This is a genomic window from Paraburkholderia sp. C35, from assembly GCF_003121405.1.
Lineage (GTDB): Bacteria > Pseudomonadota > Gammaproteobacteria > Burkholderiales > Burkholderiaceae > Paraburkholderia.
In genome coordinates, this window is sequence record NZ_QBUY01000026.1 from 1 (window position 1) to 56706 (window position 56706).

General features: G+C 62.2%; 53 protein-coding genes, 1 tRNA gene and 1 pseudogene (1 of these 55 only partly in view). 32 read left to right on the forward strand and 23 right to left on the reverse strand.

The window, feature by feature from the left end; translation table 11 throughout:
• Positions 1–424, reverse strand: a 424-nt coding sequence (locus tag DK391_RS17745) for a single-stranded DNA-binding protein (protein ID WP_109479283.1), incomplete at its 3' end; no start/stop codon positions are given.
• 126 nt (positions 425–550) lie between these two features.
• A complete protein-coding gene (locus DK391_RS17750) occupies positions 551–1738 on the reverse strand; it encodes an MFS transporter (RefSeq protein ID WP_109479284.1) in 1188 nt (395 codons plus the stop codon).
• Between the two features lie 283 nt (positions 1739–2021).
• On the opposite strand from DK391_RS17750, the gene uvrA reads away from it, so the two are divergent.
• The 3 genes from uvrA to DK391_RS17765 all read left to right on the forward strand — a co-directional run bounded on the left by uvrA (position 2022) and on the right by DK391_RS17765 (position 7788).
• Positions 2022–5156, forward strand: coding sequence for an excinuclease ABC subunit UvrA (gene uvrA, locus DK391_RS17755; protein ID WP_109479285.1), 3135 nt, complete (start codon positions 2022–2024; stop codon positions 5154–5156).
• Positions 5157–5177: 21 nt separating this feature from the next.
• Entirely contained in the window at positions 5178–6263 is a 1086-nt protein-coding gene (locus tag DK391_RS17760) for an AI-2E family transporter (RefSeq protein WP_109479286.1), read from the forward strand.
• A gap of 286 nt (positions 6264–6549) precedes the next feature.
• Positions 6550–7788 (forward strand): PepSY-associated TM helix domain-containing protein, encoded by a 1239-nt coding sequence (locus DK391_RS17765; RefSeq protein ID WP_109479287.1) that lies wholly within the window; start codon positions 6550–6552, stop codon positions 7786–7788.
• Positions 7789–7861: 73 nt separating this feature from the next.
• Here the strand turns inward: DK391_RS17765 and purU are convergent, their stop codons facing one another.
• The 5 genes and pseudogenes from purU to DK391_RS17790 all read right to left on the reverse strand — a co-directional run bounded on the left by purU (position 7862) and on the right by DK391_RS17790 (position 13040).
• Positions 7862–8725 (reverse strand): formyltetrahydrofolate deformylase, encoded by an 864-nt coding sequence (gene purU, locus DK391_RS17770; protein WP_109479358.1) that lies wholly within the window; start codon positions 8723–8725, stop codon positions 7862–7864.
• Positions 8726–8798: 73 nt separating this feature from the next.
• Entirely contained in the window at positions 8799–9647 is an 849-nt protein-coding gene (locus DK391_RS17775; protein WP_109479288.1) for a DUF4743 domain-containing protein, read from the reverse strand.
• 49 nt (positions 9648–9696) lie between these two features.
• Complete coding sequence (locus DK391_RS17780) at positions 9697–10311, reverse strand: LysE family translocator (protein ID WP_109479289.1); 615 nt, start codon at positions 10309–10311, stop codon at positions 9697–9699.
• 26 nt (positions 10312–10337) lie between these two features.
• Positions 10338–10904 carry an adenine phosphoribosyltransferase gene (locus tag DK391_RS17785; RefSeq protein WP_109479290.1) on the reverse strand — a complete coding sequence of 189 codons (567 nt, stop codon included), beginning with the start codon at positions 10902–10904 and terminating at the stop codon, positions 10338–10340.
• Between the two features lie 135 nt (positions 10905–11039).
• A pseudogene (locus DK391_RS17790) lies at positions 11040–13040 on the reverse strand (cation:proton antiporter).
• 148 nt (positions 13041–13188) lie between these two features.
• Here DK391_RS17790 and kdsD point away from each other — a divergent pair.
• The 11 genes from kdsD (at position 13189) to DK391_RS17845 (ending at position 22686) form a co-directional block, all read left to right on the forward strand.
• Complete coding sequence (gene kdsD / locus DK391_RS17795; protein WP_109479291.1) at positions 13189–14172, forward strand: arabinose 5-phosphate isomerase KdsD; 984 nt, start codon at positions 13189–13191, stop codon at positions 14170–14172.
• Positions 14172–14732, forward strand: a complete 561-nt coding sequence (locus DK391_RS17800; protein WP_109479292.1) for an HAD family hydrolase — start codon at positions 14172–14174, stop codon at positions 14730–14732. Before kdsD ends, DK391_RS17800 begins: the two co-directional genes overlap by 1 nt.
• Positions 14729–15322 carry an LPS export ABC transporter periplasmic protein LptC gene (lptC, locus tag DK391_RS17805; RefSeq protein WP_109479293.1) on the forward strand — a complete coding sequence of 198 codons (594 nt, stop codon included), beginning with the start codon at positions 14729–14731 and terminating at the stop codon, positions 15320–15322. Before DK391_RS17800 ends, lptC begins: the two co-directional genes overlap by 4 nt.
• A 32-nt stretch (positions 15323–15354) precedes the next feature.
• Positions 15355–16032 (forward strand): lipopolysaccharide transport periplasmic protein LptA, encoded by a 678-nt coding sequence (gene lptA, locus DK391_RS17810; protein ID WP_109479294.1) that lies wholly within the window; start codon positions 15355–15357, stop codon positions 16030–16032.
• Positions 16029–16811 carry an LPS export ABC transporter ATP-binding protein gene (gene lptB, locus DK391_RS17815; RefSeq protein ID WP_109479295.1) on the forward strand — a complete coding sequence of 261 codons (783 nt, stop codon included), beginning with the start codon at positions 16029–16031 and terminating at the stop codon, positions 16809–16811. Before lptA ends, lptB begins: the two co-directional genes overlap by 4 nt.
• A 220-nt stretch (positions 16812–17031) precedes the next feature.
• A complete protein-coding gene (locus tag DK391_RS17820) occupies positions 17032–18552 on the forward strand; it encodes an RNA polymerase factor sigma-54 (protein ID WP_109479296.1) in 1521 nt (506 codons plus the stop codon).
• Positions 18553–18726: 174 nt separating this feature from the next.
• Positions 18727–19086, forward strand: coding sequence for a ribosome-associated translation inhibitor RaiA (gene raiA, locus DK391_RS17825; protein WP_109479297.1), 360 nt, complete (start codon positions 18727–18729; stop codon positions 19084–19086).
• Positions 19087–19397: 311 nt separating this feature from the next.
• On the forward strand, positions 19398–19913 hold the full coding sequence (locus DK391_RS17830; protein ID WP_109479298.1) for a PTS sugar transporter subunit IIA: 516 nt from the start codon (positions 19398–19400) through the stop codon (positions 19911–19913).
• Between the two features lie 137 nt (positions 19914–20050).
• Entirely contained in the window at positions 20051–21019 is a 969-nt protein-coding gene (gene hprK, locus DK391_RS17835; protein ID WP_028365019.1) for an HPr(Ser) kinase/phosphatase, read from the forward strand.
• Between the two features lie 78 nt (positions 21020–21097).
• Positions 21098–21991 (forward strand): RNase adapter RapZ, encoded by an 894-nt coding sequence (gene rapZ / locus DK391_RS17840; protein WP_109479299.1) that lies wholly within the window; start codon positions 21098–21100, stop codon positions 21989–21991.
• A gap of 59 nt (positions 21992–22050) precedes the next feature.
• On the forward strand, positions 22051–22686 hold the full coding sequence (locus DK391_RS17845; protein WP_109479300.1) for an LON peptidase substrate-binding domain-containing protein: 636 nt from the start codon (positions 22051–22053) through the stop codon (positions 22684–22686).
• A 16-nt stretch (positions 22687–22702) separates the two neighbouring features.
• Here DK391_RS17845 and mutY read toward each other — a convergent pair whose 3' ends face one another.
• Both mutY and mutM read right to left on the reverse strand, forming a co-directional pair.
• A complete protein-coding gene (mutY, locus tag DK391_RS17850; RefSeq protein WP_109479301.1) occupies positions 22703–23818 on the reverse strand; it encodes an A/G-specific adenine glycosylase in 1116 nt (371 codons plus the stop codon).
• 7 nt (positions 23819–23825) lie between these two features.
• Entirely contained in the window at positions 23826–24656 is an 831-nt protein-coding gene (gene mutM, locus DK391_RS17855; protein WP_109479302.1) for a bifunctional DNA-formamidopyrimidine glycosylase/DNA-(apurinic or apyrimidinic site) lyase, read from the reverse strand.
• 87 nt (positions 24657–24743) lie between these two features.
• On the opposite strand from mutM, the gene DK391_RS17860 reads away from it, so the two are divergent.
• From DK391_RS17860 to hisC, 8 genes are all read left to right on the forward strand, one after another.
• Positions 24744–26585 (forward strand): tetratricopeptide repeat protein, encoded by a 1842-nt coding sequence (locus tag DK391_RS17860; protein WP_109479303.1) that lies wholly within the window; start codon positions 24744–24746, stop codon positions 26583–26585.
• Positions 26585–27217: a lipoprotein insertase outer membrane protein LolB gene (gene lolB / locus DK391_RS17865; RefSeq protein WP_109479304.1), complete on the forward strand. Its 633-nt coding sequence runs from the start codon at positions 26585–26587 to the stop codon at positions 27215–27217. The genes DK391_RS17860 and lolB overlap by 1 nt, the downstream gene beginning before the upstream one ends.
• Positions 27218–27243: 26 nt before the next feature.
• A complete protein-coding gene (gene ispE / locus DK391_RS17870) occupies positions 27244–28125 on the forward strand; it encodes a 4-(cytidine 5'-diphospho)-2-C-methyl-D-erythritol kinase (RefSeq protein ID WP_109479305.1) in 882 nt (293 codons plus the stop codon).
• A gap of 51 nt (positions 28126–28176) precedes the next feature.
• Positions 28177–28253 (forward strand) — tRNA-Gln (locus DK391_RS17875).
• Positions 28254–28300: 47 nt separating this feature from the next.
• The gene (locus DK391_RS17880) at positions 28301–29257 is read left to right on the forward strand and encodes a ribose-phosphate pyrophosphokinase (protein ID WP_109479359.1); all 957 of its coding nucleotides are present in this window, start codon (positions 28301–28303) and stop codon (positions 29255–29257) included.
• Between the two features lie 141 nt (positions 29258–29398).
• On the forward strand, positions 29399–30007 hold the full coding sequence (locus tag DK391_RS17885; protein WP_109479306.1) for a 50S ribosomal protein L25/general stress protein Ctc: 609 nt from the start codon (positions 29399–29401) through the stop codon (positions 30005–30007).
• A gap of 121 nt (positions 30008–30128) precedes the next feature.
• Positions 30129–30731, forward strand: coding sequence for an aminoacyl-tRNA hydrolase (gene pth, locus DK391_RS17890; RefSeq protein WP_109479307.1), 603 nt, complete (start codon positions 30129–30131; stop codon positions 30729–30731).
• Between the two features lie 21 nt (positions 30732–30752).
• Positions 30753–31832, forward strand: coding sequence for a histidinol-phosphate transaminase (gene hisC / locus DK391_RS17895; RefSeq protein ID WP_109479308.1), 1080 nt, complete (start codon positions 30753–30755; stop codon positions 31830–31832).
• A 79-nt stretch (positions 31833–31911) separates the two neighbouring features.
• Here the strand turns inward: hisC and DK391_RS17900 are convergent, their stop codons facing one another.
• From DK391_RS17900 to rsmD, 3 genes are all read right to left on the reverse strand, one after another.
• Positions 31912–32169: a YfhL family 4Fe-4S dicluster ferredoxin gene (locus DK391_RS17900; RefSeq protein ID WP_109479309.1), complete on the reverse strand. Its 258-nt coding sequence runs from the start codon at positions 32167–32169 to the stop codon at positions 31912–31914.
• Positions 32170–32322: 153 nt separating this feature from the next.
• Positions 32323–32829 (reverse strand): pantetheine-phosphate adenylyltransferase, encoded by a 507-nt coding sequence (gene coaD, locus DK391_RS17905; RefSeq protein ID WP_109479310.1) that lies wholly within the window; start codon positions 32827–32829, stop codon positions 32323–32325.
• 117 nt (positions 32830–32946) lie between these two features.
• The gene (gene rsmD, locus DK391_RS17910; protein ID WP_109479311.1) at positions 32947–33585 is read right to left on the reverse strand and encodes a 16S rRNA (guanine(966)-N(2))-methyltransferase RsmD; all 639 of its coding nucleotides are present in this window, start codon (positions 33583–33585) and stop codon (positions 32947–32949) included.
• Positions 33586–33921: 336 nt separating this feature from the next.
• Here rsmD and ftsY point away from each other — a divergent pair, with 336 nt between their 5' ends.
• A complete protein-coding gene (gene ftsY / locus DK391_RS17915) occupies positions 33922–35094 on the forward strand; it encodes a signal recognition particle-docking protein FtsY (RefSeq protein ID WP_109479312.1) in 1173 nt (390 codons plus the stop codon).
• Between the two features lie 96 nt (positions 35095–35190).
• Here ftsY and maiA read toward each other — a convergent pair whose 3' ends face one another.
• Both maiA and DK391_RS17925 read right to left on the reverse strand, forming a co-directional pair.
• On the reverse strand, positions 35191–35835 hold the full coding sequence (gene maiA / locus DK391_RS17920) for a maleylacetoacetate isomerase (RefSeq protein ID WP_109479313.1): 645 nt from the start codon (positions 35833–35835) through the stop codon (positions 35191–35193).
• 34 nt (positions 35836–35869) lie between these two features.
• Positions 35870–36568: a fumarylacetoacetate hydrolase family protein gene (locus DK391_RS17925; RefSeq protein ID WP_109479314.1), complete on the reverse strand. Its 699-nt coding sequence runs from the start codon at positions 36566–36568 to the stop codon at positions 35870–35872.
• 230 nt (positions 36569–36798) lie between these two features.
• Between DK391_RS17925 and ybiB the strand changes: the two genes are divergently transcribed.
• Positions 36799–37767: a DNA-binding protein YbiB gene (ybiB, locus tag DK391_RS17930; RefSeq protein WP_109479315.1), complete on the forward strand. Its 969-nt coding sequence runs from the start codon at positions 36799–36801 to the stop codon at positions 37765–37767.
• Positions 37768–38279: 512 nt separating this feature from the next.
• Positions 38280–39938 carry a 2-isopropylmalate synthase gene (gene leuA / locus DK391_RS17935; protein WP_109479316.1) on the forward strand — a complete coding sequence of 553 codons (1659 nt, stop codon included), beginning with the start codon at positions 38280–38282 and terminating at the stop codon, positions 39936–39938.
• Between the two features lie 164 nt (positions 39939–40102).
• On the opposite strand, the gene DK391_RS17940 is transcribed toward leuA, so the two are convergent.
• Together DK391_RS17940 and DK391_RS17945 are read right to left on the reverse strand one after the other, a co-directional pair.
• Positions 40103–40486, reverse strand: coding sequence for a nuclear transport factor 2 family protein (locus DK391_RS17940; RefSeq protein ID WP_109479317.1), 384 nt, complete (start codon positions 40484–40486; stop codon positions 40103–40105).
• A gap of 45 nt (positions 40487–40531) precedes the next feature.
• The gene (locus DK391_RS17945; protein WP_109479318.1) at positions 40532–41095 is read right to left on the reverse strand and encodes an acyloxyacyl hydrolase; all 564 of its coding nucleotides are present in this window, start codon (positions 41093–41095) and stop codon (positions 40532–40534) included.
• A gap of 350 nt (positions 41096–41445) precedes the next feature.
• Here DK391_RS17945 and rpoH point away from each other — a divergent pair, with 350 nt between their 5' ends.
• The 5 genes from rpoH (at position 41446) to cydX (ending at position 45877) form a co-directional block, all read left to right on the forward strand.
• Positions 41446–42381, forward strand: coding sequence for an RNA polymerase sigma factor RpoH (rpoH, locus tag DK391_RS17950; protein ID WP_109479319.1), 936 nt, complete (start codon positions 41446–41448; stop codon positions 42379–42381).
• Between the two features lie 312 nt (positions 42382–42693).
• Positions 42694–42966, forward strand: a complete 273-nt coding sequence (gene cydP, locus DK391_RS17955) for a cytochrome oxidase putative small subunit CydP (protein ID WP_109479320.1) — start codon at positions 42694–42696, stop codon at positions 42964–42966.
• Positions 42956–44545: a cytochrome ubiquinol oxidase subunit I gene (locus DK391_RS17960; protein ID WP_109479321.1), complete on the forward strand. Its 1590-nt coding sequence runs from the start codon at positions 42956–42958 to the stop codon at positions 44543–44545. The genes cydP and DK391_RS17960 overlap by 11 nt, the downstream gene beginning before the upstream one ends.
• 31 nt (positions 44546–44576) lie before the next feature.
• Complete coding sequence (gene cydB / locus DK391_RS17965; RefSeq protein WP_109479322.1) at positions 44577–45713, forward strand: cytochrome d ubiquinol oxidase subunit II; 1137 nt, start codon at positions 44577–44579, stop codon at positions 45711–45713.
• 35 nt (positions 45714–45748) lie between these two features.
• A complete protein-coding gene (cydX, locus tag DK391_RS17970) occupies positions 45749–45877 on the forward strand; it encodes a cytochrome bd-I oxidase subunit CydX (protein ID WP_109479323.1) in 129 nt (42 codons plus the stop codon).
• A gap of 67 nt (positions 45878–45944) precedes the next feature.
• On the opposite strand, the gene nagE is transcribed toward cydX, so the two are convergent.
• The 5 genes from nagE to DK391_RS17995 all read right to left on the reverse strand — a co-directional run bounded on the left by nagE (position 45945) and on the right by DK391_RS17995 (position 53302).
• The gene (gene nagE / locus DK391_RS17975; protein ID WP_109479324.1) at positions 45945–47702 is read right to left on the reverse strand and encodes an N-acetylglucosamine-specific PTS transporter subunit IIBC; all 1758 of its coding nucleotides are present in this window, start codon (positions 47700–47702) and stop codon (positions 45945–45947) included.
• A gap of 108 nt (positions 47703–47810) precedes the next feature.
• Entirely contained in the window at positions 47811–50399 is a 2589-nt protein-coding gene (ptsP, locus tag DK391_RS17980) for a phosphoenolpyruvate--protein phosphotransferase (RefSeq protein ID WP_109479325.1), read from the reverse strand.
• Positions 50400–50412: 13 nt separating this feature from the next.
• Positions 50413–51423 (reverse strand): SIS domain-containing protein, encoded by a 1011-nt coding sequence (locus DK391_RS17985; protein ID WP_109479326.1) that lies wholly within the window; start codon positions 51421–51423, stop codon positions 50413–50415.
• Positions 51416–52519, reverse strand: a complete 1104-nt coding sequence (nagA, locus tag DK391_RS17990; protein WP_109479327.1) for an N-acetylglucosamine-6-phosphate deacetylase — start codon at positions 52517–52519, stop codon at positions 51416–51418. Before nagA ends, DK391_RS17985 begins: the two co-directional genes overlap by 8 nt.
• A 48-nt stretch (positions 52520–52567) precedes the next feature.
• The gene (locus DK391_RS17995) at positions 52568–53302 is read right to left on the reverse strand and encodes a GntR family transcriptional regulator (RefSeq protein ID WP_109479328.1); all 735 of its coding nucleotides are present in this window, start codon (positions 53300–53302) and stop codon (positions 52568–52570) included.
• A 367-nt stretch (positions 53303–53669) separates the two neighbouring features.
• On the opposite strand from DK391_RS17995, the gene DK391_RS18000 reads away from it, so the two are divergent.
• Positions 53670–54602, forward strand: coding sequence for a bifunctional helix-turn-helix transcriptional regulator/GNAT family N-acetyltransferase (locus DK391_RS18000; RefSeq protein WP_109479329.1), 933 nt, complete (start codon positions 53670–53672; stop codon positions 54600–54602).
• Between the two features lie 84 nt (positions 54603–54686).
• Here the strand turns inward: DK391_RS18000 and DK391_RS18005 are convergent, their stop codons facing one another.
• Positions 54687–55499: a MetQ/NlpA family lipoprotein gene (locus DK391_RS18005; protein ID WP_109479330.1), complete on the reverse strand. Its 813-nt coding sequence runs from the start codon at positions 55497–55499 to the stop codon at positions 54687–54689.
• Between the two features lie 329 nt (positions 55500–55828).
• On the opposite strand from DK391_RS18005, the gene DK391_RS18010 reads away from it, so the two are divergent.
• On the forward strand, positions 55829–56647 hold the full coding sequence (locus tag DK391_RS18010) for an FkbM family methyltransferase (protein WP_109479331.1): 819 nt from the start codon (positions 55829–55831) through the stop codon (positions 56645–56647).
• A gap of 14 nt (positions 56648–56661) precedes the next feature.
• Here the strand turns inward: DK391_RS18010 and DK391_RS18015 are convergent, their stop codons facing one another.
• On the reverse strand, positions 56662–56706 hold the end of the coding sequence (locus DK391_RS18015) for a methyl-accepting chemotaxis protein (RefSeq protein ID WP_109479332.1). 1728 nt of this gene lie beyond the right edge of the window; only the last 45 of its 1773 coding nucleotides appear in the window; the start codon falls outside the window, past its right edge; its stop codon occupies positions 56662–56664.

The following is a 56706-nucleotide window of genomic DNA, read 5'->3' on the forward strand; positions in this document are numbered from 1 at the left end:
ACATACGGCCACCGCCGCCACCGCCGCGCTCCATCGAGTCACCACGGCTGTAGCCGCCGTCATCGCCACCACCGCCGCCGCCCGCGCCACCACGGCCACCGAGCATCTGCATCTGGTCAGCGACGATTTCCGTCGCGTAACGGTCCGTGCCGTCCTGCGCCTGATACTTGCGCGTGCGGATACGCCCTTCGATATACACCGACGAGCCCTTCTTCAGGTACTCGTTCACGATTTCGGCCAGGCGCCCGAAGAACGTCACACGGTGCCATTCCGTCATTTCCTTGAATTCGCCCGATTGCTTGTCCTTGTAGCGATCGGTCGTAGCAAGGCGGACGTTCGCCACTGCGTCGCCGCTCGGCAGATAACGGACTTCCGGATCGGCACCCAGATTGCCGACGAGAATGACCTTGTTCACGGATGCCATGAGTTTCTCCTGTTGATTCCGTTTCCGGCGGCGCGGCCTGGTGGCTTCCGGCGCCACGGCCGCTTGTATGAAGTGACCGGAAAGCGCGCCCCGTAACCCGCCGCCTGTAAATTCGTGCCCTAAAACTTATGCCTTGCGCGGCGGCTGTTTCATGCTGGCCGCGATTATAAGCCAGCACGCGACCAGCCCAGAACACGCAAAGAAAACAGCGCTTTGTCCGTCAACCTTCAACAGCCAGCCGCCGATCACGCCGCCCATTGCGAGGCCAATCGACTGCGTGGTGTTGTACACGCCGGCCGCCGCGCCCTTGCGCGTGCCGGGCGCCAGCTTCGACACCAGCGAAGGCTGCGACGCCTCCAGAATGTTGAAGCCGAGAAAGTAGATGAACAGGATCGCCGCCACAGACATGATGGTATGCGGTGCGACGCCAAGAAGTAACTGTCCGATCAGGATAAGACCAATCGCACTCAGCAGCACTGCTTTCATCTTGCCGCGCTTCTCCGCCACGATGATGGCAGGAACCATCATCACGAAAGCGAGGCCCATCACGGGCAGGTAAATTTTCCAGTGCGACGCGACGGGCAAACCGCCCGCTTCGAGAATACGCGGCACGACGAGGAACAGCGCCGTCTGCGTCGCGTGCAGCACCAGCACGCCGAAATTGAGGCGCAGCAGCTCCTTGTTATGCAGCACTTCGTGGAACGGCGCGGGCACGTGAACGGGCTTCGGTGCATCGGGCACGACCCACAACACCACGCCGATCGCGAGAATCGAGAAAATGCCGACCAGCGTGAAGAGGCCGCTCATGCCGAGGTAATGGAACACGATCGGCGCACCGACGATCGCCACCGCGAACGACACGCCAATCGAGCCGCCCACCATCGCCATCGCCTTGGTGCGATGCTCTTCTGCCGTCAGGTCCGCGATGAACGCGATCACCGCTGAAGAAACCGCGCCCATCCCCTGAATCACGCGGCCGACGATTATCCACGTCATGTCGTGCGCGAACGCGGCAACGAAGCTGCCGAGCGCGAAGATCAGCAGGCCTGCCACGATCACCGGCTTGCGGCCGATCATGTCCGACACCCAGCCGTAGAAGATGTACAGCAGCGATTGCGTGACGCCATACGCGCCCAGCGCAATGCCCACCAGCAGCACGTTGTCGCCGCCCGGAATCGTCTTCGCGTAGATCGAGAAGACGGGCATGATCATGAAGAGACCCAGCATGCGCAGCGCGAAGATCGCGGCAAGCGACACGGTCGCGCGCAACTCGGGCGCGCTCATGCGTGTGGACGAAGCGGACGGATTGGACATCGGGAACGATTATTGATTGAACAGACAGCGAAGCTGCGTGATGACCGCATGCTCGATGCACGTGCGGCACCGGACGCTGACCGGACTTGCAACGGATGACGGCTGTCTTGCAGAAGGCGGAAACGCCCTTACTTACGAGCCATTCCCCTCAACGCTGAACCGCAAAAAAACGACGCTTTCGACCTTGTCAGCACACCGTTTGCGCGCTGTCAGGAAGCCGTAACGGCGGTCTTGAAAAGTCGTTATAGTAGCAGGTTTAGCCTTCTCCTCTTCCCGCCGGTTCATGGAACAAATCCGTATCCGTGGGGCTCGGACCCACAACCTGAAGAACGTCAATCTCGACCTGCCGCGTCACAAGCTGGTCGTGATTACCGGCCTGTCCGGCTCGGGCAAATCGTCGCTCGCCTTCGACACGCTTTATGCCGAAGGCCAGCGCCGCTATGTGGAGAGCCTGTCTGCGTACGCCCGGCAATTCCTGCAGCTGATGGAAAAGCCGGACGTCGATCTGATCGAAGGTCTGTCGCCCGCCATTTCGATCGAGCAGAAAGCGACCTCGCACAACCCGCGCTCGACGGTCGGCACCGTCACCGAAATCCACGACTACCTGCGACTTCTTTACGCACGTGTCGGCACGCCGTATTGCCCGGACCACGAAATCCCGCTGGAGGCGCAAAGCGTCTCGCAGATGGTGGACGCCGCGCTCGCGCTGCCCGAAGACACGCGGCTGATGATCCTCGCGCCCGTCGTCGCCAATCGCAAGGGCGAGCACACGGAACTGTTCGAGGACATGCAGGCGCAAGGCTTCATCCGTTTTCGCGTGCGCTCGGGCGGCGGTACGTCCAACGAAGGCGTGGCGAAGATCTACGAAGTCGACTCGCTGCCGCAACTGAAGAAGAACGACAAGCACACCATCGACGTGGTCGTCGACCGTCTCAAGGTGCGCGCCGACGCGAAGCAGCGTCTGGCCGAATCGTTCGAGACCGCGCTGCGCCTTGCCGACGGCCGCGCGATCGCGCTCGAAATGGACACGGACAAGGAGCATCTGTTCAGCTCGAAGTTCGCCTGCCCGATTTGCTCGTACTCGCTGCAGGAACTCGAGCCGCGCCTTTTCTCGTTCAACAACCCGATGGGCGCGTGTCCGGAATGTGACGGTCTCGGTCAGATCACGTTCTTCGATCCGAAGCGGGTGGTCGCGCATCCGTCGCTGTCGCTCGCGGCGGGCGCCGTGAAGGGCTGGGACCGCCGCAACCAGTTCTACTTCCAGATGCTGCAGAGCCTCGCGGCGTTCTACGACTTCGATATCGATACCGCGTTCGAAGACCTGCCGGAGAAAGTGCGCAATATCCTGCTCTATGGCTCAGGCAAGGAAACCGTGCCGTTCTCGTACATCAACGAGCGTGGCCGCACGTCCGTGCGCGAGCATGTGTTCGAAGGGATCATTCCGAACCTGGAGCGGCGTTATCGCGAGACGGATTCCGTCGCGGTGCGCGAAGAACTCGCGAAGTATCAGAACAATCAGGCGTGTCCGTCGTGTGAAGGCACGCGTCTGCGCCGTGAGGCGCGCTTCGTGCGCATCGGCACGGAGAAAGACGCGCGCGGCATCTATGAGATCAGCGGCTGGCCGCTGCGCGACTCGCTCGGCTATTTCCAGACGCTGCGGCTTGAAGGCTCGAAGCGCGAAATCGCCGATAAGGTCATCAAGGAAATCGTCGCGCGGCTGATGTTCCTGAATAACGTCGGACTCGATTATCTGTCGCTGGAACGTAGCGCCGAAACGCTGTCGGGCGGCGAAGCACAGCGTATCCGGCTCGCGTCGCAGATCGGCTCGGGGCTGACGGGCGTGATGTACGTGCTCGACGAGCCGTCCATCGGACTGCATCAGCGCGACAACGACCGGCTCATTTCGACGCTCAAGCATCTGCGCGATCTCGGCAATTCGGTGATCGTCGTCGAACATGACGAGGACATGATCCGCATGGCCGATTATGTCGTCGATATGGGACCGGGCGCGGGCGAACACGGCGGCATGGTGATCGCCGAAGGCACGCCCGACGAAGTGCAGGCAGATCCCGCGTCGATGACGGGCCAGTATCTGTCGGGCGCGCGCCGCATCGAATTCCCGGACGACCGCAAACAGGCCGACGAGCGCCATCTGCGGATCGTCGAGGCCTACGGCAATAACCTGAAGCACGTGACGCTCGATCTGCCCGTCGGTCTGCTGACCTGCGTGACGGGCGTCTCCGGTTCGGGCAAATCGACGCTGATCAACGACACGCTGTATCACGCGGTCGCGCAGCATCTGTATGGCTCGTCTGCCGAGCCGTCGCCGTTCGAGGCAATCGAAGGCCTCGAACATTTCGACAAGGTCATCAACGTCGATCAGTCGCCGATCGGCCGCACGCCGCGCTCGAATCCCGCGACGTACACGGGTCTCTTCACGCCGATCCGCGAACTGTTCGCGGGCGTGCCCGCCGCGAAGGAACGCGGCTACGATCCGGGCCGCTTCTCGTTCAACGTGAAGGGCGGGCGCTGCGAATCGTGTCAGGGCGACGGCGTGCTGAAGGTCGAAATGCACTTCCTGCCGGACGTCTACGTGCCTTGCGACGTCTGTCACGGCAAGCGCTACAACCGCGAAACGCTCGACGTTCTCTACAAAGGCCAGAACATCAGCGAAGTGCTGGACATGACCGTCGAGCACGCGTACGACTTCTTCAAGGCGGTGCCTGTCGTCGCGCGCAAGCTGAAGACGCTGCTCGATGTCGGTCTCGGCTATATCCGTCTTGGCCAGTCGGCGACCACTCTGTCGGGCGGCGAAGCGCAGCGTGTGAAGCTGTCGCTGGAACTGAGCAAGCGTGATACGGGTCGCACGCTATATATCCTCGACGAGCCGACCACCGGCCTCCACTTCCACGATATTGCGCTGCTGCTCGAAGTGATTCATCGGTTGCGCGATCAAGGAAATACTGTCGTGATCATCGAGCATAATCTCGATGTGATAAAAACTGCCGACTGGGTCATCGATCTCGGTCCGGAAGGCGGTGCCGGCGGCGGGCAGATCATCGCGCAAGGCACGCCGGAACAGGTCGCGGGGTCGAAGGCAAGTTTTACCGGTCGCTATCTCGCGCCGCTGTTGCAGCGCGACAAGGCGGCGGGCGTGTCGGCGCCTACGTCCGCAGCAGGCGCGGACCGTGCGACGCAAGCGGAGAGCGACGCCGAGGAAGAGGCAGCCGAGGCGACGATTGATGAAAACGTTGCAGATTCAGCCAAACCAGCCGTAAAAGCAGCTAAGGCAAAGAAGGCAGTCGCTGCGGACGCACCTAAACCGGCTTCGAAATCGACAGCGAAGCCAGCGGCAGGCACGGCCAAAACGTCGGGCAAGGCGCCCGCGAAGTCCGGCAAGCCGAGCGTAAAAACCTGAGGTTGGAGACTATAGAGAGCCATGGCCAAGCGTAATCAGGCCCGTGAAGACGGGCAGGTGCAGGATCTGCGCCCTCGCCCGGTCAGGCTGACCAGCGACATGAGCCTGCCGAAGCTGTCGGCAGTCGAAATCGGCAGCTATATCGTCGCGCTGCTGGCGATGTGGGCGGTGCTCGAACTCAAGCTGCTCGGGGCGCTGCTCGCCGGCATGCTCGTGTTTCAGCTCGTCCACACGCTCGCGCCACGCATCGAAAAGCATATGTCGAGCGGACGCGCACGCTGGCTCGCCGTGGTGATTCTCTCGGTGGTGATCGTCGGCACGCTGACGGGCTTCACCGTTGCCGTCATCGAGCACTTCGAGAAAGACGTGCCGAGCGTGCAGAAACTGCTCGATCAGGCCATGTCGCTGATCGACCAGGCGCGCGGGCGGCTACCGCAGTTCGTTGCGCAGAACCTGCCCGTTTCCACCGAGCAGATGAAGGAAAAAGCCGCCGTGCTGATGCAGACGCACGCGAGCACGCTGTCGCAAGGCGGCAAGAACGCCGCGCGCATCTTCACGCATGTGCTGATCGGCATGATCATCGGCGCGATTATCGCGGTGGGCGCGACGCGGCATATCCAGCGGTTACCGCTATCCACAGCGTTCATCACGCGCGTCAGCCGCTTCGCCGACGCGTTCCGCCGCATCGTGTTCGCGCAGGTGAAGATTTCGGCCATCAACACGGTGTTCACGGGCATCTTCCTGTTGCTGCTGTTGCCGCTGTTTCATGCACCGCTGCCGATGGCGAAAACGCTCGTCATCATCACGTTTATCGTCGGGCTGCTGCCGGTGATCGGCAATCTGATCTCGAATACGCTGATCGTGGCGGTGGCGCTATCGGTGAGCTTTCCCGCTGCGGTGACGGCGCTGGTGTTCCTGATCCTGATCCACAAACTCGAGTACTTCCTGAACGCGCGGATCATCGGCGGACAGATCGAGGCGCGCGCGTGGGAACTGCTGATCGCGATGCTCGTGATGGAAGCCGCGTTCGGCATTCCCGGCGTGATCGCCGCGCCGATTTTCTATGCCTACATCAAGCGTGAGCTGATTTATCTGCGGCTCGTGTGACTGGCAGCCGCACGCAGGCAAAAAGGGCGACCGCTTGGCCGCCCTTTTTTCATTCGGCCGCCGGCGCCATCGTTGCAAAACCCGACATTTTCCGTAGCCGCCCGCATGCGGCGTTTTGTCGCACCACTTGGACGGTGCAACAAAAAGCGCGCTCCGCCTTACGAAACTCTTGCGGCATCGTCGTTGCCACCATAAGATGCGAATCGTTCTTATTCGCAAGGCAGTTCGTCGTCATGTCCCACCTTTTTCCGCCATCCACGGCCGTCGCACCCGACGGGAGCCGCGCATGAGACCTGTGCTCGTGCGGCTGCATCGCTGGTTCGGCATCGGGATCGCGCTATTTCTGTTTATCGCGGGGCTGACGGGCGCGCTGATCGCGTGGGATCACGAACTCGACGCGATGCTCAACCCCACGTTCTTCTATGCGCGCAGCGACGCGCAGCCGCTGTCGTCGCTGGAACTGGCACGCCGTGTCGAAGCGAACGATCCGCGTCTGCAGGTGACCTATCTGCCGCTCTCCGTCGAGCCGGGCCACGCGCTGCAGATGATGGTGCTGCCGCGCGTCGATCCGAAGACGAACCAGCCTTATCCGCTCGACTTCAACCAGATCGCCGTCGATCCCGCCACGGGCGCTATCCAGAGCCGTCGCGAATGGGGCGCGCTGTCGCTCGCGCGGCTGAATCTGATGCCGTTCATCTACAAACTGCACTACACGCTGTTTTTGCCGTTCACGGGCGGCATCGACATCGGTACGTGGCTGATGGGCATCGTCGGGATCGTGTGGATTTTCGATAGCGTGATTGCGCTCGTGCTGGCGTTCCCGAGCATGAAGGCGTGGAAGAAGTCGTTCGCGTTTCGCGTGAAGCGTGGCGGCTATGCACTCACCTTCGATCTGCACCGCTCAGGCGGTGTGTGGATCTGGGGCTTGCTGCTGATGATGGCGGTAACGTCGGTATCGATGAATCTGTCGATGCCCGTCGTGCAGCCCGTCGTCAAACTGTTCTCGACGCTCTCGCCGACGCCGTTCACCGATCCTTCGCTGATCCCCAGCGCGAAACCGGACGAAGCGCCCATCTCGCGTGAAGACGTGCTGAACAAGGCGATCCAGGCACGCACCGACAAGCAAATCGAAGCGCCGCCCGGCGCGATCTACTACGCGCCGATGTTCCATGTGTACGGCATCGGCTACTTCGGTGCCGGCGACGATCACGGCGACGGCGGCCTCGGCAACGCGTGGACGTACTGGAATGCGCAGAACGGCGCGCCGCTCGGTGCGACGGTCCCCGGCAAGGGCACGGCCGGCGACCTCTTCATGCAGGCGCAATTCCCGCTGCATTCGGGCCGCATTATCGGCATCAGCGGACGCATTCTGATCAGTTGCGTCGGCGTGCTCGTCGCCATGCTGAGCTTGACGGGATTGCTGATCTGGCTAAAGAAGATGAACGGGCGACGCGCGGCATCGAACGCACGCAAAGTCAAAGCGAGCGTCGTTCAGGCGCAAACAGAAAGCGCGGCATCGCGCTAATTCAACGCGTCGCCATAAAAAAACCGGCGCTGCCAATCAAGGCAGGCGCCGGTTTTTACGAACTCAAAACGGATCAGCGGAACACGACCGTCTTGCTGCCGTTCAGCACGATACGGTGCTCGACGTGCCACTTCACCGCGCGCGCCAGCGTCACGCATTCCACATCGCGGCCAATCGCCGTCAGTTGATCCGGCGTCATGCTGTGATCGACACGCTCCACTTCCTGCTCGATGATCGGGCCTTCGTCGAGATCCGTCGTCACGTAGTGCGCGGTCGCGCCGATCAGCTTCACGCCACGATCGAATGCCTGGTAATACGGCTTCGCGCCCTTGAAGCTCGGCAGGAACGAATGGTGAATGTTGATCGCGCGCCCTTCGAGCTTCTTGCACAGTTCCGGCGACAGAATCTGCATGTAGCGCGCGAGCACCACGAGATCCGCCTTGCATTCGTCGATCACTTCGAGCACGCGTGCTTCCTGCTGCGCCTTCGCGTCCTTCGACGTCAGCGGGAAGTGATGGAACGGAATGTCGTAGCTCGCCGCGAGCTGATAGAACTCCTTGTGATTCGAGATGATCGCGGGAATCTCGATGTTCAGTTGCCCCGTGCGATAGCGGAACAGCAAGTCGTTCAGACAGTGGCCGATCTTCGACACCATCAGCACGACGCGCGGCTTCACGTTCGCATCATGCAGTTCCCAGCGCATGCCGAACTGCTCGGCGAGCGTGGTGAATGCGGTGCGCAACGCGTCGAGGCCCGGATCGCCGCCCACTTGCTGGAAGTGGACGCGCATGAAAAATTCGCCCGTGTGGCTGTCGCCGAATTGCGCGGAGTCGAGAATATTGCTGCCGCGCTCGAACAGAAAGCCCGACACGGCGTGAACGATGCCGGGCCGGTCGGCGCACGACAGTTTGAGAATAAAGCTGTGTTCGGTCGACATGACCTCGGTGACTCCCTTCTTCAATGCGTGTTTCGTGATGATGTTGCTGCGTGCGGCAGTTCCAGGCGCGGCGTCAGTCGATAACAGGCGGCGCGAACAGCGCGTCGATGCCAACGCATGCGTCTTCGTCGATCCAGCGGCGGCGCAACAGGCAATCGAGCGTGGCAAGACTCGCATCGACGGTCATCGCGCCTTCTTCGATCGCCTGCGCGACATCTTCGATGCGCGCCAGCCGATGCTCACCGACTTCGCCGTCCTGATTGCGCGGCGCAAAATCTTCGGGCAACGCGAGGTCGTAGATGAAGATCTGCTCGGCCTGCGTGCCTTCGGGAAGCGATTGCAGCACATGCGCGGTGCGTCCAGCGACGGCACGCGACGCGATTTCTTCAGGAATGCCCGATTCTTCCCAGCATTCCTTGACGATTGTCTCAGCGAGACTGAAGCCCCAACCGATGCCGCCCGCCACGACGTTGTCGAGCATACCGGGATCGGTCGCCTTGGTGTCGCTGCGGCGCGCGATCCACAATTGCGGCGCACTGTCTGCATATTCTACGACGCCGTTCAGATGCACCGCGTACGTCATCGTGCCGAAAAAGCGCGACGCCGCGCGTTCGATATACGCGAGCGGCGGCGCATCGAATGCATTGCGGATTGCATAAGTTTCGTCGCGCCAGCCGGGAATCCTGCCTTCTGCCGCGAGCGCGCCGATCACTGAACCCAGCGCGGCGCTGCGCAGATCGACGGTGTTGTACAGCGGCGCGAGCGTGACGCGTTCGGCATCGATTTCGAACACATCAGGCCAGCGCGTTAGCAGCGGCACATCGCCCGCACGAATCCAGCCGACGCGCTCGCCGTCGATCACGAACGGAACATGCGACGTTCGATCGAAACGACGCGCAGCGACGATGCAAGGCAAAGACATGTGTGCTCCAGACAGCGTGATGCGTTTGACTTCAAACTTTAGTGGCGAATCAGTCGCGCAGCGCAACGCGAATACCGATCGCGATAAACGTCGCGCCCGCAAGGCGGTCGAGCCACACGCCAGCGCGCGGGCGACGCTTCAGCCAGCCGCCGATCATCCCCGCGCACACGCCGAACAGCGAGAACACCAGCACCGTCTGCAGCATGAACAGCGCGCCGAGTTCGAACATCTGCAGCGTGACGCTCTGCTCGCCGTGCGGAACGACGAATTGCGGCAGGAATACGATGAAGAACAGCGTGACTTTCGGATTCAGCACATTGCCGATCACGCTCTGCCGGAAGATCGACATGAGCGGTTGCGGCGGACGCTCGTGCGCGGTCGCGAGACCTTTGCTGCGGATTGCCTTGATGCCGATCCAGATCAGATACGCAGCGCCCGCGAGCTTGATGATCTCGAACGCAACGGGCGATGAACGCAGCACAGCCGCGACGCCGAGCGCGGCGAGTGTCGTGTGAAACGAGATGCCCGCGGCAAAACCAAGCGCCGCGACGAAGCCCGCCGCGCGTCCTTGCGAAATGCCGCGCGCGAGAACCTGCAGATTGTCGGGACCGGGCGCGAACGTGATCGCTATCGACGTCGCGAGAAAAAGCAGGAAGTTGGGCATCGCGTTTGACACTCCGTTAGAAGAACTCAGTGGCCGCCGAACGACGTGACGGTGTACAGCGGCAAGCCGGCTTCGCGCAGCAGCTTCGAGCCGCCGAGATCGGGCAGATCGACAATCGCCGCGCCTTCGACCACCGTCGCGCCGAGACGCTCCAGCAGATTCTTGCCGGCCATCATTGTGCCACCCGTTGCAATCAGGTCATCGATGATCACGATACGGTCGCCCGGCTTGCACGCGTCTTCGTGAATCTCGACGGTTGCCGTGCCGTATTCGAGTGCGTACGATTCGGACACCGTCTTGTACGGCAGCTTGCCGATCTTGCGGATCGGGATGAAGCCGAGATTCAGTTCATACGCGACGATCGGCGCAATGATGAAGCCGCGCGCATCGAGACCGGCCACGTAATCGAGCTTCAACTCGATATAGCGCTGCACGAACAGATCGATCAGCACGCGCAGCGTCTTCGGCTTTTGCAGCAGCGGCGTGATGTCGCGGAACTGCACGCCCGGCTGCGGCCAGTCGGGCACCGTGCGGATCTGGCTGTTGATGTATTCGGCCGCGTCGAATGGCTGATTCGCAGGCGCAATGGACATGATGACTCCAGACGGGTCGATGACGACCCTGATATTTCCAGTGAATTACGTGAATGCCGCGCGCGCCCGTCCAATGTGAAGAACGACGATGAAAACGCGCGCCGCGTGATCTTTGCTGAAAAAGTGCAGCAAGCGTCAGGCCGCCGCCGCGCCGCGCCGATGCTTCGACAAACGCTCTTCCGCTTCGGCCAGCGCTTCGGGCAAACCGCGCAGCACCACGATGTCGCTCGCGCGCAGCTTGGTCGACGGATCCGGCTCGACGCCGCGAATGCCGTGCCGGCGAATCGCCGTCACTTACACGCCGAGATCGAACAGTCCAAGCTCTTCGAGCGTACGCCCGACGGCATCGGCTTTTTCGTCGACGGGCACAGATTGTAGCCGCACCTGCTCGTGACCATCGTCGTCTTCCACGTCGTCGGCGCCGTGGAAATAGCCGCGCAGCAGACTATAGCGCTCGTCGCGCAACTCCTCGACGCGGCGCACGACGCGCCGCATCGGCACGCCCATCACCACCAGCGTATGCGACGCCAGCATCAGGCTGCCTTCGACGATTTCCGGAATCACTTCCGTCGCGCCTGCTGCGAGCAGCTTTTCGAGGTCGCTATCGTCGACGGTGCGCACGATCACGGGCAGCGTCGGTTCGAGTTCGTGGATGTTGTGCAGCACGCGCAGCGCGGACGGCGTGTTTGCGTACGTGATTGCCACCGTCGCCGCGCGATGGATACCCGCTGCGAGCAGCGACTCGCGCCGCCCGGCATCACCGAACACGACCGATTCGCCCGCCGCCGCTGCCGCCGCGACACGGTCGGGATCGAGGTCGAGCGCGACATACGACAAGCCTTCGTGCTCCAGCATGCGCGCCAGGTTCTGCCCCGCGCGGCCATAACCGCAGATGATCACGTGGCCGCTCTGCTTGAGGCTTTGCGTGGCAATTCGCGTCATTTGCAAAGACTGCATCATCCATTCAGTCGACGACAGCCGCAGCACGATGCGATCCGCGTTCTGGATCATGAACGGCGCGGCGAGCATAGACAGCAGCATCGCGGCGAGGATGGCCTGGAGCAAAGTGGCATCGACGAGATGTTTGTCGAGAATCAGGTTCAGCAGCACGAAGCCGAATTCGCCTGCCTGCGCGAGGCCGATACCCGTGCGCATCGCCACGCCCGGCGTCGCGCCAAACAGCCGCGCGAGTCCGGTGATCATCACCACTTTCAGCAGCACCGGTCCCAACAGGAACGCCAGCACGATCAACGGATGCTGCCAGATCACCATCGGATTGAGCAGCATGCCCGTGGTCACGAAGAAGAGCCCGAGCAGCACGTCACGAAACGGCTTGATGTCCTCTTCCACCTGATGCCGGTACGGCGTCTCCGCGATCAACATACCCGCGATAAACGCCCCCAGCGCGAGCGACAGACCGAATTTATCGGTGATGAACGCCGCGCCCAGCGTGACCAGCAGCAGGTTCAGGATGAACAGTTCCTGCGAGCGGCGCCGCGCGACCACGTTGAACCAGCGCGTCATGAACTTCTGCCCGACGATCAGCAGCAGCGCCAACGCAATCACGATCTTGATGGCCGCGACGCCCAGCGATTTGACCAGGTCGTCCGAGTTTCCGCCGAGCGCCGCGATGACGATCAACAGCGGCACGACGGCCAGATCCTGGAACAGCCGCACACCGAAGATATTGCGGCCATGCTCGGTTTCGATTTCGAGCCGCTCCGCGAGCATCTTGCTGACGATTGCGGTAGATGACATTGCCAGCGCGCCGCCCAGCGCGATGCTGCCCTGCCACGAGATATGCACCCAGCGTTCGAGCACGAAACCGAGCGCCACGGCCACGGCGACGGTGCCGAGCACCTGCAGCAAGCCGAGACCGAACACCAGCCGGCGCATCGAGCGCAACTTGGCGAGCGAAAACTCCAGCCCGATCGAGAACATCAGGAACACGACGCCGAATTCGGCGAGATTCTGCGCGCCGACCGAATCCGGCACGATGCCAAACGCGTGCGGGCCGACCACGATGCCGACGGACAGATAGCCGAGCATCGGCGGCAGGTTCAGATAGCGGAACACGACGACACCCACCACTGAAGCCAGCAGCAGGAACAGCGTCATTTCGAGCGGCGAAATCATCGGCAAAAGCGCATGGGAAAGAGCATCCAGGTTCGTCGGGAACGCCACGCGCAAACGCCCGCGCAGCAAGGTTCAGGGGCCGGTGAAGGCAATGTCCGGAAAGGTCTGTCCCGGCACGGCGAAATAGCGGCTTTGCTATCCTCCCCGGATGATAGCGAAACTCAATGGCGACCGGGCACTTGCGCTCGCTCGCGACGTGCTGGACATCGAAGCGGACGCGGTGCGCTCCCTTCGCGATCATCTCGACGATGCATTCCTCGAAGCGATCGACTTCATTCTCGGCTGCCGTGGACGTGTAGTCGTGTCCGGCATCGGCAAGTCCGGCCATATCGCGCGCAAGCTCGCAGCCACGCTCGCGAGCACGGGCACGCCTGCGTTTTTCGTGCATCCCGCGGAAGCCAGCCATGGCGATCTCGGCATGGTGACAGCGGACGATGTCTTTATCGGCATGTCGAATTCGGGTGAGTCGGAAGAACTCGTCGCGATCCTGCCGCTCGTCAAGCGCATCGGCGCAAAGATGATCGCAATGACGGGCCGCCCCGGTTCGAGTCTCGCCAGAATCGCCGACGTGCATCTGTATTGCGGCGTCGAAAAAGAAGCGTGTCCGATGAATCTCGCGCCGACGGCCAGCACCACGGCCGCGCGCGCGCTCGGCGACGCGCTCGCTGTGGCCGTGCTCGAAGCGCGCGGTTTCGGCGCCGATGACTTTGCCCGCTCGCATCCGGGTGGCGCGCTGGGCCGCCGTCTGTTGACGTATGTGCACGACGTGATGCGCACGGGCGATCAGGTGCCGAAGGTGCTCGCCGGCTCGACGGTGCGCGACGCGCTGTTCCAGTTGACGGCCAAGCGCATGGGCATGACGGCTATCGTCGATGAAAACGAGCGGGTCAAGGGTATCTTCACGGATGGCGATCTACGCCGCGTGCTCGAACGCGATGGCGATTTCCGCGCGCTTTCCATCGATTCCGTGATGACACACGGCCCGCGTACCATCGGTCCTGACCGGCTCGCCGTCGAAGCCGTGGAACTGATGGAGCGTCACCGAATCAATCAGATGCTCGTCGTCGATGAAGCAGGCAAGCTGATCGGCGCGCTCAACATGCACGACCTGTTCTCGAAGAAGGTGATCTGATGGCACCCGCCCTGACCGCAGCCGAACGCGCAAGCCGCGTGAAGCTGATGATTTTCGACGGCGATGGCGTACTCACCGACGGCGGCCTGCTGTTCACGGCCGAAGGCGACACAATGAAGGCCTTCAATGCGATGGACGGTCACGGCGCCAAGCTGCTGCGCGAGGCGGGCATCGACACGGCCATCATCACCGGGCGCACGTCGGAAATCGTCGCGAAGCGCGCCGACAATCTGCGCATCACGCACGTGTATCAGGGCGTCGAGCACAAGCTGGTCGCATTTGAGCAGTTGCTGAAGGAAACCGGTCGCACGCCCGAAGAATGCGGCTATATGGGCGACGACTGGGTCGATCTCGCCGTGATGCTGAAGGTCGGCTTCGCGGCGGCGCCCGCCAATTCGCATCCTGAAGTGATCGCACGCGCCCACTGGGTCAGCGAGGCGCGCGGCGGCCACGGCGCGGTGCGCGAAGTGTGCGACGCGCTGCTGCGCGCACAAGGCCGCTACGATGCGCTGCTCGCAGCCGCATGCAGCGGCGAGGCGCAGCGAGGCCTTGTCGGATGAACCGTTTTCGCTGGACTTCGCTGATTCCGCTCATCGCGATGGCGGCGCTCGCCGGCATCACGTACTGGCTGCTGCAAGCCACCTTGCCGCGCAAGGACGAAGGCGTGATCAAGCCGAAACAGCACGCGCCTGATTATTTCGCCGATAACTTCTCGGTGTCCGAACTCGACCAGTCGGGTGCGACGCAGTATCGGCTGACAGCGACCAAGCTGATTCACTACGAAGACGACGAAAACAGCGACCTGACCATGCCCGCCATCCGTGCGTTCCAGCCGGGCAAGCCCGTCGTCACGGCCACGGGCGACCGCGGCACGGTGAACGGCGATGCGTCGATCGTCGATCTTTACGACAACGCGCGCATCGTGCGCGACGCGGGTTTCGGCGACCCGCGCATGCAAGCCGATTCCTCGCATTTCCGCGTGCTCGTGAACGACGATGTGATCGAGACGGAAAAGCCGGTTAAACTTCAGCGCGGCCAGTCGATCATGACGGCCAGCGGCATGAAATACAACAATGTGACCCGGGTCATCCAGCTATTCGGCAACGTGCGTGGCGCCATCGCCCCCGCCGACTCCGGTGGTTCCCAATAGCAACCCGGGCCAATCCATTCCAGCGTGACTGCATGAACGAATCGTTCCCCCGTTTTGAGTCCGGCCGCACGCGCGCGCTTCGCGTAAGCCGCGCCGGGCTTGCGGCACTCCTGATCGCATTGCCGCTTGCCGGTTTTGCGCCGCTTGCGCACGCCGAACGTGCCGACAAGGACAAGCCGCTCAACATCGAAGCGGACAACATGACGTATGACGACCTCAAGCAGGTCAACATCTTCACCGGCCACGTGGTCGCCACCAAAGGCACGATCGTCATCAAGGCGGACCGTGTCGAAGTGACGCAGGATCCGCAGGGCTACCAGTATGCGACGGGCACGTCGACGGGCAAGAATCTCGCGTACTTCCGCCAGAAGCGTGACGGCGTCGATGAATACATCGACGGTGATGCCGAACGCATCGACTACGACGGCAAGCAGGATCTGACCACGCTGACCACGCGCGCTACCGTGCGCCGGTTGCAAGGTCTCGACACGATCGTCGACGAAGTGCACGGCAGCGTCATCACATACGACGGCCAGAACGACTTCTACACCGCGAAGGCCGGCAAGGACGTCGCCGGGCCGGGCAATCCGAACGGCCGCGTGCGCGCGATGCTGTCGCCGCGCAACGGCGGCGCCCAGCCGATCAGCGGGCCGTCGGCGACGCTGCAGCCCACCAACCAGTTCCAGGGACAAGGATCGACCAAGCCGTGAGCGCCCCCGCCCTTCCCAATCGAAAGCCGGCGGGCACCAGCAGTTCGCTCGTCGTCCGCAATCTGAAGAAGCGCTACGGTTCGCGCACGGTCGTCAAGGACGTCTCGCTCGACGTGAAGAGCGGTGAAGTGGTCGGCCTGCTCGGCCCGAACGGCGCCGGCAAGACCACGTCGTTCTACATGATCGTCGGTCTCGTGCCGCTCGATGCCGGCGAGATCGATCTCGACGGCAAGTCGATCAGCCTTCTGCCCATTCACAAGCGCGCTTCGCTCGGCTTGTCGTATCTGCCGCAGGAAGCGTCCGTGTTCCGCAAGCTCTCCGTCGAAGAGAACATTCGCGCCGTGCTCGAACTGCAATTCGGCGAGGACGGCAAGCGTCTGTCGAAAGATGCGATTGCGTCGCGCACGGAAGCGCTGCTCGACGAACTGCAGATTGCGCATCTGCGTGAGAACCCGGCGCTGTCGCTGTCGGGTGGCGAACGCCGCCGCGTGGAAATTGCCCGCGCGCTCGCAACCAACCCGAGCTTCATCCTGCTCGACGAACCGTTCGCGGGCGTGGACCCGATCGCCGTTCTGGAAATCCAGAAGATCGTCAAGTTCCTGAAGCAGCGCAACATCGGCGTGCTTATCACGGACCATAACGTCCGTGAAACGCTCGGCATCTGCGATCACGCCTATATCATCAGCGACGGCAGCGTGCTCGCAGCGGGCGCGCCCGGCGACATCATTGAAAACGAGAGCGTGCGCCGCGTCTATCTGGGCGAACACTTCCGCATGTGACACAAACGCACGCGGCGCGTGAACGCCGCGTGCAGCCCCGCCCTGGCGGCCCGTCCGGGCCGTTTCAAAAATCCGGCTGAGTAATTTTGACGGGCTACGCTGGCGCGCTGTCGCACGCGTTATCGCCCGTTCGCGCCAAAATCTGCGGCCCACGCGTTTTTGCGGGTGTCGCCAGGTATCGCGGTCGTGGCAAACTCTCTACAATGAATCACACATTGCCATGAAAGCCAGCCTCCAACTCCGCCTGTCGCAGCATCTTGCGCTGACACCTCAACTGCAACAGTCCATCCGGCTGCTGCAGCTGTCTACGCTCGAACTGCAACAGGAAGTCTCGATGGCGATCTCCCAGAATCCGCTGCTCGAAGCGGAGGACGACTGGATCGCGAGTCCGTTGCGCGTGGCCGCCGACGGTACGGTGATCGCCCAGACATCGCAGAACAACGCGCCGGAAGAAATGTCGAGCGCGCCGCCGTCATCGTCATCGTCTTCTTCGTCGGGCGAAAGCCAGGAAAGCAGCGAGCCTCAGGGTGTCGACGAGTACAACGGCCTTGGTTCGGACGCAAACGGCGAGTCGAGCCAGTGGAATCTCGACGATTACGGCCGTTCGGGCAACGCATCGGATGACGACGATCTGCCGCCGCTGCAGATCCATGAATCGACCACGACGCTGCGCGATCACCTGACTGCTCAACTTCGTGTGACGGGCGCGAGTTCGCGCGACCGTGCACTGATCACGTTCCTGATCGAATCGCTCGACGACGACGGTTATCTGACGGCCTCCTTCGACGAAATCCTCGCCGATCTGCCCGAAGAACTCGAAGTCGATACCGACGAACTGAACGCGGCTCTGGCGTTGCTGCACAGCTTCGACCCGGCGGGTGTCGGTGCGCGTTCGGCATCGGAATGTCTGCGATTGCAGCTGTGCCGGCTCGACGCGACGCCCACACGCGCGCTCGCGCTCGACATCGTCGCGCATCACCTGGAACTGCTTGCCGCACGCGATTTCACGCGTCTGCGCAAATACCTGAAGGCCAGCGACGACGACCTGCGCGAAGCGCATGCGCTGATCCGCTCGCTCGAACCGTTCCCGGGTGCGGCGTATGGCAAGGCCGAAGCGGACTACGTGGTGCCCGACATCATGGTGCGCAAAACGGCACAAGGGTGGCTGGCCGAACTGAACCCGGAAGTGGTGCCGAAGCTGCGCATCAACCATCTGTACGCGAATATCCTGCGTAACAATCGCGGCGATCCGGGCAGTGGTTCGCTGCGTCAACAGCTGCAGGAAGCGCGCTGGCTGATCAAGAATATCCAGCAGCGTTTCGAGACGATCCTGCGTGTCGCGCAGGCAATTGTCGAGCGTCAAAAGAACTTTTTCGCCCACGGCGAAATTGCCATGCGCCCCTTGGTTTTGCGGGAAATAGCTGATACGCTGGGTTTACACGAGTCGACTGTTTCGCGTGTGACAACCGGCAAGTACATGCTCACCCCATTCGGGACGCTTGAATTTAAGTACTTCTTCGGATCGCACGTGTCCACCGACACGGGGGGCGCGGCCTCGTCAACGGCCATTCGCGCACTCATCAAGCAACTGATAGGAGCAGAAGACACCAAATCTCCTCTTTCAGACAGCCGCATTGCCGAACTGCTGGCAGAACAGGGTTTCGTCGTAGCGCGCCGTACAGTTGCGAAATACCGCGAAGCACTGAAAATCCCGGCAGTCAATCTGCGCAAGTCTCTTTAGCCCGCTACCTCCTGTGGCGGGTATTTTCCGGCCGCGCCGCTGTTTGGCGGAGCAGGCTGGCCGATGCGACCTGCCAGCAGCCTGTCAAACGGGGGACGGCGTGGCAGATCGAAAGATCGACCGGCGCTCGCGCGATTCATGCGGACCAGGCGGCCACTAGCTTGGAGAAGCACTATGAATCTGAAGATCAGTGGACACCATCTCGATGTAACGCCAGCGTTGCGAGAATACGTGATCACCAAACTTGACAGGGTGCTAAGACATTTCGATCAGGTGATCGATGGCAGTGTGGTCCTCTCGGTCGACAACCACAAGGAAAAGGAAAAGAGACAAAAGGTTGAAATCAACCTGCATCTGAAGGGTAAGGACATTTTCGTCGAAAGCTGTGATGGCGACCTCTACGCCGCGATCGACCTGATGATCGACAAGCTAGACCGGCAAGTCATTCGTCACAAGGATCGCCTGCAGGGCCATCAGCACGAAGCGATCAAGTATCAGCCGCTGGCGGCGCAACCCGACGTGCCACCGCAATAAGCCATTAGAGGCTTTTCCTTAACCCCGCAAAACCGCCCTGAATCGGGCGGTTTTTTGTTTGTACGGAGTCTGCGCCACCTTTGCGCGCGGTGCACGGCATGCGACAGGTGTGGTTGCAATGGCACGCTCTGTACGGCGTCCCGATTTTTCACTCATGGCGCGGCGCACCATCGGTAGCAACCCTGTTCTATAATAAATCGGTTACCTTCGGGGTCTTTGTCCAGCCCGAGTCCTGCACAAAGGGATGATTGCGGGTCTCAAGAGCAGGGCTCATCGCGCATCGCTGGATTCGCCTTGAGCAGCTGCGAGGCATGGAACGCTTTTCAATCGCCACTGCGAGGAGAATCCAGGCGACCTTTGCGCCTGTCAACATGAATCGTTTAGCCAAATATCTTCCCCTCGAAAACGTCGTCGTCGGTCTAGCGGTTACAAGCAAGAAGCGCGTATTCGAGCAAGCGGGCCTGATCTTCGAAAACCAGAACGGCATCGCCCGCAGCACAGTGACTGACAATCTGTTCGCGCGCGAGCGTCTCGGTTCGACCGGGCTCGGCGAGGGCGTTGCCATTCCTCACGGCCGCATCAAGGGCCTCAAGCAGCCGCTCGCCGCTTTCGTGCGCCTGGCCGATCCGATCCCGTTCGAATCGCCCGATGGCCAGCCCGTTTCGCTGCTGATCTTCCTGCTGGTTCCTGAACAGGCGACGCAACAGCACCTTGAAATCCTGTCGGAGATCGCCCAACTGTTGTCGGATCGCGAAGCGCGCGAACGGTTGCACACGGAAGAAGACCCGGAGGCGTTGCATCGCCTGCTGACTCAGTGGCAACCTTGAGATACCGGCGGCGCCTCGCGGTATGGGAAGCTCGCGTCAGGGCGTCCGTGCTGCGCGTCTGATTCGAGGCTTGCAGCCAGCAGGCGAAACACGGCTACACCCCAGCGGCACATACGAGGTCAGGGAGTCAGGGATTCATGGATACGTCCAGCATCAACGCCCAAAGCATTTTCGACGACAACGCCGCCGCGCTGAAACTCAGCTGGCTGACGGGGCATGAGGGCTGGGAACGCGGTTTCTCGGCGGAAACGGTTGCGACTGCAACGTCCAGCGCCGACCTCGTGGGCCACCTTAACCTGATCCACCCGAACCGGATCCAGGTGCTCGGCGACGCCGAAACCAACTACTACCAGCGCCAATCCGACGAAGACCGCTCGCGTCACATGGCCGAGCTGATCGCGCTGGAGCCGCCGTTCCTCGTGGTCGCAGGCGGCGTCGCCGCGCCGCCGGAACTGGTCCTGCGCTGCACGCGCTCGTCCACGCCGCTCTTCACCACGCCGATGTCGCCGGCTGCCGTGATCGACAGCTTGCGGCTCTACATGTCGCGCATCCTTGCGCCGCGTGCAACGCTGCACGGCGTGTTTCTCGACATCCTCGGCATGGGCGTGCTGCTGACGGGCGATTCCGGCCTCGGCAAGAGCGAACTCGGCCTCGAACTGATCTCACGCGGCCACGGTCTGGTGGCCGATGACGCCGTCGATTTCGTGCGCCTCGGCCCGGATTTCGTCGAAGGACGCTGCCCGCCGCTGCTGCAGAATCTGCTCGAAGTGCGCGGCCTCGGCCTGCTCGACATCAAGACGATCTTCGGTGAAACGGCCGTGCGCCGGAAAATGAAGCTGAAACTGATCGTGCAACTGGTGCGCCGTCCGGATGGCGAATTCCAGCGCCTGCCGCTCGAATCGCAAACCGTCGACGTGCTCGGCCTGCCGATCAGCAAGGTCACGATTCAGGTGGCGGCCGGCCGAAACCTCGCGGTGCTGGTCGAAGCGGCCGTGCGCAACACCATCCTGCAACTGCGCGGCATCGACACGCTGCGCGACTTCATGGACCGTCAGCGTCTTGCGATGCAGGACCCCGACAGCCAGTTTCCCGGCAAGCTGATTTGACGCAGATGTGCGCAAAGCCGCGGCGGTACAGCGGGTGGCACCGGATGCTATGATGAACCCAACGGATTCCACGACTCCATGCGCATTATCCTGATCACCGGTATCTCCGGCTCCGGCAAGTCTGTTGCGTTGAACGCGTTAGAAGACGCGGGGTATTACTGCGTCGACAATCTGCCGCCGCGCTTTCTGCCCGAACTTGCCGCATATCTCGCGGGCGACGGCCAGGACCGGCTCGCGGTCGCCATCGACGCACGCTCGGGCGCCTCGCTCGAAGACATGCCGGAAATGATCCGCGATCTCTCCGGCAAGCACGACGTCCGCGTGCTGTTCCTGAACGCCAGCACGCAGGCACTCATCCAGCGCTTTTCCGAAACACGCCGCCGCCATCCGCTGTCCGGTTCGCCCGCACACGATGCCGACGTCGGCGTGCTGACTTCGCTGGCCGAAGCCATCGAGCGCGAACGCGAACTGGTTGCGGGCCTTGTCGAGTTCGGCCATCAGATCGATACCAGCAACTTGCGGGCAAACGTTTTACGCGCGTGGGTCAAGCGTTTCATCGAACAGGAGCACACGGGCCTCGCGCTGATGTTCGAATCGTTCGGTTTCAAACGCGGCGTGCCGCTCGACGCCGATTTCGTCTTCGACGTGCGCACGCTGCCGAATCCGTACTACGACCGCGAACTGCGTCCGCTGACGGGGCTCGACAAGCCCGTCATCGATTTCCTCGAAGCCCTGCCCGTCGTCCAGCAGATGATCGGCGACATCGAGTCGTTCCTGCACAAGTGGCTGCCGCATTTCCGCGACGACAATCGCAGCTACCTCACCGTTGCAATCGGTTGTACGGGCGGTCAGCACCGCTCGGTATTCATCGCCGAAACGCTTGCCGCGCGTTTCGGGAGTGAAGCAAACGTGATAGTGCGGCATCGCGATGCGCCGATCGACGTCGACGACTCATCGAAACTGGTCGCCTGAGGGTCCCGCTGGTGGCTTGACCGGCCGCTCGGGGCGGCCCTAACGGAAAGCGTTGCGCCATGTCCTCTACACCGTCCGTGCTTGCCGATGTGCCGCTGTTTCCCTTGCACACAGTCCTGTTTCCCGATGGACTGCTGCCGCTGAAAATCTTCGAAGCGCGCTATCTCGACATGGCGCGCGACTGTCTGCGCGACAACACGTCGTTCGGCGTGTGTCTGCTGAAAAGCGGCGGAGAAGTCGCGCAACCCGATGAACCGTCGATACCGGAACATGTCGGCTGTCTTGCCGAGATCGACGTGTGTGATGTCGACGAATTCGGCATGCTGCTGATTCGCGCGCGCGGCACCAAACGCTTCCGGCTGCTGTCGCATCGTGTCGAATCGGGCGGACTGCTGGTGGGCATGGCTGAGTTGCTCGGCAGCGATGTGCCGCTCGAAGGCACGCAGTACATGGAAAAGTTCGGCGCGTGCGCGGAAGTGCTAGAGCGCATCATCGCGACGATCCGTGAGCGCGATCCCGAGAGTCTGCCGTTCGTCGAACCGTTCAGGCTCGACGATCCGACGTGGGTTTCGAACCGTCTGTCGGAAGTGCTGCCGATCGCGCTCAAGGCTCGTCAGAAGCTGATGGAGCTACAGGACGCGGGCGCACGCATCGACATCGTGCATCACTACATGCAGCAGCATCAACTGCTGTAACGCGACCGTTCAACGTTCAGATTAGCGAACCCTGCAGGCCTTCGAGCAGTTTGCGAACAGGCGCAGGGACGCCATACGCGTCGAGTTCGTTCAGCGATATCCACACGGTGTCTGCGTCGCGTGCTGCTGCATGCTTCGAAGAACGATCGAATTCAGCGATGCGCGGCTCGATATCCAGCTTGAAGTGTGTGAACACATGCGTGAGCGGCGCGAGCGGCGATACCTGATCTGAAGCGCCGAAGTCACGCGCGAGTTGCTTGAGCGCGGCTTCATCCACAGCTTCCGGCAAGCTCCACAAGCCGCCCCAGATGCCTGAAGGCGGACGCTTTTCGAGCATCACCGTATCACCATCGCGCAGCAGCAGCATCCACGTACGTCGCGTCGGCACGGTCTTTTTCGGGCGCGCTGCGGGCAGTTCACGTTGACGTCCCGTCACGTTCGCCACGCAATCGGCAGCGAACGGACAACGCACGCAATCCGGCTTGCCACGCGCGCACAGCGTCGCGCCGAAATCCATCAGACCTTGCGTGTACGCGCTGATGTCGTCGTCGCTTGCGCTCACGGGCAGCAGCGATTCCGCCAGCAGCCACATGCCGTTCTCCACCTTCTTCTCACCCGGAAAGCCTTCGACGCCGAACACGCGCGCCAGCACGCGCTTCACGTTGCCGTCGAGAATGGTCGCGCGCACGCCGTAAGCGAACGATGCAATCGCCGCGGCCGTCGATCGCCCGATACCCGGCAGCTCGGCCAATGCTTCGACGGAGTTCGGAAACTGCCCGCCATGCTGTTCGACCACCACCTGCGCACAGCGATGCAGATTGCGCGCTCGCGTGTAGTAACCGAGACCGGCCCAGAGGGTCATCACGTCATCGGCGGGTGCGGCGGCGAGCGCGGCGACATCCGGAAAACGCGCGAGAAAACGCGCGTAGTACGGAATCACCGTCGACACCTGAGTCTGCTGCAACATGATTTCGGATAGCCAGATGCGATACGGGTCGCGCGTGTTCTGCCACGGCAGGTCGTGGCGGCCATGTTCGCGCTGCCATGCGATCAGGCGCACAGAGAAATCGGACAGCGCGGGTATCCTGGGAGAATCGACAGGAGAAGCAGTCTTGGAAGCAGGAACGGACATGAACGGATCAGCGCTGACAGGTCGGACAGAAATAAGTGGAGCGTTGCCCCTGCACGATCTGTTTGATCGGCGTGCCGCATACGCGGCAGGGCTGGCCCGCGCGATCATAGACGAAATAGTCGAGCTGGAAATAGCCGCTCTCGCCATTGCTGCCGACAAAGTCGCGCAAGGTGCTGCCGCCCTTCTCGATCGCGGCGGCGAGCGTGACGCGAACTGCGTCCGCAAGCAGTTCGTAACGAACCAGCGAAACGCGGCCCGCGGCCGTGGTCGGCCGGATGCCGGCGCGGAACAGGCTTTCAGAGGCGTAAATGTTGCCCACGCCGACGACGATATCGCCCGCCAGCAGCGCCTGCTTCACCGATACCTTGCGCCCGCGCGTCTTGCGGAACATCAGCGAACCCGAGAACGACGGCGCGAAAGGCTCGACGCCGAGATCGGCCAGCAAGGGATGATCGAGAATGTCGCCATCCGAGCGCGGGTGCCATAAGACAGCGCCAAAGCGCCGCGGATCGCGGAAGCGCAAAATGAAGTCATCGAAGATCCAGTCGACGTGATCGTGCTTCGCGGCGGCAGGTGGATGCGGCATGTTGCGTAACACCCTGAGTGTTCCCGTCATGCCGAGATGCACGATGAACCAGCCTTCGTCGATCTCGAACAGCAGGTATTTGCCGCGCCGTTCCACCTTGTGGACCAGCCGGCCGTGCAACAGGCGAGCAAAGCCGGCTGGAATGGGCCAGCGCAGCGCGGGGTTACGCACTTCGACACGTTCGACACGGCGCCCCGCTACATACGGTTCGATTCCGCGTCGGGTGACTTCAACTTCTGGCAACTCTGGCATCTCTAACTGGTCTGTAACTTGCGTCCACGGTTATGCGCTTATTGTAGCGAGCGCGTTACAATCGACCGAAACATTGAACGGATATGTATGAACCTGTCCATCGTTAAGCAGTTTTTCAAGCGCCCTACGGGTGCGAACGGCGTACCGTACGCTGTTTCCGCACGCCGGATGCTGGGCGTGGCCGCTCTGGCTGTCTGGACGCTCGCCGCTTTGCCCGCGCATGCGCAGGATCCGTCGCCCGATTCGGATGACAACTCCGTCTCCGTGCAGGACGCTTTCGGCCCCGATTCCGCCGAAGACAAGACCAATCTGCCCAACATCGCGCTGACGAGCCAGATCGTCTTTCAGGTGCTCGCGGCGGAAGTCGCACTGCAGCGCAATCAGCCGGCGCCAGCGTATCAAACCTATCTCTCGCTTGCTCGCGACACGCACGACCCGCGCATGGCGCAGCGCGCGACGGAAATCGCACTTGCTGCACAAAGCCCGTCGGATGCGCTGACGGCGGCGCAATTGTGGCAACAGTATGCGCCGCAATCGGAACGCGCCGCGCAGCTGGATGCGTCGCTGCTCGTGCTGTCGGGCAAGCCTGACGACGCAAAGCCGATGCTGGCGAGCGAACTCGCGAAGATCCCGCCCGAGAACCGCGGCAACGGCATTCTCGCGCTGCAACTGCTGATCTCGCGCGGGCCGAATCGCGTGGGCGGCCTGCACGTGCTGCAGGATCTGCTCGCGAACGACATGAACCGCCCGGAAGCGCAATTCGCCATCGCCCGCCAGCAACTGATCGCCGACGATGCACCCGGCGCGCGCAAGTCGCTCGAACAGGCACTGCAGCTGAAGCCCGACTATCTGCCGGCGGCGTTGATGCTGTCGCAGATGGGACCGGAAGAGCGCAAGGAAGGCATCGCGTCGCTCGAAAAGTATGTGCAGGCGAATCCGAAGTCGCATGAAGCGCGGCTCGCACTCGCGCAGATGTATCTGGCCAGCGATCGCCTCGACGACGCGCAGAAACAGTTCGAGTACATGCAGAAGGACAACCCGAACGATCTGACGCCGCTGATGGCGCTTGCGCTCATCAAGATCCAGCAGAAAAACCTGCCGGAAGCGCAGAACTATCTGCAGCAATACGCGCAGAAGGCCGAGAAGACGCCGGGCGCGGATCCCGGTCAGGCGTATATCTACCTCGCGCAACTGTCGCTCGAGCAGAAAGACACGGCCGGCGCGAACCGCTGGCTGGACAAGATTCCGGCTACGAGCACGCAGTACGTCGCCGCGCAGATCACGCGCGCACAGCTGCTGCAACGTGACGGCAAAGTGGATGAAGCGCGCAAGCTGCTCGCCGGCATGCACCCGCAGGATCCGCACGAACAGGCGCTGGTCGCCCGCACCGACGCCGCCATCCTGTTCGACGCGAAGCGGTATCCGGAAGCCGAGGCGCGTCTTGCGCAAGCCACCAGCGATTTCCCGGACGACCCTGATCTCACGTACGACTACGCAATGGCCGCCGAGAAGAACGGTCATTTCGACGTGATGGAAACGCAGTTGCGCAAACTGATGCGCACGCAACCGGACAATGCCCAGGCGTACAACGCGCTCGGCTATTCGCTCGCGGACCGCGGCCAGCGTCTTCAGGAAGCGGACAAGCTGGTCGAGAAGGCGCTCGCGCTGTCTCCGAACGATGCGTTCATCATGGACAGCGTCGGCTGGGTCAAGTACCGGCTCGGCGATAACTCGGATGCGATCCGCGTACTGCGCAAGGCCTATGATCTTCAGCCGAATGCCGAAATCGGCGCGCATCTGGGTGAAGTGCTGTGGAAGAGCGGCGACCAGGATCAGGCCCGCGCCGCATGGCGCGACGCGCGCAAGCTCGAACCCGACAACGATACGCTCGTCAAAACGCTCAAACGTTTTCAGGTGAACGATCTCTGATGTCCTTTTCCCTGCCCGCTTTTTCCTTTCCAGCGCCGCGCCGCGCGGCGCTGGGTCTTGCAGCCGCAGCCATCGTAGCCTTGTCGGGTTGCGCGTCCGTCAAGCCGCAAGGTCCGTCGCTGTCGAATGCCGCAACGGATCTCACCACGCAGACCAGCCGCGCGTATCACGGTCGATTCGCCGTTCAATACGTCGATCAGAACGGCCAGCAGCGCAACGCGTACGGCAACTTCGACTGGCAGGAACGTGGCGACACCGTCACGCTGCAACTGCGCAATCCGCTTGGGCAGACCATGGCGATCGTGACGTCGTCGCCGTCTTCGGCCACGCTCGAACTGCCGAACCGCCAGCCGCTGACAGCCGATAACGTCTCGACGCTGATGCAGAATGCGCTTGGTTTTGCACTGCCCGTCGAAGGGCTGCGCTACTGGCTGCAGCCTTCCGTTGCGCCGACATCGAAGGCCAGGACCGAGAAGGATCCGCAGCAGGAGACGCGTCTGAAGGAAATCCAGCAGGACGGCTGGACCATCGACTATCTCGCCTATGCCGATGCGCCTGCAACCGGCGTGAAGCGCGTGAACCTCGCGCGCACCGAACCACCGCTCGATATCAAGCTCGTGCTCGACCAGTAACCCGCACGCGCGATTTGCCAAGACTCATGATTGAAACAAACGACTCGCTGCGCGACTGCCTCGCTCCAGCGAAGCTGAACCTCTTCCTGCATATCACCGGCCGTCTGCCGAACGGCTATCACGCACTGCAGACGGTATTCCAGTTGCTCGACTGGGGCGACACGCTGCACTTCACGCGTCGCGACGATGGCGCGATCACACGCGGCACCGATATCGCCGACGTTCCCGCCGACAGCGATCTCACCGTGCGCGCTGCAAAGCTGCTCAAGGAACACACGGGAACGCGCCAGGGCGTGAACATCGAGATCGACAAGATCCTGCCGATGGGCGCTGGCCTTGGCGGCGGCAGCTCCGATGCAGCGACTACGCTGCTCGCGCTGAACCGTCTGTGGAAGCTCGATCTGCCGCGCGCTGAACTGCAAGCGCTCGCACTGAGACTCGGCGCCGATGTGCCATTTTTTGTTTTTGGAAAAAATGCGTTCGCTGAGGGTGTCGGAGAGGCACTCGAGCATGTACAATTGCCGCCGCGCCACTTTCTGGTGGTGACACCGAGAGTTCATGTTCCAACGTCAGCAATTTTCTCCGAAAAAGAGTTGACAAGAGATACAAAGCCTCTCATAATAACGGACTTTCTTGCACAACAAAGCTGCGACGCAAGATGGCCAGACAGTTTTGGCCAGAATGACATGCAGCAAGTTGTCGTGGGAAAATACGCGGAAGTTGCGCAGGTGCTGAGATGGTTTGATAACATCGCGCCGGCGCGGATGACGGGATCAGGCGCAAGCGTTTTTGCAGCGTTCCGTAGTCGAGATGAAGCAGTTGCGGTGCAAGCCAAACTGCCAGTCGAGTGGAACAGTGCAGTAACGGCAAGTCTGGATACGCATCCACTCTTTGCTTTCGCGGCATAAGTTTCGTTTCACTGAATGCCCTACACATTCAGTGAAGCTCAAAGTTAGTGTAGGGGAGTCGCCAAGTTGGTCAAGGCACCGGATTTTGATTCCGGCATGCGAGGGTTCGAGTCCTTCCTCCCCTGCCATAATTTCTCGCAGTTCCTCGCCTCCCACAGCCTGAAGCAGGTGCATGATGAGCAGCCATGACGGCCTGATGGTTTTTACTGGCAACGCAAATCCTGCGCTTGCACAGGAAGTCGTCAAGATCCTCGGTATTCCCCTCGGCAAAGCAATGGTCTCCCGGTTCTCCGATGGTGAGATCCAGGTCGAGATTCAGGAAAACGTACGTGGCAAGGACGTCTTCGTCCTCCAGTCCACCTGCGCGCCGACCAACGACAATCTGATGGAACTGATGATCATGGTCGATGCGCTCAAGCGCGCATCTGCTGGCCGGATCACTGCAGCCATCCCCTATTTCGGCTATGCCCGTCAGGATCGTCGCCCGCGCTCGGCGCGTGTTGCGATTTCGGCGAAGGTCGTGGCGAACATGCTGGAAATCGCTGGCGTCGAGCGGATCATCACGATGGATCTGCACGCTGACCAGATTCAAGGTTTCTTCGATATCCCCGTCGACAACATCTACGCCACGCCCGTGCTGCTCGGCGATCTGCGCAAGCAGAATCACGAGAACCTGCTGGTCGTGTCGCCGGACGTCGGCGGTGTGGTTCGCGCCCGTGCGCTGGCCAAGCAGCTGAACTGCGATCTGGCCATCATCGACAAGCGTCGTCCGAAGGCGAACATCGCTGAAGTGATGAACATCATCGGTGAAGTCGACGGTCGTACCTGCGTGATCATGGACGATATGGTCGACACGGCCGGCACGCTCTGCAAGGCTGCGCAAGTGCTGAAGGAACGTGGCGCGACGAAGGTGTTCGCGTACGCAACTCACCCGGTTCTGTCGGGTGGCGCAGGTCCGCGTATCGCAGCATCGGCGCTCGACGAACTGGTCGTGACCGACACCATTCCGCTCAGCGAAGAAGCGCGTCAGTGCACGAAGATCCGCTCGCTGACGAGCGCCGGTCTGCTGGCTGAAACGTTCTCGCGTATCCGTCGCGGCGACTCGGTGATGTCGCTGTTCGCGGAAAGCTAAAGTATTCGCGAAAGCGCCGCATGATGAATGCGGCGCTTTTGCATTTCGGTGTGAGCGAACGAAGGTTCATGCCGTTTTGTCTGGGGTCTTCCTGAAAGACCCGTTTTACTGCCTGGTCGCGGGCAGATAATGGAGAAGCAAATGAAAGTAGTCGCTTTCGAGCGTAATCTGCAAGGTACGGGTGCGAGCCGCCGCCTGCGTAACTCGGGCAAGGCCCCGGGCATCGTGTACGGCGCTGGCGAACCGCAACTGATCGAACTCGATCACAACGCGCTGTGGCACGCACTGAAGAAAGAAGCATTCCACTCGTCGATTCTCGACCTGGAAGTGGCAGGCAAGTCGCAACAGGTTCTGCTGCGCGACGTGCAATACCACCCGTTCCGTCAGATCATTCTGCACGTGGACTTCCAGCGCGTCGACGCGAAGAAGAAGCTGCACACGAAGGTGCCGCTCCACTTCATGAACCAGGAAACCAACCCGGCTGTTAAGACGGGTGGCGCGATCATCTCGCACGTCATCAACGAAATCGAAATCGAATGCCTGCCGGCCGCTCTGCCGGAATTCATCGAAGTCGATCTCGTGAAGATCGAAGCGGGTCAATCGCTGCACGCAACGGACATCGTTCTGCCGGCTGGCGTCGCACTGGTTGCGCACCTCGTCGCAGAAAACCCGGTTATCGTTTCGGCTCCGATTCCTGCTGGCGCCCAGTCGGAAGAAGCAGCAGAAGGCGACAAGCCGGCTGCCGAATAAGTACCGCTATCCTCTCGATCCGTTTCAATGGAACGGTCGACGTAACCCGCCGCGGTTCGCCCCGGCGGGTTTTTTTTCGGTTTTTTCAGGCTGTGCGGCATACCGTGCGGCCCACTCGAACATGATCAAGCTGATCGTCGGGCTCGGCAATCCGGGCGCCGAATATACCGCGACCCGTCACAACGCCGGCTTCTGGCTCATCGACCAACTCGCGCGCGAGGCGGGCACGACGCTGCGCGACGAACGCCGCTTTCACGGCTTCTATGCGAAAGCGCGTCTGTACGGCGAGGAAGTGCATCTGCTGGAACCGATGACGTATATGAACCGTTCAGGTCAATCGGTCGTCGCGCTCGCGCACTTCTTCAAGATCCTGCCGGATCAGATTCTGGTCGCGCATGACGAACTGGATCTGCCACCCGGCACCGTCAAGCTAAAGCTCGGCGGCGGTAGCGGCGGACACAACGGGCTGAAGGACATTTCCGCGCATCTGTCGACGCAGCAATACTGGCGTCTGCGTATCGGCATCGGGCATCCGCGCGATCTGATTCCCGAAAGCGCGCGTGCGGGCGCGAAGCCCGACGTCGCGAACTTCGTGCTGAAGCCGCCGCGCAAGGAAGAGCAGGACGTGATCGATGCGTCGATCGAGCGTGCGCTCGCGGTGATGTCGACCGTCGTCAAGGGCGAACTCGAACGCGCGATGATGCAGTTGCATCGCAACCCCTGAACGCCAACAGAGGAGTCGAACTTGAGCCGCTTCTGGAGCGACATCGTTCATCGGTTGACGCCGTATGTGCCGGGCGAACAGCCTGCGCTTGCGCATCCCGTGAAGCTGAACACCAACGAGAATCCGTATCCGCCCTCGCCTGCTGTCGTGAGCGCGATCCGCGACGAGCTCGGCGAGCATGGCGAATCGCTGCGCCGTTATCCCGATCCCACTGCGCGCGTGTTGCGTGAGACAGTCGCCGCGTATCACGGGCTGACAACCGATCAGGTGTTCGCGGGTAACGGCTCGGATGAAGTGCTCGCGACGGTGTTTCAGGCGCTTCTGAAGCACGACAAGCCAATCCTGTTTCCGGACGTCACGTACAGCTTTTATCCGACGTACGCGCGTCTCTACGACATCGCATACCAGACAATTCCACTCGACGACGCATTCCAGATTCGTATCGCAGATTACGCGCAGCCGAACGGCGGCATTCTCTTTCCCAATCCGAATGCACCGACAGGTCACGCGTTGCCGCTTTCGGAGATTGAACGAGTTGTCGCATCGAATCCTGACTCGGTGATCATCGTGGACGAAGCGTACGTGGACTTCGGCGCGCAATCTGCGATTTCTCTGATCAACAAGTATCCGAATCTTCTCGTGGTGCATACGACGTCGAAGTCGCGCTCGCTGGCGGGAATGCGCGTGGGCTTTGCATTCGGCGATGCTGCGCTGATCGATGCACTGAATCGCGTGAAGGACAGCTTCAACTCGTATCCGCTCGATCGTCTGGCGCAAGCGGCCGCGACGGCCGCGTACAAGGACGACGCGTGGTTCCGCTCGAATACCGACAAGGTGATCGCCAGCCGCGAACGTCTGACGGCACAACTGACCGCGCTGGGATTCGAGGTCGTGCCTTCGTCAGCGAATTTCGTGTTCGCGCGTCACGAAGGCTATGATGCGGCCGCGCTCGCCGCGCAACTGCGGGAAAAGGAAATCTTCGTGCGGCACTTCAGGTTGCCGCGCATAGACCAGCATTTGCGCATCTCGATCGGCACGGACGCCGAGTGCGACACGCTGATCGATGCGTTGAAGGAGATCTTGAGCGGCTACGTCGGCTAGAAAGCCAGCCAGCGCAAAGACAACCGGCGGGTCCGCCAGCCTCACGCAAACGGACCCGCCGCTTCAGATTCCAGATCAATCAGGCGCTCTTCGCAGCCTGCAATCCATTGTACTTCTCCATCAACTGTTCCTGCGACTCCAGATGCTCCGGACTACGCGGAATGCACTCGACGGGACACACCTGCACGCACTGCGGCTCATCGAAATGGCCGACGCATTCCGTGCATTTCTTCGGGTCGATCACGTAGATTTCCGGGCCCATCGAAATCGCGTCGTTCGGGCACTCAGGCTCGCACACGTCGCAATTGATGCACTCGTCGGTAATCATCAGGGCCATGCTGTTCTCACTTCCTGCCAGCGCGCACTCGATGCACACCGGCTAACGTTCCGTAATCCGCAATTTTACGCCTGACAGCGAGACCACGCTAAGCGTCGGGTTATCGACCGTGAAGCCATGGAGCCAAAGTCACGCCATCAGGCTAACGCGAAATCACGGCTTGGCAGCGCGTGCCGCGTCGTTCTCCGCAACCTTGTCCTGCAGCCGCTTTTCCACCGACGGAAACACGAACTTGCTCACATCTCCGCCCAGTTGGGCGATTTCGCGCACGATCGTGCCCGAAATGAACTGATATTGATCCGACGGTGTCATGAACATGGTCTCGACGTCGGGCAGCAGGTAACGGTTCATGCCCGCCATCTGAAACTCGTACTCGAAGTCCGACACGGCGCGCAGGCCGCGCACGATCACGCGCGCGTTGTTGACCCTGACGAAATCCTTCAATAGCCCCTTGAAGCTCATCACCTGCACGTTCGGATAATGGCCGAGCACCTCGTTGGCTATCTCGAGGCGCTCTTCGAGCGAAAAGAAGGGCCGCTTGTTGCGGCTGTCCGCCACGCCGACCACCAGCGTGTCGAAAATGCTCGATGCGCGACGCACGAGGTCTTCGTGACCGCGCGTGAGCGGGTCGAACGTACCCGGATACACGGCGACAACCATGGGATTTCTCCTCTCTACAGACTAGAAGGCGTGCCGGAACACACCTCGCAGGACTCGTCTCGCGACGATACCGCGCACGTAGCGGCAAACCGCCCGGCGCTTGTTATGGAACGCGCATTATTCCTCATTTTCGCGCTGCAGCAAATGATAGTGGACCGCGCCCGCCTTACCCTGCCGGACCACGGACCAGCCTTCCAGCGCCGCATGTCCGGCCGTGTCCAGCGCTTCGCCGGACTCGACATAGAGGAAGCCGTCGGTGCTCAGCAACGGCACGGACAGTTCGAGCGCGCGGCCAAGCAGATCTTCGCCGAAGGGCGGATCGAGGAACACCACATCGAACGAGCCGGGCGCAAGGCTCGCGGCAAGACGCAAGCCGTCCGCTTCGGCGATTTCGATGGCGCCTGCCGCCAGCTTGGCCTGGTTCGCCCGCAACTGGGCTGCCGCACGCGCGTTGCGTTCGACCATCAGCACGCGCGCAGCGCCGCGCGAGGCGGCCTCGAAGCCGAGCGCGCCGCTGCCGGCGAAAAGATCGAGACAGCGCTGGCCGTCGAGGTCCTGGCCGAGCCAGTTGAAGAGCGTCTCCCGAACACGGTCGGGCGTCGGCCTCAGACCGTCGAGATCGACCACGGGCAGCGGCGTGCGCTTCCAGTCGCCGCCGATGATGCGGATCGTATGCGCGTGGCCACGGCCGGACGGCGCGCTTTTTGCGCCTGATTTCTGGCCGGGTTTGGCGCGTGAAGGGGAAGGTCGGGACATGCGGTTAATCTGTTGAGCGTGTGCCCGCCGAAGCTCGTGCGGACCGTCGCGCTATACGTCGCGCTGTTCATCGATCCACACGCCGAAAGGCGGGCCGGAACGCCCACGTTACCACACGCGTGAAGCCGCCTTCGCCGAAGTTCACCGCGCCGGTGCACGCTGCCCGCGTTCACGACGCCGCCTGGCGCGCCTGATAAAATGTGCGGCTTCCAGCGCCTCGCATGCCGCGCTGCGATGCGGCGGCCGCCGGCCTGCCGTGTCGCGCATCGCCGGTCGCGGCCACGCATCGCCGGGCCGCACGCAGGAATCCGGCGCAATCTCACTCCAGCCCAGACCATGTTCAGCTTTTTCAAACGATTCAAGGGTTCCAAGGCCGACGACACGCCTGAAGCGCCGCAAGCCGATTCCGGCGCCGACGTCGACACACAGGACGTCGCTGAAGCCGAAGCGCCTGCCGTCGCGCGCTCGCAGCCCGTGCCGGATTCCGCCGATGCACCCGAGTTCGATCCCGACTACGTCCCCGATGCTGCCGACTTCGAAGACACGGACGTACAAGACACAGAAGACGAAGCCGCTGAAATCGTCCCGCCGCCCGTGCCTGAAGCCGCCGCGAAGCGTTCGTGGCTGACGCGTCTGCGCAGCGGCCTGTCGAAGACGAGTTCGAGCATCACGGGCATTTTCGTCGGCACGAAGATCGACGAAGACCTGTACGAAGAACTCGAAACCGCGCTGCTGATGTCCGACGCGGGTGTCGACGCGACCGAGTTTCTGCTCGAAGCGCTTCGCGAAAAAGTGCGCGCCGATCGCCTCACCGATCCGCAGCAGGTCAAGGACGCCTTGCGCACCTTGTTGATCAACTTGCTCAAGCCACTGGAAAAGTCCCTCACGCTCGGCCATTACCAGCCGACTGTGATGATGATCGCGGGCGTCAACGGCGCGGGCAAGACGACCAGCATCGGCAAGCTGGCCAAGCATATGCAGCGCTTCAACCAGTCGGTGCTGCTGGCCGCAGGCGACACGTTCCGCGCCGCCGCGCGCGAGCAGCTCGCGATCTGGGGCGAGCGCAACAACGTGACCGTCGTGCAACAGGAAAGCGGCGACCCGGCTGCCGTGATTTTCGACGCCGTCGGCGCAGCGCGTGCCCGCAAGATCAATGTGGTGATGGCCGACACGGCTGGCCGCCTGCCGACTCAGCTTCACCTGATGGAAGAACTGCGCAAGGTGAAGCGCGTGATCGGCAAGGCAATGGACAGCGCACCACACGAAGTGCTGCTCGTCATCGACGCCAACACCGGTCAGAACGCGCTCGCCCAGGTCAAGGCATTCGACGACGCGCTCGGCCTTACCGGCCTGATCGTGACGAAACTCGATGGCACGGCGAAGGGCGGCATTCTCGCGGCGATCGCGCGGCAACGTCCCGTGCCCGTGTACTTTATCGGCGTGGGCGAAAAGGTCGAAGACTTGCAGCCGTTCAGCGCGGAAGAGTTTTCGGACGCCTTGCTGGGCTGATGCGATCATCTTCGCCTGAAACTGGCGGCTGAAAATAAAAAGGGCGTCATGCATTTGCATGACGCCCTTTTTCATTGCCATCGGCGTTGTTGCGCGTTACTCCGCATCGGGCTGCGTACCTGGCTCCGCGCGAGCGAACGCGTCGAGCGAATTTGCGTAATCGCAGATACGCTGGATGGTCGGATACGGCGTCATATCGACCTTGAAGCGGTTCGCGTTGAACACCTGCGGCACGAGGCACAGATCGGCGATGGTCGGCGTATCGCCGTAACACAGCTTGCCCGCGCGACCGTCCGCAACGAGATACGCTTCGAGCGCGGCAAAACCCGAGCTGATCCAGTGGTGATACCACGCGTCCTTCACCTCGTCGGTCACGCCCACGGTGCGCTTCAGATACTTCAGCACGCGCAGGTTGTTCAACGGATGAATCTCGCACGCGAGTTGCTGCACGAGCGAGCGGACATAGGCCCGATCGGCAGGATTCGACGGCAGCAACGGCGGCTCGGGATGCGTCTCGTCGAGATACTCGATGATCGCCAGCGACTGCGTGATCACGTGTTCGCCGTCCACCAGCGTCGGCACGACGGCATCGTGATTGAGCTGCCGATACTCCGGCTTGAATTGCTCGCCGCCGTCGCGCAGCAGATGCACCGGCAGATATTCGTACTGCAGGTTCTTCAGGTTCAGCGCAATCCGCACGCGATACGACGCCGAACTACGAAAGTAGCTGTACAGCTTCATTGTGTTTTGCTCTCCCTGAATGTCGCCGGCTACGTCAGACGACACGCACGCTGAACTCGCCGATACCGTCCACGCCGCCCTTCATCAGATCGCCCTTCACGATCGCGCCGACGCCTTCGGGCGTGCCCGTGAAAATCAGGGCGCCCGGTTGCAGTTCGAAGAAACCGGACAGGTATTCGATCGTCTCAGCCACCGCCCAGATCAGTTGCGAAACGTCCGAGCGCTGCTTCTCTTCGCCGTTCACGGTGAGCCAGATCGCGCCCTTGCCGATGTGACCGACCTTCGACGCCGGATGAATCGGGCCGAGCGGCGCCGAGTGATCGAAGCCCTTCGCCGTGTCCCACGGACGGCCCAGCTTTTTCGCTTCGGCCTGCAGGTCGCGGCGCGTCATGTCGAGACCGAGCGCGTAACCGTAGACGTGATCGAGCGCATTGGCAGCAGGGATGTTCTTGCCGGCCTTGCCGATGGCCGCGACCAGTTCCATCTCGTAGTGCACGTTCTTCGACTGCGCCGGATACGGAAATTCGCCAGTAGCACCCGGCGCGACGTACAGCACGGCGTCAGCGGGCTTGGCGAAGAAGAACGGCGGTTCGCGGTCGGGATCGTGGCCCATTTCGCGCGCATGCGCCTCGTAATTGCGGCCGACGCAGTAAATACGGCGCACCGCGAACTGATCGTCCGATCCGACGACTGGCACTGCCGTCACCGGCGCTGGCGCAAACACATAACCCATTCCGTTCTCCGTCTTCTATTGAGTTGAGCCGCCATGACGCGGCGAAGCATTGAGTGTAACGCGTCACCGTTTCCCACGTTGCCTGGCCAAACGGCCAGGTGGCGCACGCTGAGACCGTGCCGTAAGGTTCATGGCAGCCCATGAATGTGCGCGCGTTTTGCGAGTGCATCCGGCATGCGATACTCGAAAGCAACCAGGCCGCCGCCGTCCCCAGAACACCGATTTCCCCGATGACCGATCTCACCGACACCACTCCCTTCCCCTGCGCCCGATTCATCAAGGAAATCGGCCGCGGGCCCAACGGCGCACGCGCTCTCTCGCCGGACGATACGCACGCGCTGTATGCCGCGATGCTCGATGGCCGCGTGTCCGATCTGGAACTGGGCGCGATCCTGCTCGCATACCGCGTGAAAGGCGAATCTGCCGACGAACTCGCCGCGATGCTCGCCGCCGCGCACGCTTCGTTCGAGCCGGTCAACGTGAAGCACGGCGCGCATCAGGCCGTGTCGATCCCGAGCTACAACGGCGCGCGCAAGCAGCCGAACCTCGTGCCCCTGCTGGCGCTGCTGCTCGCACGCGAGGGCGTGCCCGTGCTGGTGCATGGCGTGACGGAGGATCCGGGCCGCGTGACGAGTGCCGAGATTTTTGCGCACCTGAATCTGGCACCCGCACAGACGCAAGGAGACATCGAATCGAGTCTGGCAAACCAGCGGGTCGCTTTTGCGCCAATCGGAACACTCGCGCCGAAGGTCGCGCGGCTGCTGTCGCTGCGCCGGCGCATGGGTGTGAGGAACTCGACGCATACGCTGGTGAAGATTCTCCAGCCGTTTGCGCCGGCCGGTTTGCGGCTGGTGAACTACACACATCCGCCGTATCGCGAGAGTTTGACCCAGCTGTTCGTCTCGCATCCCGATGCGGCTGTCGGCGGTGCGCTGCTCGCGCGCGGCACGGAAGGCGAAGCAGTGGCCGATACGCGCCGTCAGGTACAGATCGACTGGTTGCATGACGGCATCTGCGAGACGCGCGTGGCGGCAGAGCGTTCGTCTCCCGATGCGCCGGAAGTCGATCTGCCTGAAGGACGCGACGCGCCCACTACGGCAGCGTGGATCGACGCCGTTTTGCGTGGCGACGCGCCCATTCCGGCCGCGATTACGCGTCAGGTCGAACTGATCGTCGAGATCGCGCAGAAGGCCGCCTGACAAGGCTTGCGGGTTAGCCAGCACAGCACCGGAAACGCCTGAAGGAACGCAAAACAGCAAATCGCCGGTTGACAGCCTCACGCCGCCTCGCTTATCTTGTAAAGATGCGTTCCATTCCGAACACCCTCCGAATTACCCTCGGCCGCCTAGCGCGGCCCCTATCGCTACGTCTAGCGTAAGCAAGGCGTAGCGCCGCACGCAGTCGCCACAGCGACTCGCGGCGGTCCTCAAAGCAGTTCCTGTTGCACCCCAGTCCGTAGTTCCTTCAAAACCTGTAGTCGTCCGTATTCGTCCGTTTATCGCGCGGATGAATCGCGAGGGTCAAATGCACGTTGCATGGGCTTCCGTTCCAGTCGTCGCCTTCGTCATCGTTCCGATGACATTGTTCGTTCGCGCCCGTTCGTTGCTCCCGCTAGCGCCCGGCTCGCGGGACGTGCATCTGTGGCAGCCCGCCAGCCGCTCGACGCCACATCACCCAGCACACGACTAGACGAATCGAACGAGGCCTTACCATGATGCGCAACCCTGCCGAGAAGTACCGTCCCTTCCCCACCGTCCGTTTGACCGGCCGCAAGTGGCCCACCCGCACGATCGAGCACGCGCCGATCTGGATGAGTACCGACTTGCGCGACGGCAACCAGTCGCTGATCGAGCCGATGAGCATCGCGCAGAAGACCGAGTTCTTCGAGATGCTCGTCGCAATCGGTTTCAAGGAGATCGAAGTCGGTTTTCCGTCGGCGTCGCAAACCGACTTCGATTTCGTGCGCAAGCTGATCGACGAAAAGCGCATCCCCGACGATGTGACCATCGAAGTGCTCGTGCAGTCGCGTGAAGACCTGATCGCGCGCACCTTCGAGGCGCTCGAAGGCGTGCCGCGCGCGATCGTTCACCTTTACAACGCGATCGCGCCGTCGTTCCGCAAGATCGTGTTCGGGTTGTCGCAGGAAGAGGTGAAGGCACTGGCCGTGGACGGCACGCGCATGATTCGCGAGCACGCCGATGCCCGTCCGCAGACGCACTGGACCTACCAGTATTCGCCCGAAACCTTCAGCATGACCGAGTTGCCGTTCGCGCGCGAAGTCTGCGACGCCGTCGCGCAGACGTGGCGTCCGACGCGCGATCACAAGATGATCGTGAACCTGCCCGCCACGGTCGAAGCGGCGACGCCGAACGTCTACGCCGACCAGATCGAGTGGATGGACCGCAATCTCGGTTATCGCGACAGCATCGTGTTGTCGGTGCATCCGCATAACGACCGCGGCACGGCCGTCGCCGCCGCCGAACTCGCGTTGATGGCGGGCGCGGACCGCATCGAAGGATGTCTGTTCGGCAACGGTGAGCGCACGGGCAACGTCGATATCGTGACGCTCGCGATGAACCTCTACACGCAGGGCATCGATCCCGGCCTCGACTTCTCGGATATCGATGCCGTGCGCCGCGTGGTCGAGCGCTGCAACCAGATTCCTGTGCACCCGCGCCATCCGTATGCCGGCGACCTCGTCTACACGGCGTTCTCCGGCTCGCATCAGGACGCGATCCGCAAGGGTTTCGCGCAGCAACAGCCCGACGCCGTGTGGGAAGTGCCGTATTTGCCCATCGATCCCGCCGATGTGGGCCGCAGCTACGACGCCGTGATCCGCGTGAACAGCCAGTCCGGCAAGGGCGGCGCGACGTATCTGCTCGAACGCGGCATGGGCTTCGCGCCGCCGCGCCGCGTGCAGATCGAGTTCAGCCACGCGGTGCAGTCGGTGGCCGATCAGTCGGGCGAGGAAGTGACGGGCGATGCCGTCTGCGCGCTGTTCGCCCGCGAATATTTCGAGGCGGACGGTCCGGCGCAACGCGTGAATGGCTCGACGGTGCGCTGGAACAAGCGCGAGATCAGCGTGCCGGCAACCGCCGCAGCAAGCATCGACGGCCATGAGGCGTATGCGAAAGCGGTCGCGCGCGAAATGGCAGCGGCCGCCGACGTCGCGATCGAAATCACCTCGTTCGAGACCATGCGCACGACGGATGGCCGCACCGCCGTATTCGTCGCCAGCCGCGTCGGCGAGCAGCCGTTGCGGCATGGCGTAGGTGTCGCGCAAGACGAAATGACGGCCGTCGTCGATGCTGTCGTCAGCGGCGTCAATCGCGCGGGTTGGGCAGCCGTCGACCGGCGTGTGGCGGCGTAACACTGCGTAACGACGACACGGCACGCACCGCCAACGTCGTCAGCCGCAAGAAAGGATTCAGCAGGACCGCAGAAGCGCAAACGCCGGCGATCAACCGTCGCCGGCGCGCACGGACCGCTCAGGAAGCGACATCCGTCAGATATAGAGTGACAGCGCGATCCGCGTCACTCGATCGCGCAACGCGTCGCCTGCCATGCGATCAGCCGCCACTTGCCGCCTTCCTGCGCCTGAATCGCCATGTAGGCAATCGGAAAAAGCAGCGCGCCGTTGTTCGCTTCCATCTCGATCAGCGCGCGCCCGGTGACGACGCAGGTCTCGCTGCCGACAGGCAGCACGTCCTGCGACTGCACCTCGATCTGGCGATAACGCCGGCGCCCGGCCGTAATGCCGTCGATGAACTGCTGCTTCGACTCGCGTTTGCCGTTCGTATGGACGTATATGACGTGGTCCGACAGCAGCGCGTCGAGTTGCTGGCCGTTTCCTTCCACCATCGCGCGAAAACGATCGCGCTCCAGCCCGCGAATCGCTTCGATCACTTTAGCCGCCATCGCGTTCGCCCCTATCGACGACAGCGCCGACAACGGCCGCAGTCGTCAGAAGTTGTACTGCACGTAAATCTGCTGGAAATTTATACCAGGATTCGGCTCTTTGATACTTGCATTGGAAACGTGCTGAAACCGGTAGCCGAACTGATACTGCTGATGCTCGCCGAATTGCGCGCCCACGCCCACCATGTCGGCGAACTGGAACGCCGAACTGAGTGTGTAGGTCGAAGAAATGCGGGGATGCGTCAGCAGCCGCACACCGACGCCGGCTTCGACGAACGGGCGGAAATAACCCGAGCCTTTGATGAACCGCACCACCGGCGTCACGCCGAATTCGCCGACATTGTCGTGAACGTTGCCTTCATCCGTATGCCACCAGGCCGCGTGCGCTTCGCCGATCAGCGCAAAGTGCCAGCCGCCGATTTCCCACCAGGTCAGGTTCGGATCCCAGACAAAACCGAGATCGAGTTTGCGGACGTGGTGATCGGCCAGACCACCCGCGATCTGAACACCGAACTGATCCGCCGAAGCCAGACTGCACACGCCGAGTAGCGCCACGGCGACAGCACATTTGAGTGCCAGATTAGACGAAGCCTTGTTCTTGTTTTCCATCGTACGTCCACCGGATGCGGGGTTGAGCGAGGACATCGCGACTGACATTTTAGAGATAGAAGCAAGTATCGGACCCTTTAATCGCATCCGAAAAGGCGCAAATGACTGCTTCTATTTCCGAAAAAATCTTACCGTCGATTGCAGAATCATGCCGGAGCGGAAGAATCCTAAGCGTTCGGTGGCAAACCCGCAGATGAGGTACGATGCTATTAAATGTGCAATTTCGATAGCACACCGGGAACTTGGAAGCCCCTACGGCTTCTAAGTATTAGCACTCGGTAGATGAGAGTGCTAACATCCATCGTGGTCTGGCTTTGCCGGACTTTTGTCTGAATAAAGGAGTTTGCTACGTGAGCAACACATTGACCCTTCCGAGTACTCTGAGCCCGTCGTCGGCTAAGGCCGCTCCGGCAGGTGCACTGGCGCTCTCGCATGCTTCTCTTCTGCCCGGCCAGCTGGGCAATATCGACGCCTACATCCAGGCCGTGAACCGGATTCCGATGCTGACGCCGGCAGAAGAGCGCCAGTACGCCACTGAGTTCCGCGAGCAGAACAACCTCGATTCGGCGCGCAAGCTCGTCCTGTCGCACCTGCGGCTGGTCGTGTCGATTGCGCGTAACTATCTGGGTTATGGACTGCCGCACGCCGATCTGATCCAGGAAGGCAACATTGGCCTGATGAAGGCCGTGAAGCGCTTCGACCCTGAGCAGAACGTGCGTCTCGTTTCGTACGCGATGCACTGGATCAAGGCCGAGATCCACGAGTACATCCTGCGCAACTGGCGCATGGTGAAAGTGGCGACGACCAAGGCGCAACGCAAGCTGTTCTTCAACCTGCGCAGCCACAAGCAAGGGTTGCAGTCGTTCACGCCGGACGAGATCGACGGCCTGGCGAAAGAGCTGAACGTGAAGCGCGAAGAAGTGGCCGAAATGGAAACGCGTCTGTCGGGCGGCGATATCGCGCTCGAAGGCCAGGTCGAGGACGGTGAAGAAGCGTTCGCGCCGATCGCCTATCTGGCCGATTCGCACAGCGAACCGACGGCCGTGCTGGCCGCGCGTCAGCGCGACAAGCTGCAAAGCGACGGTATCGCAAGCGCGCTGGAATCGCTCGATCCGCGCAGCCGCCGCATCATCGAAGCGCGCTGGCTGCAGGTCGAAGACGACGGCTCGGGCGGCTCGACGCTGCACGAACTGGCTGACGAGTTCGGCGTATCGGCTGAACGTATCCGCCAGATCGAAGCAAGCGCGATGAAGAAGATGCGCACCGCGCTCGCCCAGTACGCGTAATCATAGAGAAGCAGCGGGCGCGCCGGACATCGGCGTAACCCGTTTCTGACAGAACCCTGCTCTTCGCAAGAAGGCAGGGTTTTTTATTGCGCGTCGTCAAATATTGCGTCGATTCGAGTCAACGTCGAGACATTGGCTTGACCTCACGCAAGACAAGACTTATTAGTGATAGAGCCAAGCCGCCCTCGCGACACGATGACGCGGGGCCGCCCGTCGGACCATTCCTACAATGGTCATGCACGCGCCAGTGTGGCCGCTTATGCGCATTGGATCCTGCCGGGACAACCGGCGCGATGTCGTTGCCGATCGAACATGGCCATCACGCTCAACCAGAGGAAGGCTTCACGCCGCACGCTCGCCAGCCGGATCGTGGCGTGGGCGCGTGGCCCGACCTTCGCGCGCGATATCGCGATCGTGCTCGCGATCAAATTTGCCCTTCTGTTCGCGCTCAAGTTCGCGTTCTTCAATCATCCACAGGCGCAGAACATGTCGCTGCCGCCTGCGCAGGTGACTCAGGCACTGCTTTCAGTGCCGATGTCCGCTCCACCGCCGCCTTCGACCCGAGGTGACAGTCATGCCCGCTAGCGACGTCGTCGATCTCTCGCGCCTGCAGTTCGCCGTCACGGCGCTCTATCACTTCCTGTTCGTGCCGCTGACGCTCGGCCTGTCCTGGCTGCTCGTCATTATGGAAAGCGTCTACGTGATGACGGGCAAGCCGATCTACAAGGACATGACGCAGTTCTGGGGCAAGCTGTTCGGCATCAACTTCGCGATGGGCGTGACCACCGGCCTCACGCTCGAATTCCAGTTCGGCACCAACTGGTCGTACTACTCGCACTACGTCGGCGATATTTTCGGCGTGCCGCTGGCTGTAGAAGGGCTGATGGCGTTCTTTCTCGAATCGACCTTCGTCGGGTTGTTCTTCTTCGGCTGGAACCGGCTGTCGCGCGTCCAGCATCTCGGCGTCACGTTCCTCGTGGCGCTCGGTTCGAACCTGTCGGCGCTGTGGATTCTCATTGCGAACGGCTGGATGAACAATCCCGTCGGCGCCGAGTTCAACTACGAAACCATGCGCATGGAGCTGTCGAGCCTGTTCGCCGTGATCTTCAACCCGGTCGCGCAGGTGAAGTTCGTGCATACGGTGTCGGCGGGTTATGTGACGGCGTCGATGTTCGTGCGGGGGCTTTCTTCCTGGTATCTGCTCAAGCGTCGCGATATCGACTTCGCGCTGCGCTCGTTCGCGGTCGCGTCCGGTTTCGGGCGTGCGGCCACTTTATGCGTGATCGTGCTCGGCGACGAATCGGGTTACACCACGGGTGAAGTCCAGCAGATGAAGCTCGCCGCCATCGAATCCGAATGGGAAACCGCGCCGCCGCCCGCGCCGTTCACGATTGTCGGCATTCCGAACCAGCAGGAAGAACGCACCGATTACGCGTTGCGCGTGCCGTACGCGCTCGGCATCATCGCGACGCGTTCGCTCGACGAACCCGTGATCGGTCTGAAAGAACTGATGGCGCGCAACGAGACGCGTATCCGCAACGGCATGCTCGCATACGACGCGCTGCAAAAGATCAAGCAGGGTGACGCCAGCGACGCCACGCACGCCGCCTTCGACCAGCACAAAAAAGACCTCGGCTACGGCCTGATGCTCAAGCAGTTCACGCCGAACGTCACCGACGCCACCGCCGAGCAGATCAAACAGGCGGCCAAGAAAACCGTGCCGCCCGTGCTGCCCGTGTTCTGGTCGTTCCGGTTGATGGTCGGTCTCGGCATCCTGTTCCTCGTGACCTTTGTGCTGGCGTTCTTCTTCTGCGCGCAACGCTCACTCTTGCGCCGCAGCCGACGCTGGTTCCTGCGCTGGGCCGTGTGGGCGATTCCGCTGCCGTGGCTCGCGGCGGAATTCGGCTGGATCGTCGCGGAACTCGGGCGGCAACCATGGACGATCGCGGGCATCCTGCCGACTTCGCTCTCAGCCTCCAGCCTGAAGGCTGGCGATGTGTATCTGAGTCTCGCGGGCTTCGTGGTGTTCTACACGGCGCTCTTCATCATCGAAATCACGCTGATGTTTAAGTACGCGCGGCTCGGGCCATCGTCGCTGCATACGGGCCGCTATTACCACGAGCGGACCGCAAAGCCGACAGTCGGCGCGAACACGGCCGCGTAACCGGTCACACGACGTCAAAGGACATGACGCTATGGACTACCCAACTCTCAAACTGATCTGGTGGGTGCTCGTCGGCGTGCTGCTGATCGGCTTCGCGCTCACCGATGGCTTCGACATGGGCGCGGCGATCCTGCTGCCGTTCATCGGCAAGACCGACTCGGAGCGGCGCATCGTCGTGAATACGGTCGGCGCGACGTGGGAAGGCAACCAGGTATGGCTCATCACGGCCGGCGGCGCGATGTTCGCTGCGTGGCCGCTGGTGTACGCGGCGTCGTTTTCGGGCTTCTATTTCGCGATGCTGCTCGTGCTGTTCTCGCTGTTCTTCCGCCCGGTCGGCTTCGACTATCGCGGCAAGCGCGACGATCCGCGCTGGCGCACCGCGTGGGACTGGGCGCTGTTCGTCGGCGGCTTTGTGCCGGCGCTGGTATTCGGCGTCGCGTTCGGCAATCTGCTGCAAGGCGTGCCGTTCCAGTTCGATCAGGATCTGCGCGTCACCTATGAGGGCAGCTTCTGGGCGCTGCTCAATCCGTTCGCGCTGCTGTGCGGTCTGGTAAGCGTGTCGATGCTGGCTGCGCACGGCGCGGCATTCGTGAAGATGAAATCGGACGGCATCGTGGCGCGGCGCGCTTCCGTGGCGTTGCGCATCGCGTCGCTCGCTGCCGTCGCGCTGTTTCTGATCGCGGGCGTGCTGGTCGCGACGCTGATCGGCGGCTATCAGATCAGCGAGCCGGCGCCGCTCGATACCGTCGCCAATCCGCTGCTGAAAAACGTGATCGGCGCGCCAGGTCTGTGGCTGACCAACTACGCGATGTATCCGTGGATGATTGCAGCACCCGTCGTCGGTGTCGTGGGCGGCGTGCTCGCGCTGGTGCTGGCCAGTTCGCGCTTCGAGCGCTGCGCGTTTCTGTCGACGGCGCTGATGGTGATCGGCGTGATCCTGACAGCGGGCTTTTCGATGTTTCCGTTCATCATGCCGTCGTCGCTCGATGGCCGCAGCAGCCTCACCGTATGGGATTCGACCTCGAGCCAGATGACGCTGCAGATCATGCTGATCGCGGTGATCATCTTCCTGCCCATCGTGCTGATTTACACGAGCTGGGTGTATCGCGTGATGCGCGGCAAGGTGACCGCCGAAGCAATCGAGCAAAACCATCATTCGATGTACTGACCCAACCGACTCAAGCGCGCAACAGGGAGCGAACCATGTGGTACTTCAGCTGGATTCTCGGTATCGGGCTTGCGCTCGCGTTCGGCATCATCAACGTGATGTGGCTCGAGGCGAATAACGGCGTCGATCCCGACGCTCATGGAGCGGGCGAGGATAAGCGGTAAACGCAAAACGGCGCCCCGCGGGGCGCCGTCTTTTCATGGCCGCTGATTCAGGCCACGACGAACCTCATCAGGCGGTAGCCGTCAGACGCGTCGACAGTTGCTGCGCATAGCGCGGCGCATTTTCGCCGACAACGATGTGGAACGTATCCGTCGACACCCACGCGACGCTCAGCGTGTCGAGACGTTGACGGTCCACCGCCGACGGATCGCGCACGACGATACGCAGACGCGTTGCCGCGACGGCTTCCAGTGCCACGACGTTGGTCGCGCCGCCGAACACCGCGAGCCAGCGCAGCGGATCCGGATCGAGCGGACCGTTGCCGGTCGCAGCGACAGGTGCAGCCGGGGCTGTAGCAGCCGGTTTGGCCGAAGCAACAGGCGCAGCCGCAACCGCACTGCCACTCGCAATCGCCGTGCGGATTTCATCGGCGATGATGTCCGCTTCCGGTCCAATGATCACCTGCACATTGCCGCCGCCGCGCTTCAGCACGCCACGCGCGCCAATCGACTTCAGCGTGTTTTCCGACACCTTCTCCGCATCGACCACCGACAGACGCAGACGCGTCGTGCAGGCATCGACCACCGACAGATTCGCCGCACCGCCAAGCGCGGCGATATAACGCTGCGCACGCGTGCCCGCTGCCGACGCCACACCACCGACAGGCGCGACAAAACCATCCGACGAGAACGATTCGTTGGCCACTTCAGGCGTTTCCTGCTCGCGGCCCGGCGTTGCCATGTTGAACTTGCGGATGAAGAAGCGGAACAGACCGTAGTACACGACGGCGTACACGAGACCGATCAGGATCGCTTCCCAGCCCTTCGTCGACAGGCCGTAGTTCAGCACATAGTCGATCGCACCCGCCGAGAACGTGAAGCCGAGCTTGATGCCGAGCGCCGTACAGATGGCCAGCGACAGACCCGTCAGCACAGCGTGGATCGCGTACAGCACCGGTGCGAGGAACATGAAGCTGAATTCGATCGGCTCAGTCACGCCCGTCAGGAACGACGTCAGCGCCATCGAGAACAGCAGGCCGAAGATCATCGCGCGACGATCCTTCGGTGCTTCGTGATACATCGCCAGACACGCTGCGGGCAGACCGAACATCATGACCGGGAAGAAGCCCGTCATGAAGGTGCCTGCCGTCGGATCGCCTGCGAAGAAGCGGTGCAGGTCGCCCGTGACAGCCGCGCCGCCCGGCGGCGTGAACGAGCCGAACACGAACCATGCGAGCGAGTTCAGGATGTGGTGCAGACCCGTCACCAGCAGCAGACGGTTCAGCAGACCGAACACGAATGCGCCGATTGCGCCCGCCGACGTCAGCCAGTGACCGGCTGCATCGATGGCGCCCTGAACGGGGCCCCACGCGTAGCCGAACACGATGCCTAACACCAGACACGCGAGCCCCGTGACAATCGGCACGAAGCGCTTGCCACCGAAGAACGCGAGGTAATCGGGCAGCTTGATGTCCTTGTACCTGTTGTACAGCATGCCCGCGACGATACCGGCGATGATCCCCGACAGCACGCCCATGTTGAGCTTGTCGTTGATGTCTTTCATCACGGCGACTTCGATCAGGTAACCGATCGCGCCCGCCAGCGCCGCCACGCCGTTATTGTCCTTCGCGAAGCCGACAGCGACGCCGATCGCGAAAAGGAGCGGCAGGTTGTCGAAGATCGCGCCGCCCGCGTCGGCGATCATCTTGATGTTGAACACATCGGGCTGACCGAGGCGCAGCAGAAGGCCGGCGCCGGGCAAGACCGCGATCGGCAGCATCAGCGCGCGGCCAAGGCTTTGAATCTTCAGAAACGGATTTCCATCCATTGATACCTCCACTCCTTTGTCTCGTGTAGTTACGTAATTGCTTTACATGCTGGTTGAAATGTCGAGCTGACGAGTTGTGTCCGCGGACCGGATACGCCTGTGAAGCGCTCAGTCCTGCGGCCACACCTCACGGCTCAGGGCTCTTACCGCTTGTGCCGATTCGAGCGCCAGAGCATCCTGGGCACGCTGACGGCACAGCTGATAATCGAGTTTGCGCACGCGCGCCTTGATGCCCGGCACGGAGACGGGATCGACCGACAGTTCCGTCACGCCGAGGCCGACGAGCAGCGGTGCCGCGAGCGGGTCGCCGGCGAGCGCGCCGCATACGCCGACCCACTTGCCGTGCTTTTCCGCGCCTTGCACGGCGACTTCGATCAGCCGCAGCACGGCCGGGTGCAGGCCGTCAGCCTGAGCGGCGAGATCGGGCTGGCAGCGGTCCATCGCGAGCGTGTATTGCGTGAGATCGTTGGTGCCGATCGACAGGAAATCCGCGTGCTTCGACAGCTGATCGGCGAGCAGCGCCGCCGACGGCACTTCGATCATCACGCCGACTTCGATCTTTTCCGAGCGGCCCGCTTCGGCAGCGAGTTCGTCGATGCGCTTGCGCAGACGCACGAGTTCACCTACATCGGTGACCATCGGCAACAGGATGCGCACCTTGCCGAGCGGCTGAACCGCGAGCAGGCCGCGCAACTGGTCTTCGAGCAGATCCGGGCGCACTTGCGCGAGACGGATGCCGCGCAGGCCGAGCGCCGGGTTCGGTTCCGGCGGCAGCGTCAGATAATCGACTTCCTTGTCCGCGCCGACATCGAGCGTGCGGATGATGGCCGTGCGGCCTTGCAGCGCTTCGACGATCGCCTGATAGCTCTGGCGATGCTCGTCGACGGTCGGCGCCGCCTGGCGGTGAATGAACAGCAGTTCCGTACGCAGCAGACCCACAGCGTCTGCGCCGTTTTCGACGGCGGTGGTCGCGTCTTCGAGCGTCGCGATGTTCGCGGCGACTTCTATCGCGCGGCCATCGCTGGTCGCTGCAGCTTGCTGCGACGTGCGGCGGTTCGCTTCGCGCACGCCTGCCAGACGCTGACGTTCGTTGCGTGCGCGTTCGACATCGAGCGCGCTCGGCGCATATTCCAGACGTCCCGCCGATGCATCGACGACAACCTGCGTGCCGTCCGCGATCTTGAGCAACGCATCGCCCATTGCGACCAGTGCAGGAATGCCCGCCTGACGTGCGATGATCGCCGCATGCGAGGTCGCGCCGCCGCGTGCCATCAAGAGTGCCGTGACGCGCTTGCGATCCAGCGTCGATAGATCCGACGGCGTGAATTCGTCGGCGCTCAGCACGGCCTCATCGGGCAGCGAGCGCGATGCCGCGTTCGAATAACCGAGTGCGCGCAGCACGCGCTTTTCCAGATCGCGCAAATCAGCGGCACGTTCGGCGAGCAATGCGTCATCGACCTTCGACAGCACGCCGATCTGCGCGCGAATCGCTTCGCGCCACGCGAAGCCTGCGCTCTTGCCGAGGCTGATCAGATCGCGCGCGGCGTCGAGCAGCGTCGGGTCTTCGAGCAGCACGCGATGCACCGCGAAAATGCCTGCTTCGCCATGTGCGCCACGTTGCGATGCGTCGTGAACGGTGGCATTCAGTTCGGCGTCGACAGCGGCGATGGCCTTGTCGAGCGCGCGGCTTTCAGCAGCCGACGTGTTGGTCGTCGTCTCAGGCGGATCGATGTCGGCGTCATCCCAGCGACCCAGCGTGCCGACAGCGATGCCGGGCGCTGCGCACACGCCTGCGAGCGTGTTCGGCGCGAGCGCTTCGCTACCCGTCGACGGCGCAACCGTGACAGGTGCCGGCGACATCTGACGCGCCGGCTTTTCTTCCACTTCGCCATGCGCTTCACGCGTCAGTTCGTGCACGACAGCTTCGACGGCGGCCGCAGCCTGCGCACCGATACCAACGACTTCCACCGTCGCGCCCTGCCCCGCACCCAGCCCAAGCAAACCGACAACGCTTTCGATCGCCGCCTTTTTGCCTTCGTAACGCACTTCGACACGCGCATCGAGACCGCGCGCCGCTTCACGCGCACGCGCTGCCGGACGCGCATGCAAACCACCTGCATGTTCGAGCACGACAGTCTGACGCGCTTCCTCGCTGACGCTCGACGCTTCGCGCGACGCTGCTAATGCCGCACCATCGCGCACGCGCAGCGTGAGAAGAGGCGACTGGCCAGCCGTGAGCTTGCCGCTTTCCGCACGCTCGACGATTTCGAACGCATCGGAATTGGCAATCGCGATCACCGACCCGAGACTCGGCGCCTGGCGCGCGACGGCATCCTGATCGAACTCGATCAGCACGTCGCCTGTGCGCACCTTCGCGCCTTGTTCGATCATCGGCGCGAAACCCTTGCCGTTTAGCTCGACCGTGTCGATACCGATATGCAGCAGGATTTCAGCGCCTTCTTCCGTCGTGATCGTGACAGCGTGGCCGGTACGCGCCAGATGCATCACGACGCCGTCGCACGGTGCGACGAGCTTGCCTTCCAGCGGATCGATGCCGATACCGTCGCCGAACATGCCGCCCGAGAACACCGGGTCGGGCACCTTCGCGAGCGGGACGACGGGGCCCGTCATCGGCGCGAGCAGGACAATATGGCCTTCGGAATGGCTCTTCAAACGGGACTCCTCGACACGTCGCATCTGAATATCTCGATCAGTGAGTTTCGGTGACTTTCATCAGATGGCGCGGCGCATCAGGATTGCGTCCGCGGGCGGCGGCAAGGCCGGCAGCCATCACGTAGAAAGAAAGGATTGCGGCAATCGGATCGAGCGCGGCATGCGCCGTCGATACGAGCGGCAAGGTGGCTTCGGGCACGTCAGCGGGATCGGCAGCGAGCAGCACGCGTGCGCCGCGCGCCTGCATATCGCGCGCGAGTTGCAACAGGCCCGCCTGTTCCGGTCCGCGCGGTGCGAACACGAGCAGCGGATAGTCGCGGTCGATCAGTTCCATCGGACCGTGACGCACTTCGGCGCTCGAAAACGCTTCGGCCTGAATGCCCGAGGTTTCCTTGAGTTTCAGCGCGGCTTCCTGCGCAATCGCGAGGCCGAGACCACGGCCGATCACGATCATGCGTTCGGCGTCGCGCAGTTCTTCCACTGCCTTCGACCAGTCGAGCGCACCTGCACGCTTGAGCGCTTCCGGCAGCGACTTCAGGCCGTCGAGCAACGCTTCATCCTTCTGCCAGTGCGCGACGAGTTGCGCGGACACGGACAGCATCGCGATATAGCTCTTGGTTGCAGCAACGCTCAGTTCAGGACCGGCGAGCAGCGGCAGATAGAACTCGCACGCTTCTTCGAGCGGCGAGCCGGGCACGTTGACGGCAGCGACGGTGAGCGCGCCCGCTTCACGCAGCGCCTGCATCGTGCCGACCAGATCGGGGCTTTTGCCCGATTGCGAAAAACCCAGCGCAAGCTGATTGCGCACCTGCAGCGGCGCCTGTTGCAGCGTCGCGACCGACATCGGCAGCGAAGCAACGGGCAAGCCGACGCGGCTCATCGTCAGCGACGCGAAGTAGCTCGCCGCGTGATCCGAACTGCCGCGCGCCACCGTCAGCGCGACGTGACGCGGTTCCTGTGCGAGACGGGCCGCGAGCGCTTCGACGCGCGAGGTATCGTTGAGTTGCGCGGCGACCACGTCAGCGGACGCCAGCGCCTCTTTAAGCATATTCGACAATCGATTCTCCTTCGACGTAAGTCGCCGTCAACGCCAGTTCGCGATCGAACACGACGATGTCGGCCCACGCGCCGCGCGCGAGACGGCCGCGGTCTTCGAGGCCGAGATAGTCGGCGGCATAACGGGACATACGGTTTGACACGTCGGCCATCGGCAGGCCGAGCGATACGAGGTTGCGCAGCGCCTGATCCATCGTCAGCGTGCTGCCTGCGAGCGTGCCGTCGGCAAGGCGTACGCCACCGAGGCACTTCGTCACGTGCTGGCTGCCGAGGCGGTATTCGCCATCGGGCATGCCTGTCGCCGACGTGCTGTCCGTCACCACATAGAGACGCGGGATCGCGCGCATCGCGGCGCGGATCGCGCCCGGATGCACGTGCAGCAGGTCGGGAATGATTTCCGCGTATTCGGCGTGCGCGAGCGCCGCGCCGACCATCCCGGGATTGCGGTGATGCAGCGGCGACATCGCGTTGAACAGGTGCGTGAAGCTGCGCGCGCCGTGCTTCATCGCGGCGACGGCGTCGTCGTAGGTGCCGAGCGAATGGCCCAGTTGCACCCGCACGCCGCGCGCGTTGATCTCGGAGATGATCTCCATGTGGCCGGAGATTTCCGGCGCAATGGTGACCACGCGGATCGGCGCGATCGACAGATACTTCAGCACTTCGTCGAGCACGGCGGAAACAGCCGCGTCAGGCTGCGCGCCGAGCTTGCCGGGATTGATGTACGGACCTTCGAGATGCACGCCGAGCACACGCGCGCCGCCCGGCACGCGGTTCTTCGCGACATCGCCGAGTCCTGCGACCACGGCCATCAGTTCTTCGCGCGGCGCCGTCATCGTGGTGGCGAGCAGGCTCGTGGTGCCGAAGCGTGCATGCGTGCGCGTGATCGCCTCGATCGCGTTGCCCGCTTCCATCACGTCAGCGCCGCCGCCGCCGTGCACGTGCAGATCGATGAAGCCGGGCAGGATGTACGGTGCGTCGTTGGTCGACGGATCGACGGCATTGCCCGTGATGGCCGTGACGCGGCCGTTTGCGGATTCGATCGTGCCGTGGATCCAGCCTTCGGGGGTGAGTATGTTTCCGGTCAGCATGAGTCTCTCTGATGTTGCGTTATGCGTGCGTGACTGATTCGCGCTGGCTCACAGGCGCAGCTCAGCGACGAAGTCGTAGTAATCGTCCCGGCAATAGGTGTCCGTGAGTTCGATCGCGCGCTGATCGGCGCTGTAGCCCACGCGCGTGATCAGCAGCAGCGCGCTGCCCTGTTCGAGGTCCATCAGCGAAGCGATGTCGCCCGAGGCGTTGACGGCGCGAAAGTGCTGCAGCGCGCGCACGACGGGCAGGCCGCGTTGTTCGAGATAACTGTAGAGGGAGCCGCCGATCGACTGCGGATCGGGCACGATCGACACGGGCAGCGACGAGTGCTCGACGGCCATCACGATGCCGTCGGCGCGGCGCAGACGGCGCAGGCTCGCCACCGAGGCACCCGGCGACAGGCCGAGATGCACGATTTCGTCGCGAGTCGCGCTGCGCAGCTCGCGTTCGAGCCACACCGAATCGGGGCGGAAGCCGCGCTGCTCCATCTTCTTCGTGAAGCCGGTGAGACGCGACAGCGGATCTTCGACGCGCGGCGTGATGAAGCTGCCCGCGCCGCGCGCGCGCCGGATCAAACCCTGCTCGACCAGCAGCGCGATCGCCTTGCGTGCGGTGATGCGCGACACACCGATCGCGTCGGACAGCGTGCGCTCCGAAGGCAGCGCCTCACCCGCCGACCACACGCCGCAATGGATCGCCGTCGCCAGATTGCGGGCGAGCTGCAGGTACAGCGGTGTGACGTTGTGAACGTCAGGTGTCAGTGCGGACCAACGGGTTTCCATTTGGCTCGGTCGGGATCGTGGGGAAATCTGACGATGTTGGACTACGAAAACGGAGCCCATTATATAACCACCATAATACCAGTCAACGATGTGGTATCTAGCTGGTCTACGTCAATCAAACCCTTGATAGGAAAGGGTTTCCACGAATTAAGCGGATTCACACTGACACATCACTGGCATTAGGGCATACCCGTATTTGAGACCAATTTGACAACTGGTTCGTACGAATCGTCTGTCAAGTTACGTGCGTTAACCCGCAAATGTCATACCTCTTTATTGACAAACTGGGGCAAACTGCGAAATTCGCGCGCGATCACGCAACGGAAACAACACAGCTTGGTGACCGAATGACAGGCCAAAACGGGGAATGGAAACGGTGAACGATCCCGACTTAGTCCGGGCGGAAGCCGTCCGCCATTTCAACCGCTTCTACACGCAGCACATCGGAGCGCTGCACGAACATTTGCAGAAAAGCGCCTTTTCGCTGACGGAAGTACGCGTGATGCATGAACTGTCGCGTGCCGAGCATCAGACGGCCGCTGCGCTCGCGCGCAATCTCGGCATCGATAGCGGCTATCTGAGCCGGCTGCTCGCCAGCTTCGAGCGGCGCAACCTGATTGCGCGGCGGCCGTCGGAGATCGACGCGCGCCAGTCGCTCGTGTCGCTGACGGAAACGGGTCTCGCCGCCTACGAACCGCTCGACGCCGCCGCACTCGACGAGGTCGCCGCCGTGATTGCGCGGCTCGCGCCGCATTCGCAGGATCAGCTGATTGCCGCGATGAAGCTGATCGAGCGCCTGCTCGACGAACGGCCACGTCACAGCATCGTCACGCTGCGCGCGCCGCGCGCGGGCGAGTACGGCGCGCTGGTGTCGCGTCAGGCGCAACTGTTCGCGAGCGCGCAAGGCTGGGATCAGACTTTCGAAGCGCTGCTCGCGCAGCAGACTGGGCGCTTTGCGCAAGGCCACGACGCGCAGCGGGAAATCTGCTGGGTCGCGGAACAGGATGGACTGATCGTCGGATCGGCGCTGGTGGCAGCGGCGTCGAATACACAGGCAAGCGTGCGCATGCTGTATGTCGAGCCGGACGTGCGAGGACTCGGAATCGGCACGCAGCTGATCAACGAATGCGTGCGCTTTGCGAAGCGTGCCGGCTACAGCACGCTCGCCGTCGAGAGCGAAAGTTCGCTCGACGATGCGCGGCGCCTTATGACGCAGTCAGGCTTCGCGCTCGTTTCGGCGGTGCCTGAGCGGCGTTTCGGCTGCGATCTGGTGATCGAGCAATGGGAACGCAAGCTCTAGCGGCAACGGTTCGCGCCGCGCATAAAAAAGCGCCACGGTTTCCCGTGGCGCTTTTCACATCATCGGATCAAATGATGCCCGTGCTTAGAACGACGGCACCACGGAACCTCTGAACTCCGTCTTGATGAACTGGCGCACGTCCTCCGACTGATACGCGGCGACCAGCTTCTTCACCCACGGTTGATCCTTGTCCTTGATGCGCACGGCGATCAGGTTCGCATACGGGCTGTGCACGTCTTCGAGCGCGATGGCATCTTTGGTCGGCTGCAGGCCCGCGGCCAGCGCGAAGTTTGTGTTGATCGCGGCGGCATCGACGTCGGACAGCGAGCGCGGCAATTGCGCTGCGTCGAGTTCGATCAGCTTCACCTTCTTCGGATTCTCAGCAACGTCGAGCGGCGTCGCGTTGTTGCCGTTCGTGCCCGCGCCCGCCTTCAGCTTGATCACGCCTTGCGACTGCAACAGCAGCAGCGCGCGATTTTCGTTCGACGGATCGTTCGGCACCGCGACCTTCGCGCCTTGCGGCAGATCCTTCACCGACTTCAGTTTCTTCGAATAGATGCCGAGCGGCGAGATGTACGTCAGACCGGCACTGACGATCTTGTAGCCGCGCTGCTTGATCTGGCTGTCGAGATACGGTTGATGCTGGAAGCTGTTCGCGTCGAGATCGCCTGCGTCGAGCGCGGCGTTCGGCTGCACGTAATCGTTGAACTCGATGACCTTCACGTTCAGGCCTTCGCGCTTCGCGACCTTCTGCACAACCGACCAGATCTGCGCATCGGGACCGCTGATCGTGCCGACCTTGATGACCTTGTCGTCGGCGCGCGCGCCGAAGCTGGTGATGAGCGCCGCCGAAGCGAGCGCGGCGGAAAAAACCTTGATGAGTGTTCTGCGCTGCATGTGATTCTCTCTTGACTGCCTTGTTCAGATTCGTGATCGACGGCGGGCATCGATGATGGTCCCGTGAATCGTCGAGCCACAAATGGTCTCACAGGCGCGTCACGATGTGAAATACCGCCTTTTCATATGGGTATGCAGGTTGTTCTGCCGTACCACGCAGCAAGTGCGCAAGATTTCTCTCTCGCAGGACTCGCTTTAGGAGAAGTCTTATAGGGATAGCTTTGCTACTTTTTTAAGGTGAGCACACCAATCGGCCCCAAGCGACAGATCGAGCGAATCTCGCCCAGTCTTCGTTATGGACACCTTGATCAACACTCCACGAGATGCTCATGTCCTATCCCGCTCGCCCCATCGCTTTCATGCTTGCTTCGACCAACCACGGCAACATGATCGTCAACCGCAACGACTTTGCCGTGAAGCCCGATGGAAGTGTCTTCGGCGTCGGTTTTCAACTGCTCACGGCCTCGCAGTTCGACGCACATGAAATCAGGCTCGCGCTCCTGATTCTCGATCTGCGGCGTCAGCATTTCGGCGACGGCGTGATCGCCATCGACGGCGGCGCCAATATCGGTGTCCATACGATCGAATGGGGACGCCACATGTATGGATGGGGACAGGTGCATTCGTTCGAAGCGCAGGAGGCGGTCTTCTATGCACTCGCCGGCAATATCGCGCTCAACAACTGCATGAATGTGCGTGCGCGTCATGCGGCGCTCGGCGAACGTTGCGGCGACATGATCGTGCCGCGCCCCGATTACACGAAGCCCGCAAGCTTCGGCAGTCTGGAACTGCGTCAACGCGACGATACCGAGGCTATCGGACAGGCGATTTCCTACGATGCAAACGATGGCGTCAAGGTGCCCGTGGTCGATCTGCCGTCACTGGAACTCGGGCGTCTGGACTTCCTGAAGCTCGACGTCGAAGGCATGGAACTCGACGTGTTGCGCGGGGCGCGCGCCGTGCTTGAACGGCATCGCCCCGTGATGCTGATCGAAATGATCAAATCGGACCAGGCCGCGATTCAGGACTTTCTCACCGGGCTTGGCTACCGTATGTTCGACTACGGAATCGACCAACTCGCGATTCACGAATCCGACCCGGTGTTGCAGCATGTTCACCAGGATCAGAACGGCCTGGCTATAGCTTAACGATTGGACCGCTTTTAGAAGGTCGTCCAATCGTCATCGGATGACGCCACCTTTGCAGG

Excerpts from the sequence above, each read along its gene's own strand:
- pth (WP_109479307.1), top strand. The coding sequence starts at position 30,129 with ATGATCAAGCTGATCGTCGGGCTCGGCAATCCGGGCGCCGAATATACC.
- DK391_RS17985 (WP_109479326.1), bottom strand. The coding sequence starts at position 51,423 with ATGCTTAAAGAGGCGCTGGCGTCCGCTGACGTGGTCGCCGCGCAACTC.
- ispE (WP_109479305.1), top strand. The coding sequence starts at position 27,244 with ATGATTGAAACAAACGACTCGCTGCGCGACTGCCTCGCTCCAGCGAAG.
- cydB (WP_109479322.1), top strand. The coding sequence starts at position 44,577 with ATGGACTACCCAACTCTCAAACTGATCTGGTGGGTGCTCGTCGGCGTG.
- DK391_RS17995 (WP_109479328.1), bottom strand. The coding sequence starts at position 53,302 with ATGGAAACCCGTTGGTCCGCACTGACACCTGACGTTCACAACGTCACA.
- cydX (WP_109479323.1), top strand. The coding sequence starts at position 45,749 with ATGTGGTACTTCAGCTGGATTCTCGGTATCGGGCTTGCGCTCGCGTTC.
- ybiB (WP_109479315.1), top strand. The coding sequence starts at position 36,799 with ATGACCGATCTCACCGACACCACTCCCTTCCCCTGCGCCCGATTCATC.
- cydP (WP_109479320.1), top strand. The coding sequence starts at position 42,694 with ATGGCCATCACGCTCAACCAGAGGAAGGCTTCACGCCGCACGCTCGCC.
- DK391_RS17845 (WP_109479300.1), top strand. The coding sequence starts at position 22,051 with ATGTCCTCTACACCGTCCGTGCTTGCCGATGTGCCGCTGTTTCCCTTG.
- DK391_RS17925 (WP_109479314.1), bottom strand. The coding sequence starts at position 36,568 with ATGGGTTATGTGTTTGCGCCAGCGCCGGTGACGGCAGTGCCAGTCGTC.
- nagA (WP_109479327.1), bottom strand. The coding sequence starts at position 52,519 with ATGCTGACCGGAAACATACTCACCCCCGAAGGCTGGATCCACGGCACG.
- DK391_RS17885 (WP_109479306.1), top strand. The coding sequence starts at position 29,399 with ATGAAAGTAGTCGCTTTCGAGCGTAATCTGCAAGGTACGGGTGCGAGC.
- coaD (WP_109479310.1), bottom strand. The coding sequence starts at position 32,829 with ATGGTTGTCGCCGTGTATCCGGGTACGTTCGACCCGCTCACGCGCGGT.
- lptC (WP_109479293.1), top strand. The coding sequence starts at position 14,729 with ATGAACCGTTTTCGCTGGACTTCGCTGATTCCGCTCATCGCGATGGCG.
- raiA (WP_109479297.1), top strand. The coding sequence starts at position 18,727 with ATGAATCTGAAGATCAGTGGACACCATCTCGATGTAACGCCAGCGTTG.
- DK391_RS17945 (WP_109479318.1), bottom strand. The coding sequence starts at position 41,095 with ATGGAAAACAAGAACAAGGCTTCGTCTAATCTGGCACTCAAATGTGCT.
- DK391_RS18000 (WP_109479329.1), top strand. The coding sequence starts at position 53,670 with ATGGAAACGGTGAACGATCCCGACTTAGTCCGGGCGGAAGCCGTCCGC.
- DK391_RS17940 (WP_109479317.1), bottom strand. The coding sequence starts at position 40,486 with ATGGCGGCTAAAGTGATCGAAGCGATTCGCGGGCTGGAGCGCGATCGT.
- DK391_RS17820 (WP_109479296.1), top strand. The coding sequence starts at position 17,032 with ATGAAAGCCAGCCTCCAACTCCGCCTGTCGCAGCATCTTGCGCTGACA.
- uvrA (WP_109479285.1), top strand. The coding sequence starts at position 2,022 with ATGGAACAAATCCGTATCCGTGGGGCTCGGACCCACAACCTGAAGAAC.
- DK391_RS17785 (WP_109479290.1), bottom strand. The coding sequence starts at position 10,904 with ATGTCCATTGCGCCTGCGAATCAGCCATTCGACGCGGCCGAATACATC.
- DK391_RS18005 (WP_109479330.1), bottom strand. The coding sequence starts at position 55,499 with ATGCAGCGCAGAACACTCATCAAGGTTTTTTCCGCCGCGCTCGCTTCG.
- DK391_RS17880 (WP_109479359.1), top strand. The coding sequence starts at position 28,301 with ATGAGCAGCCATGACGGCCTGATGGTTTTTACTGGCAACGCAAATCCT.
- DK391_RS17860 (WP_109479303.1), top strand. The coding sequence starts at position 24,744 with ATGAACCTGTCCATCGTTAAGCAGTTTTTCAAGCGCCCTACGGGTGCG.
- ftsY (WP_109479312.1), top strand. The coding sequence starts at position 33,922 with ATGTTCAGCTTTTTCAAACGATTCAAGGGTTCCAAGGCCGACGACACG.
- DK391_RS17960 (WP_109479321.1), top strand. The coding sequence starts at position 42,956 with ATGCCCGCTAGCGACGTCGTCGATCTCTCGCGCCTGCAGTTCGCCGTC.
- DK391_RS17780 (WP_109479289.1), bottom strand. The coding sequence starts at position 10,311 with ATGCCCAACTTCCTGCTTTTTCTCGCGACGTCGATAGCGATCACGTTC.
- nagE (WP_109479324.1), bottom strand. The coding sequence starts at position 47,702 with ATGGATGGAAATCCGTTTCTGAAGATTCAAAGCCTTGGCCGCGCGCTG.
- DK391_RS17830 (WP_109479298.1), top strand. The coding sequence starts at position 19,398 with ATGGAACGCTTTTCAATCGCCACTGCGAGGAGAATCCAGGCGACCTTT.
- maiA (WP_109479313.1), bottom strand. The coding sequence starts at position 35,835 with ATGAAGCTGTACAGCTACTTTCGTAGTTCGGCGTCGTATCGCGTGCGG.
- DK391_RS17800 (WP_109479292.1), top strand. The coding sequence starts at position 14,172 with ATGGCACCCGCCCTGACCGCAGCCGAACGCGCAAGCCGCGTGAAGCTG.
- DK391_RS17900 (WP_109479309.1), bottom strand. The coding sequence starts at position 32,169 with ATGGCCCTGATGATTACCGACGAGTGCATCAATTGCGACGTGTGCGAG.
- rsmD (WP_109479311.1), bottom strand. The coding sequence starts at position 33,585 with ATGTCCCGACCTTCCCCTTCACGCGCCAAACCCGGCCAGAAATCAGGC.
- DK391_RS18010 (WP_109479331.1), top strand. The coding sequence starts at position 55,829 with ATGTCCTATCCCGCTCGCCCCATCGCTTTCATGCTTGCTTCGACCAAC.
- kdsD (WP_109479291.1), top strand. The coding sequence starts at position 13,189 with ATGATAGCGAAACTCAATGGCGACCGGGCACTTGCGCTCGCTCGCGAC.
- lolB (WP_109479304.1), top strand. The coding sequence starts at position 26,585 with ATGTCCTTTTCCCTGCCCGCTTTTTCCTTTCCAGCGCCGCGCCGCGCG.
- DK391_RS17750 (WP_109479284.1), bottom strand. The coding sequence starts at position 1,738 with ATGTCCAATCCGTCCGCTTCGTCCACACGCATGAGCGCGCCCGAGTTG.
- mutM (WP_109479302.1), bottom strand. The coding sequence starts at position 24,656 with ATGCCAGAGTTGCCAGAAGTTGAAGTCACCCGACGCGGAATCGAACCG.
- DK391_RS17775 (WP_109479288.1), bottom strand. The coding sequence starts at position 9,647 with ATGTCTTTGCCTTGCATCGTCGCTGCGCGTCGTTTCGATCGAACGTCG.
- purU (WP_109479358.1), bottom strand. The coding sequence starts at position 8,725 with ATGTCGACCGAACACAGCTTTATTCTCAAACTGTCGTGCGCCGACCGG.
- hprK (WP_028365019.1), top strand. The coding sequence starts at position 20,051 with ATGGATACGTCCAGCATCAACGCCCAAAGCATTTTCGACGACAACGCC.
- lptA (WP_109479294.1), top strand. The coding sequence starts at position 15,355 with ATGAACGAATCGTTCCCCCGTTTTGAGTCCGGCCGCACGCGCGCGCTT.
- leuA (WP_109479316.1), top strand. The coding sequence starts at position 38,280 with ATGATGCGCAACCCTGCCGAGAAGTACCGTCCCTTCCCCACCGTCCGT.
- DK391_RS17760 (WP_109479286.1), top strand. The coding sequence starts at position 5,178 with ATGGCCAAGCGTAATCAGGCCCGTGAAGACGGGCAGGTGCAGGATCTG.
- rapZ (WP_109479299.1), top strand. The coding sequence starts at position 21,098 with ATGCGCATTATCCTGATCACCGGTATCTCCGGCTCCGGCAAGTCTGTT.
- ptsP (WP_109479325.1), bottom strand. The coding sequence starts at position 50,399 with ATGCGACGTGTCGAGGAGTCCCGTTTGAAGAGCCATTCCGAAGGCCAT.
- DK391_RS17765 (WP_109479287.1), top strand. The coding sequence starts at position 6,550 with ATGAGACCTGTGCTCGTGCGGCTGCATCGCTGGTTCGGCATCGGGATC.
- mutY (WP_109479301.1), bottom strand. The coding sequence starts at position 23,818 with ATGTCCGTTCCTGCTTCCAAGACTGCTTCTCCTGTCGATTCTCCCAGG.